58 protein-coding genes and 1 other RNA gene (1 of these 59 cut by a window edge) are annotated in these 56500 nt (G+C 64.0%); 32 read left to right on the top strand and 27 right to left on the bottom strand.

What is annotated here, in order from left to right; translation table 11 throughout:
• A partial coding sequence (locus VLT15_00205; GenBank protein ID HSR43635.1) for a metalloregulator ArsR/SmtB family transcription factor occupies positions 1 to 1097 on the top strand: 1097 nt, incomplete at its 5' end.
• Positions 1098 to 1356: 259 nt separating this feature from the next.
• Here VLT15_00205 and VLT15_00210 read toward each other — a convergent pair.
• Positions 1357 to 2019, bottom strand: a complete 663-nt coding sequence (locus VLT15_00210; GenBank protein HSR43636.1) for an SOS response-associated peptidase — start codon at positions 2017 to 2019, stop codon at positions 1357 to 1359.
• Positions 2020 to 2152: 133 nt separating this feature from the next.
• Here VLT15_00210 and VLT15_00215 point away from each other — a divergent pair, with 133 nt between their 5' ends.
• Both VLT15_00215 and VLT15_00220 read left to right on the top strand, forming a co-directional pair.
• A complete protein-coding gene (locus tag VLT15_00215; GenBank protein HSR43637.1) occupies positions 2153 to 2686 on the top strand; it encodes a helix-turn-helix domain-containing protein in 534 nt (177 codons plus the stop codon).
• 107 nt (positions 2687 to 2793) lie between these two features.
• The gene (locus VLT15_00220) at positions 2794 to 4491 is read left to right on the top strand and encodes a formate--tetrahydrofolate ligase (GenBank protein HSR43638.1); all 1698 of its coding nucleotides are present in this window, start codon (positions 2794 to 2796) and stop codon (positions 4489 to 4491) included.
• 119 nt (positions 4492 to 4610) lie between these two features.
• Here the strand turns inward: VLT15_00220 and rnpB are convergent.
• The 3 genes from rnpB to VLT15_00235 form a co-directional block, all read right to left on the bottom strand.
• Positions 4611 to 5017: RNase P RNA component class A (rnpB, locus tag VLT15_00225), an RNA gene on the bottom strand.
• Positions 5018 to 5062: 45 nt separating this feature from the next.
• Positions 5063 to 5419: a hypothetical protein gene (locus VLT15_00230; protein ID HSR43639.1), complete on the bottom strand. Its 357-nt coding sequence runs from the start codon at positions 5417 to 5419 to the stop codon at positions 5063 to 5065.
• 108 nt (positions 5420 to 5527) lie between these two features.
• On the bottom strand, positions 5528 to 6055 hold the full coding sequence (locus tag VLT15_00235; protein ID HSR43640.1) for a gamma-glutamylcyclotransferase family protein: 528 nt from the start codon (positions 6053 to 6055) through the stop codon (positions 5528 to 5530).
• Between the two features lie 39 nt (positions 6056 to 6094).
• Between VLT15_00235 and VLT15_00240 the strand changes: the two genes are divergently transcribed.
• The 12 genes from VLT15_00240 to VLT15_00295 all read left to right on the top strand — a co-directional run bounded on the left by VLT15_00240 (position 6095) and on the right by VLT15_00295 (position 15641).
• A complete protein-coding gene (locus VLT15_00240) occupies positions 6095 to 7354 on the top strand; it encodes a DUF3179 domain-containing protein (GenBank protein ID HSR43641.1) in 1260 nt (419 codons plus the stop codon).
• 69 nt (positions 7355 to 7423) lie between these two features.
• A complete protein-coding gene (locus VLT15_00245; GenBank protein HSR43642.1) occupies positions 7424 to 8611 on the top strand; it encodes an acyl-CoA dehydrogenase family protein in 1188 nt (395 codons plus the stop codon).
• Positions 8612 to 8700: 89 nt separating this feature from the next.
• Positions 8701 to 9738: an anthranilate phosphoribosyltransferase gene (gene trpD / locus VLT15_00250; protein HSR43643.1), complete on the top strand. Its 1038-nt coding sequence runs from the start codon at positions 8701 to 8703 to the stop codon at positions 9736 to 9738.
• 9 nt (positions 9739 to 9747) lie between these two features.
• Positions 9748 to 10179 carry a Fur family transcriptional regulator gene (locus VLT15_00255; protein ID HSR43644.1) on the top strand — a complete coding sequence of 144 codons (432 nt, stop codon included), beginning with the start codon at positions 9748 to 9750 and terminating at the stop codon, positions 10177 to 10179.
• 26 nt (positions 10180 to 10205) lie between these two features.
• Positions 10206 to 10538 carry a hypothetical protein gene (locus VLT15_00260; GenBank protein ID HSR43645.1) on the top strand — a complete coding sequence of 111 codons (333 nt, stop codon included), beginning with the start codon at positions 10206 to 10208 and terminating at the stop codon, positions 10536 to 10538.
• An 18-nt stretch (positions 10539 to 10556) separates the two neighbouring features.
• Positions 10557 to 10847, top strand: a complete 291-nt coding sequence (locus VLT15_00265) for a hypothetical protein (protein HSR43646.1) — start codon at positions 10557 to 10559, stop codon at positions 10845 to 10847.
• An 81-nt stretch (positions 10848 to 10928) separates the two neighbouring features.
• Positions 10929 to 11915 (top strand): energy-coupling factor ABC transporter permease, encoded by a 987-nt coding sequence (locus VLT15_00270; GenBank protein HSR43647.1) that lies wholly within the window; start codon positions 10929 to 10931, stop codon positions 11913 to 11915.
• Positions 11915 to 12676: a cobalt ECF transporter T component CbiQ gene (gene cbiQ, locus VLT15_00275; GenBank protein ID HSR43648.1), complete on the top strand. Its 762-nt coding sequence runs from the start codon at positions 11915 to 11917 to the stop codon at positions 12674 to 12676. Before VLT15_00270 ends, cbiQ begins: the two co-directional genes overlap by 1 nt.
• Positions 12673 to 13416 carry an ABC transporter ATP-binding protein gene (locus tag VLT15_00280; GenBank protein HSR43649.1) on the top strand — a complete coding sequence of 248 codons (744 nt, stop codon included), beginning with the start codon at positions 12673 to 12675 and terminating at the stop codon, positions 13414 to 13416. The genes cbiQ and VLT15_00280 overlap by 4 nt, the downstream gene beginning before the upstream one ends.
• A 221-nt stretch (positions 13417 to 13637) precedes the next feature.
• Positions 13638 to 13988, top strand: coding sequence for a spore germination protein GerW family protein (locus tag VLT15_00285; protein HSR43650.1), 351 nt, complete (start codon positions 13638 to 13640; stop codon positions 13986 to 13988).
• On the top strand, positions 13988 to 14890 hold the full coding sequence (locus tag VLT15_00290) for an ABC transporter ATP-binding protein (protein ID HSR43651.1): 903 nt from the start codon (positions 13988 to 13990) through the stop codon (positions 14888 to 14890). Before VLT15_00285 ends, VLT15_00290 begins: the two co-directional genes overlap by 1 nt.
• A 1-nt stretch (position 14891) precedes the next feature.
• The gene (locus VLT15_00295; GenBank protein HSR43652.1) at positions 14892 to 15641 is read left to right on the top strand and encodes an ABC transporter permease; all 750 of its coding nucleotides are present in this window, start codon (positions 14892 to 14894) and stop codon (positions 15639 to 15641) included.
• 29 nt (positions 15642 to 15670) lie between these two features.
• Here VLT15_00295 and VLT15_00300 read toward each other — a convergent pair whose 3' ends face one another.
• Positions 15671 to 16942: a DUF222 domain-containing protein gene (locus VLT15_00300; protein ID HSR43653.1), complete on the bottom strand. Its 1272-nt coding sequence runs from the start codon at positions 16940 to 16942 to the stop codon at positions 15671 to 15673.
• A gap of 69 nt (positions 16943 to 17011) precedes the next feature.
• On the bottom strand, positions 17012 to 17983 hold the full coding sequence (locus VLT15_00305) for an NAD(P)-dependent alcohol dehydrogenase (protein ID HSR43654.1): 972 nt from the start codon (positions 17981 to 17983) through the stop codon (positions 17012 to 17014).
• Between the two features lie 206 nt (positions 17984 to 18189).
• Here VLT15_00305 and VLT15_00310 point away from each other — a divergent pair, with 206 nt between their 5' ends.
• Entirely contained in the window at positions 18190 to 18723 is a 534-nt protein-coding gene (locus VLT15_00310; protein ID HSR43655.1) for a GNAT family N-acetyltransferase, read from the top strand.
• Positions 18724 to 18766: 43 nt separating this feature from the next.
• Here VLT15_00310 and VLT15_00315 read toward each other — a convergent pair whose 3' ends face one another.
• The 5 genes from VLT15_00315 to VLT15_00335 all read right to left on the bottom strand — a co-directional run bounded on the left by VLT15_00315 (position 18767) and on the right by VLT15_00335 (position 22738).
• The gene (locus VLT15_00315) at positions 18767 to 19018 is read right to left on the bottom strand and encodes a DUF4242 domain-containing protein (protein ID HSR43656.1); all 252 of its coding nucleotides are present in this window, start codon (positions 19016 to 19018) and stop codon (positions 18767 to 18769) included.
• Positions 19019 to 19246: 228 nt separating this feature from the next.
• A complete protein-coding gene (locus VLT15_00320) occupies positions 19247 to 20431 on the bottom strand; it encodes an ABC transporter permease (GenBank protein ID HSR43657.1) in 1185 nt (394 codons plus the stop codon).
• Positions 20428 to 21105: an ABC transporter ATP-binding protein gene (locus tag VLT15_00325; protein ID HSR43658.1), complete on the bottom strand. Its 678-nt coding sequence runs from the start codon at positions 21103 to 21105 to the stop codon at positions 20428 to 20430. Before VLT15_00325 ends, VLT15_00320 begins: the two co-directional genes overlap by 4 nt.
• Positions 21102 to 22163, bottom strand: a complete 1062-nt coding sequence (locus tag VLT15_00330) for a peptidoglycan-binding protein (protein ID HSR43659.1) — start codon at positions 22161 to 22163, stop codon at positions 21102 to 21104. Before VLT15_00330 ends, VLT15_00325 begins: the two co-directional genes overlap by 4 nt.
• Positions 22164 to 22165: 2 nt before the next feature.
• Positions 22166 to 22738, bottom strand: coding sequence for a hypothetical protein (locus VLT15_00335; GenBank protein HSR43660.1), 573 nt, complete (start codon positions 22736 to 22738; stop codon positions 22166 to 22168).
• A gap of 166 nt (positions 22739 to 22904) precedes the next feature.
• Between VLT15_00335 and VLT15_00340 the strand changes: the two genes are divergently transcribed.
• Entirely contained in the window at positions 22905 to 23597 is a 693-nt protein-coding gene (locus VLT15_00340; GenBank protein ID HSR43661.1) for a glycerol-3-phosphate acyltransferase, read from the top strand.
• A gap of 17 nt (positions 23598 to 23614) precedes the next feature.
• On the opposite strand, the gene VLT15_00345 is transcribed toward VLT15_00340, so the two are convergent.
• Positions 23615 to 25957, bottom strand: coding sequence for a PEP/pyruvate-binding domain-containing protein (locus VLT15_00345; protein HSR43662.1), 2343 nt, complete (start codon positions 25955 to 25957; stop codon positions 23615 to 23617).
• A gap of 50 nt (positions 25958 to 26007) precedes the next feature.
• Between VLT15_00345 and VLT15_00350 the strand changes: the two genes are divergently transcribed.
• Positions 26008 to 26991, top strand: coding sequence for a ferrochelatase (locus VLT15_00350; GenBank protein ID HSR43663.1), 984 nt, complete (start codon positions 26008 to 26010; stop codon positions 26989 to 26991).
• 45 nt (positions 26992 to 27036) lie between these two features.
• On the opposite strand, the gene VLT15_00355 is transcribed toward VLT15_00350, so the two are convergent.
• The 3 genes from VLT15_00355 to VLT15_00365 are packed head-to-tail and all read right to left on the bottom strand — an operon-like array spanning position 27037 to position 29353.
• Positions 27037 to 28209 carry a CoA transferase gene (locus tag VLT15_00355; GenBank protein ID HSR43664.1) on the bottom strand — a complete coding sequence of 391 codons (1173 nt, stop codon included), beginning with the start codon at positions 28207 to 28209 and terminating at the stop codon, positions 27037 to 27039.
• Complete coding sequence (locus VLT15_00360; protein ID HSR43665.1) at positions 28206 to 28490, bottom strand: hypothetical protein; 285 nt, start codon at positions 28488 to 28490, stop codon at positions 28206 to 28208. The genes VLT15_00355 and VLT15_00360 overlap by 4 nt, the downstream gene beginning before the upstream one ends.
• On the bottom strand, positions 28487 to 29353 hold the full coding sequence (locus VLT15_00365; GenBank protein ID HSR43666.1) for a CoA ester lyase: 867 nt from the start codon (positions 29351 to 29353) through the stop codon (positions 28487 to 28489). Before VLT15_00365 ends, VLT15_00360 begins: the two co-directional genes overlap by 4 nt.
• 112 nt (positions 29354 to 29465) lie before the next feature.
• On the opposite strand from VLT15_00365, the gene VLT15_00370 reads away from it, so the two are divergent.
• The 11 genes from VLT15_00370 (at position 29466) to VLT15_00420 (ending at position 40542) form a co-directional block, all read left to right on the top strand.
• The gene (locus VLT15_00370; protein ID HSR43667.1) at positions 29466 to 29639 is read left to right on the top strand and encodes a hypothetical protein; all 174 of its coding nucleotides are present in this window, start codon (positions 29466 to 29468) and stop codon (positions 29637 to 29639) included.
• Positions 29626 to 30459: a MaoC family dehydratase N-terminal domain-containing protein gene (locus tag VLT15_00375; GenBank protein ID HSR43668.1), complete on the top strand. Its 834-nt coding sequence runs from the start codon at positions 29626 to 29628 to the stop codon at positions 30457 to 30459. Before VLT15_00370 ends, VLT15_00375 begins: the two co-directional genes overlap by 14 nt.
• A 152-nt stretch (positions 30460 to 30611) precedes the next feature.
• On the top strand, positions 30612 to 32009 hold the full coding sequence (locus VLT15_00380) for a hypothetical protein (protein ID HSR43669.1): 1398 nt from the start codon (positions 30612 to 30614) through the stop codon (positions 32007 to 32009).
• A 261-nt stretch (positions 32010 to 32270) separates the two neighbouring features.
• Positions 32271 to 32588, top strand: coding sequence for a hypothetical protein (locus VLT15_00385; protein HSR43670.1), 318 nt, complete (start codon positions 32271 to 32273; stop codon positions 32586 to 32588).
• Positions 32589 to 32660: 72 nt separating this feature from the next.
• Entirely contained in the window at positions 32661 to 33350 is a 690-nt protein-coding gene (locus VLT15_00390; GenBank protein HSR43671.1) for a response regulator transcription factor, read from the top strand.
• Entirely contained in the window at positions 33347 to 34558 is a 1212-nt protein-coding gene (locus tag VLT15_00395) for a HAMP domain-containing sensor histidine kinase (protein HSR43672.1), read from the top strand. Before VLT15_00390 ends, VLT15_00395 begins: the two co-directional genes overlap by 4 nt.
• Positions 34559 to 34634: 76 nt before the next feature.
• Positions 34635 to 36344, top strand: coding sequence for an ABC transporter substrate-binding protein (locus tag VLT15_00400; GenBank protein ID HSR43673.1), 1710 nt, complete (start codon positions 34635 to 34637; stop codon positions 36342 to 36344).
• Between the two features lie 107 nt (positions 36345 to 36451).
• Positions 36452 to 37531, top strand: a complete 1080-nt coding sequence (locus VLT15_00405; GenBank protein ID HSR43674.1) for an ABC transporter permease — start codon at positions 36452 to 36454, stop codon at positions 37529 to 37531.
• Positions 37528 to 38490, top strand: coding sequence for an ABC transporter permease (locus VLT15_00410; GenBank protein HSR43675.1), 963 nt, complete (start codon positions 37528 to 37530; stop codon positions 38488 to 38490). The genes VLT15_00405 and VLT15_00410 overlap by 4 nt, the downstream gene beginning before the upstream one ends.
• Positions 38487 to 39539 (top strand): ABC transporter ATP-binding protein, encoded by a 1053-nt coding sequence (locus tag VLT15_00415; protein HSR43676.1) that lies wholly within the window; start codon positions 38487 to 38489, stop codon positions 39537 to 39539. Before VLT15_00410 ends, VLT15_00415 begins: the two co-directional genes overlap by 4 nt.
• Entirely contained in the window at positions 39532 to 40542 is a 1011-nt protein-coding gene (locus VLT15_00420) for an oligopeptide/dipeptide ABC transporter ATP-binding protein (GenBank protein ID HSR43677.1), read from the top strand. Before VLT15_00415 ends, VLT15_00420 begins: the two co-directional genes overlap by 8 nt.
• 62 nt (positions 40543 to 40604) lie before the next feature.
• On the opposite strand, the gene VLT15_00425 is transcribed toward VLT15_00420, so the two are convergent.
• The 5 genes from VLT15_00425 to VLT15_00445 all read right to left on the bottom strand — a co-directional run bounded on the left by VLT15_00425 (position 40605) and on the right by VLT15_00445 (position 44586).
• Positions 40605 to 41135: a DUF5698 domain-containing protein gene (locus VLT15_00425; protein ID HSR43678.1), complete on the bottom strand. Its 531-nt coding sequence runs from the start codon at positions 41133 to 41135 to the stop codon at positions 40605 to 40607.
• Positions 41136 to 41198: 63 nt separating this feature from the next.
• Positions 41199 to 41894: a prolipoprotein diacylglyceryl transferase family protein gene (locus tag VLT15_00430; GenBank protein HSR43679.1), complete on the bottom strand. Its 696-nt coding sequence runs from the start codon at positions 41892 to 41894 to the stop codon at positions 41199 to 41201.
• Positions 41895 to 41939: 45 nt separating this feature from the next.
• Positions 41940 to 42410, bottom strand: coding sequence for a TlpA disulfide reductase family protein (locus VLT15_00435; GenBank protein ID HSR43680.1), 471 nt, complete (start codon positions 42408 to 42410; stop codon positions 41940 to 41942).
• Entirely contained in the window at positions 42407 to 43897 is a 1491-nt protein-coding gene (locus tag VLT15_00440) for a HAMP domain-containing sensor histidine kinase (GenBank protein ID HSR43681.1), read from the bottom strand. Before VLT15_00440 ends, VLT15_00435 begins: the two co-directional genes overlap by 4 nt.
• Positions 43894 to 44586, bottom strand: coding sequence for a response regulator transcription factor (locus tag VLT15_00445; protein ID HSR43682.1), 693 nt, complete (start codon positions 44584 to 44586; stop codon positions 43894 to 43896). Before VLT15_00445 ends, VLT15_00440 begins: the two co-directional genes overlap by 4 nt.
• Before the next feature lie 102 nt (positions 44587 to 44688).
• Between VLT15_00445 and glgC the strand changes: the two genes are divergently transcribed.
• The 3 genes from glgC to VLT15_00460 all read left to right on the top strand — a co-directional run bounded on the left by glgC (position 44689) and on the right by VLT15_00460 (position 49640).
• Positions 44689 to 45921 carry a glucose-1-phosphate adenylyltransferase gene (gene glgC / locus VLT15_00450; GenBank protein HSR43683.1) on the top strand — a complete coding sequence of 411 codons (1233 nt, stop codon included), beginning with the start codon at positions 44689 to 44691 and terminating at the stop codon, positions 45919 to 45921.
• 75 nt (positions 45922 to 45996) lie between these two features.
• Entirely contained in the window at positions 45997 to 47838 is a 1842-nt protein-coding gene (locus VLT15_00455) for an ABC transporter ATP-binding protein (protein ID HSR43684.1), read from the top strand.
• Positions 47835 to 49640, top strand: coding sequence for an ABC transporter ATP-binding protein (locus tag VLT15_00460; GenBank protein HSR43685.1), 1806 nt, complete (start codon positions 47835 to 47837; stop codon positions 49638 to 49640). The genes VLT15_00455 and VLT15_00460 overlap by 4 nt, the downstream gene beginning before the upstream one ends.
• Positions 49641 to 49764: 124 nt before the next feature.
• Here VLT15_00460 and VLT15_00465 read toward each other — a convergent pair whose 3' ends face one another.
• From VLT15_00465 to hisD, 7 genes are all read right to left on the bottom strand, one after another.
• Positions 49765 to 51816 carry a molybdopterin-dependent oxidoreductase gene (locus VLT15_00465; protein ID HSR43686.1) on the bottom strand — a complete coding sequence of 684 codons (2052 nt, stop codon included), beginning with the start codon at positions 51814 to 51816 and terminating at the stop codon, positions 49765 to 49767.
• A gap of 205 nt (positions 51817 to 52021) precedes the next feature.
• On the bottom strand, positions 52022 to 52711 hold the full coding sequence (gene hisIE / locus VLT15_00470; protein ID HSR43687.1) for a bifunctional phosphoribosyl-AMP cyclohydrolase/phosphoribosyl-ATP diphosphatase HisIE: 690 nt from the start codon (positions 52709 to 52711) through the stop codon (positions 52022 to 52024).
• 88 nt (positions 52712 to 52799) lie between these two features.
• Positions 52800 to 53564 carry an imidazole glycerol phosphate synthase subunit HisF gene (hisF, locus tag VLT15_00475; protein ID HSR43688.1) on the bottom strand — a complete coding sequence of 255 codons (765 nt, stop codon included), beginning with the start codon at positions 53562 to 53564 and terminating at the stop codon, positions 52800 to 52802.
• Complete coding sequence (gene hisH, locus VLT15_00480) at positions 53554 to 54171, bottom strand: imidazole glycerol phosphate synthase subunit HisH (protein HSR43689.1); 618 nt, start codon at positions 54169 to 54171, stop codon at positions 53554 to 53556. The genes hisF and hisH overlap by 11 nt, the downstream gene beginning before the upstream one ends.
• Positions 54168 to 54752: an imidazoleglycerol-phosphate dehydratase HisB gene (gene hisB, locus VLT15_00485; GenBank protein ID HSR43690.1), complete on the bottom strand. Its 585-nt coding sequence runs from the start codon at positions 54750 to 54752 to the stop codon at positions 54168 to 54170. Before hisB ends, hisH begins: the two co-directional genes overlap by 4 nt.
• Positions 54749 to 55804, bottom strand: coding sequence for a histidinol-phosphate transaminase (locus VLT15_00490; protein ID HSR43691.1), 1056 nt, complete (start codon positions 55802 to 55804; stop codon positions 54749 to 54751). The genes hisB and VLT15_00490 overlap by 4 nt, the downstream gene beginning before the upstream one ends.
• Positions 55801 to 56500, bottom strand: the 3' portion of a protein-coding gene (gene hisD / locus VLT15_00495; GenBank protein ID HSR43692.1) for a histidinol dehydrogenase. 611 nt of this gene lie beyond the right edge of the window; 700 of the gene's 1311 nt are visible here — the last part of the coding sequence; its start codon lies beyond the right edge, outside the window — the gene reads right to left on this strand; its stop codon occupies positions 55801 to 55803. Before hisD ends, VLT15_00490 begins: the two co-directional genes overlap by 4 nt.

The raw sequence follows: 56500 nt of genomic DNA on the forward strand, positions 1-56500 counted from the left end.
GAGACCTCACCCGACCGGCTCCAAAGGGCCTGGAAGTCGAAGTCGCTTCGCATCCGGCTACCGATCTGTTGTTGACGCTCATGGCCTTCGATTGGGATGACCTGACGGATTACGACCTGGGCCAGGCCTGGTTCGATGAACTCAAGGCGATGGTCACCGAGGACACCCGGCAAGCGCTCGAGGCGACCACGCTCAAGAACTCCAAGCTCTGGTCGGGCTTCATCAGCCTCGTGGCCGCCGGACCCGATGGCGAGACGATCCCCGAGTTTCTCCTGCGACTCGATGGAACCGGAGCAGTGGAGATTCGCAAGACGCTGCTCGAGCACCTGGTCGATCGTGACCGGGTCGATGCGGCGACGATCGACGCAGCAGCCGAAGGTGATGAGCAGGCGATTGATTCGTGCGTGGAATGCTGTTCTGAGCTGATCGGCCTCTCCGACGATTTGCGAATCGTATTCCGGAGAGACCCCGAAGAAGGCAAGCGAGACCTGCTCAAGGGCCTCAGCGGCTTCTATCGGGAGGCCTTTGCTCCGATCGAGGATCAGTTCACCGGCGCCATCGAGCGAGACGCGAGAGCCAAGCAAGCCATGTTGGCAACGATGTCGGCCGAACGGGTCATCGAGGAAGCAACCAACGGAATCACGATCGAACCGGGGTCCGGTGTGCGGTCGGTGCTACTGGTTCCGACTGCCGTACTCCGTCCGTGGGTCTTGATTCTCGAGCATCGCGAGACCCGCATCTTCGTGTACCCGGTCGCCGATGAGCACATGACCACCGACCCCGATGCGCCCTCCCCGTGGATCCTCAAGACCTACAAGGCCCTGTCGGACGAAAAGCGTATCCGGGTGTTGCGCCGGCTCGCAGCGGGTCCGGCGAGCTTCCAGGACCTGGTGGATTATCTCGACTCGGCGAAGTCGACAGTCCACCATCACCTCCGGGTCCTCCGTTCTGCTCGCCTCGTGCGGGTCAGCCTCGGAGCCGACAAGGAGTACAGCCTTCGCCGCGGCGTGATCGGCGAGGCAGCAAAAGCACTAGCAGAGTTTGTCGAGGCGGGAGCCTCGCAGGACAAGGAGAACACTGATGTATTCGATGAATGAAGACTTTGGACGGGCTCGCATGGAGCAGTTCGGGCAAATGATCGCCAACGCCCCTCCGCGGGGACGCGGCCGTCCCCACAGGGTGCGCACCGCCCTCGGCCGAGCACTCGTCCACTCTGGTTCGAGGTTGCTGTCGCAGGACAGGCGAGCACAGTTGGCCTGACCGACTATCTGCGGGTCTTTGGTCCTCCACACAGAACACCCGCTCTGCGAGGGGCCGGCGCCGAGGCGCCGGCCCCTCGCATTTCGCTAAAGGGTCCTAGTCGACGGGTATCACGCAATCGGGGGAGTTGTTCCCGACGCTGTTCACCAGTTTCGAGACGCGGTGAAACTCCAGATCGGGGTCCGATCGGAGTAGGTGGGTCACTTCGTCCGGGTCGCGCAGGTCTCGATCCAGCCATGCGTCCCAGAGTTCGCCCGGAAGAATCACGGGCATCCGGTCGTGCAGCGACGAGACCGGCCCACGAGAACCGGTGGTGATTATCGCCGCGGACGTGAGCACCTCTTTGGTCTCTGGGTCGGTCCACCTTGACCAGATTCCGGCCAGCGCCAGCATCGCACCATCCGTTGCGTGGATGAAGTAGGGCTGTTTCCCTTCGGGAAGGGACTCCCATTCATAGAAGCCGTCCGCCGGGATCAGACAGCGCTTCTGAGAAAAGGCATCTCGAAACGCAGGTCTTGTGGCGACGGATTCGGCCCGCGCGTTGATGTGGAGCGGGCCCCTGTCCTTCGACCACCAGGGTATCAACCCCCACCGAAAACTCCCGAGAAGCCGCCGGCCGTGGTGTTCCGCAATGCCGTAGATGGAGTCGGTTGGAGCGACGTTGTAGCTGGCCCCCAGATCGTCGGTCACGATGTCGTCGACACCGAAGAAGCCGGCGATGGTCTCTGGATTCGGGGTGACAACGAAGCGGCCGCACATGATCGAACCATACCGCCATTCCCGACGAGCAGTTAGAGTGTCCCAATCGCAGGGGGCGACCAAATCGCGGGCAGTGTGCCCGTTGGTCCCTCCGCTGCGCTGCAAGGCGAGAAGGAGGACAACGTTGGCCTCGATGCCCACAACGATCTCGACCAGGGAGCGGATTCTCACGGCGGCCGCCGAGTTGTTCGCCCGTCGGGGTTTTGCGAGCGCCTCACTCCAGGATGTCGCCGATCAACTCGGGATCACCAAAGCGGCGTTGTACTACCACTTCGAGTCGAAGGACGAAATCCTCCTGACCGTCTTGCGCCCGTATTTCGATGCTGCCGAGGAGTTCCTCAACCGACACTCAGCCGACCAGGATCCGCACCTTCTATTGACCGAATACCTGGATCTGCTGTTGGAGTTCCGCACCGCACTCGATGTGATCGCTTTCGACCGTAGCGTCCTGAACCACCCTGAGGTGGGAGAGATATCGCACGGTCAAACGGTTCGGCTGCGCCGCCTGCTCATCGGAAACGCGCCCACGATGGAACGGGAGATTGCAGCTTCCGCAGCGCTCGGTGCCGTCAGGGCGGCGACTGCGCTGGCCAGAAACTCAAACGAACCGGACGTGCGAAACTCGGTACTCCGGGCTGCATTCGCCGCGCTCGACACCGGCCTCTGACGCGTGAGAGGCCCGGGCAACGGGGCTCTCCGGGAGGGGAAGGTATACCCCATGATTGAGCAGGAGGACTCTGGCAGGCTCGGTGCGGTGAGGCTAGTTTCGTTGGCATGAGCAACTTCCCGACAGATATCGAGATTGCACGTTCAGCCGAGTTCAGGCCGATCGACGACGTCGCGGCAGAGATGGGGATCCCTTCTTCCGAAGTGGAACACTGGGGCCGCAATGTTGCCAAGATCTCACTGGATGCGGCCGACAAGATGGGCCCACCCAAAGCCAAATATGTGCTGGTCACTGCAACGACCCCGACACCGCTCGGAGAGGGCAAGACGACTGTTGCAGTCGGTCTGGCAGAAGGTTTCAAACACATCCATCGCAAGAGCGTCGTAACGCTGCGCCAGCCTTCCCAGGGTCCGACCTTCGGCATCAAAGGCGGAGCGGCGGGCGGAGGCTACTCCCAGATCATCCCGATGGAGTCGCTCAACCTGCACCTGACCGGCGACTTTCACGCCGTCACCGCCGCCAACAATCTGCTCTCCGCGATGGCCGACAACCATCTTCATCACGGCAATGAGTTGGGAATCGAGATCCACAACCTGACCTGGCGGCGAGTGCTCGACGTCAACGACCGGGCGCTGCGCAACGTCATTGTGGGGTTGGGTACGACCGCCGACGGGGTCCCGAGACAGGCCGGCTTCGACATCACATCGGCGAGCGAACTGATGGCCGTGCTCGGCCTGTCGTCCGACCTCAAGGATCTGCGCGCCCGCGTCGGACGCCTGGTCGTCGGGTTCGATCGGCATCGCAAGGCAGTCACGGCCGAGGATTTGAACGCGGCGGGCGCAATGGCCGTGCTGCTGAAGGACGCCCTGAATCCCAACCTGCTTCAGACACTCGAAGGCACTCCGGCGATGATCCACACCGGACCTTTCGCCAACATCGCACACGGAAACTCCTCGATTGCCGCCGATCGTATCGCCATTCGCGGCGGTGACTTCGTCATCACGGAGGCGGGTTTCGGTGCAGACATCGGGGCCGAGAAGTTCTTCAACATCAAGTGCCGTGTTTCCGGGATGAAACCGGATGCCGCCGTCGTCGTCACAACGGTGAAGGCGCTCAAGGTCCAGACCGGCAACTATTCCATAACACTCGGTCACGATCTGCCATCGAGCCTGTTCGAAGAGAACCCGGCGGAGGTCACGGCGGGAGCAGTGAACCTCCGGCATCACATCAGCATCATGCGCAAGCACGGTGTGACCCCGGTGGTGGCCATCAACGTCTTCCCGACGGATCACCCCTCGGAGCACGAGGCGGTCGCAAGGGTCTGCGATGAGGAGGGTGTTCGCTGGGCGATCGCGCGACCTTATTCCGATGGCGGGGAGGGCATGGTCGACCTGGCCCGCCAGGTCGAGGACGCTTGCGAAGAGGGCTCCGATTTCCGGTTCCTGTATCCCGACGATGCCTCTCTCGAGGCGAAGATCGAGGCCATCGCCACCGAGGTCTACGGTGCCGACGGAGTCATCTTCGATCTGGCGGCCCGCCGTCAGATCAAACGTGCGGAGGACCAGGGATGGGGAACGATGCCCGTCTGCATGGCGAAGACCCACCTCTCGTTGAGCCACAACTCCAAGTTGATGGGAGCTCCCAAGGGCTGGAAACTCCCCATCCGGGAGGTTCGTGCATCAGTGGGTGCCGGTTTCATACTCCCGCTGGCCGGCGATATCCGCACCATGCCCGGTCTCGGTGTCCGGCCGGCCGCACACGGCATTGATCTGGACGACGACGGGAATATCGTTGGCCTGAGCTAGGCCCGGGGTCCGGACCATTTTCTCAGCAATGCAGGTGTGCTGGGAGATGAACAGTATTGCTGAGAAAACGACTGATCAGATGTTGAAAGGTGTGGAGGCCCCCGAGGGGGCCTCCACCTGTCGTGAGTCTGCCTATAAGCCGGATTCTGTGCCTCTGCGGTGTTGCCGAAGAGGCGGCGATCATCCATCTGGGGCCGGCGTTGCCGCGCGACCTCGGTGCGGCCTACCTGGGACCTGGCTACTCGCCGAGGCGAGAGCCGGGCGGGCTACCCGCAGTCCCTGCTTGGCCTTGCTCCGGGTGGGGTTTGCCTAGCCGTCCCGGTCTCCCGGGATGCTGGTGGTCTCTTACACCACCGTTTCACCCTTGCCGGCTGGTGTGAACACCAACGTAGGCGGTCTGTTCTCTGTGGCACTTTCCGTCGGCTCGCGCCGCCTGGGCGTTACCCAGCACCCTGCCCTGTGGAGTCCGGACTTTCCTCCGTCTGGTTCCAGAAATGAAACAGGCGGCGATCACCCGGCAGGCTCACTCTCAGAAGAGTACAACGAATCCGGCCGGGACGTTCTTCCCGATTCAGCGGCGACCTGCGATTCCGCCGCCGAAACGCCCGAGAACTGCTGAGAGGATCACGAGTGTGACGATGGTCGGCGGGGGAGCAGGGCTTCCCGAGACAATGCTGACGGCACCGACGATGAAAGCCATCAGAACGCCGGCCAGTGTGCCGTGAGTGGCCGAGGGCCTGGTCAACCGACCTCCGGCGTATCCGGCGCCAATGAAACCCACGATGACGCCCGTCATCAGTGCAGGGTCGGTGGGGTTGTCGATATCCGGAATCAGGAGAACACCCCAGATGGTCAGGCTGACCAGCCCGGCGACCAGTACACCGCCTACCGCTCCGAGAATGATGGCTCCAACACTGAGGTAGCGCACTGGTAGTCCTCCGTCGACCGGAATGACTCTAGAGAATGCCGGATTGCCTCCGGACTCATCCGGCAATCGGCGTCGCCACTGCGGGATGTTGCGCCTCTCGGCCTGCGATCAGAACAGCGGGTCTTCCACGTATTCTTCCAGGCCGGCGACCCATCCCGTCGGCAAGCCCCAATGTCTGCCGCCTTTGACGATGAGGCGCATGTACTCCCGTGACGGAACTCGATCGTGTGCGACCTCGTCCACATGGGCGTGAGTGACCACCGGATGACGGCGGCCTTCCCGGTCGACGGCTCGGAAAGCCTGAGTCGGAGCCCGGCCCTCGCCGGCCTCGGTCTCGTCGATGGCTTCCAGGGCGCCGTTGCTCAGAGCGAACACAGCTCCCCAGACGGTGTTTCCGGCCTCTGCTCTAACCGACGGAAGCGAGCCTTCCCATTTCCCGTTGGCGAGCGGAAAGACCAGCTTCGTTTCGGGGAGATGAGCGATGAACTGGAATTCGGCGTCCGCCGTGACGGACTCCAGGCGCTCCGGCGATATGAGCGCCGTATACGCAAAGTACAGGGTGCTCAGGGCTCGACCTCCTCGTCTGACTCTCTTCGGACGGAGCATTGTAGTGATTCCGGCCGGGTTCTCGTCCATCGGGAACATACCATCGTGCGGACGACGTTGATGATATGCATGAGATCGAATATCCGGCATGCTGCCTCCTTCGTCGCTCTCGGTTTGACGCTGGCAGCTTGCAGCCCCGGAAGCGGACCGGGAGCCGGCCGGTTGCCGGCGCCGACCCTCACGGGAGGCACGGAAACCGGGACGTCGGTTGCATCCACCGATCCGGAAACCTCGTCGATTCCTCCATCTTCGGTTCCATTCCCGGACGGACCGTCCGCTCTCGACGCCGCGCCGGATGGGCTCTCGGGTGAAGGCTTTCCGGCGCCGCTGATCGATACCAAACGTCTTCTCCAGGGACAGGTTCCCGACGGGATACCCTCGATCGACGTCCCGAGATTCGTCGAGGTCGATGAGGCAGACGTATGGCTGACCGATGATGAGGCGCTGGTAGTGCTGGAGATCGACGGTGAGGCCCGTGCCTATCCCGTCCAGATCCTGATATGGCATGAGATCGTGAACGACGTCGTCGGTGGTGTGCCCGTAGCCATCACCTATTGCCCTCTCTGTAACTCGGCGGTCACCTACGAGAGGCGAATCGATGGACGTTTGACGACCTTCGGAACGTCGGGGTTCCTCTTCAACTCGGCGCTGGTCATGTACGACAGAGAGACCGAATCTCTCTGGACACACTTCGACGGCCGCGCCATCGCGGGCGCCAGGACCGGGTCCCGGCTGGATCCGGTTTCGTCACCACTTCTGGCGTGGGCAGACTTCAAGGCTGCCTATCCGGCCGGGATGGTTCTCGATGTCGAGCGAACCGGTTTCAGCCGTCCCTACGGATCCAACCCGTATGTCGGCTACGACGATGCCGGGAGTTTCCCGTTCTTGTTCGACGGCCAGGTCGATGATCGAGCGGCGGCCAAGCAGCGGGTCGTCGGGGTCAACTTGGACGGTGTTTCGATGGCATGGGCTCTCGAGGTGATCAGCGGAGACGGCCCTGTCGCGACGGATGTTTCTGTTGCGGGAGCATCTCTCGTCATCTTCTGGAAACCGGGTCAATCCAGCGCGTTGGAGGGTTCCGGAGTCGAGGCGGGACGCGATGTCGGCAGCGTCGGCGTCTTCCGGCCGGAGGTCGGAAGCCGGCGGTTGACGTTCGAGGCGACTCCGGAGGGATTCGAAGACCTCGAGACGGGCAGTACCTGGAACGTCCTCGGCGAGGCAGTCTTCGGTCCGATGACTGGGGAGAGGCTGGCCCCCGTTGCGCACCTCGACACCTTCTGGTTCGCGTGGCTGGCGTACAACCCCGCCACCGGATTCTCCGGAACCTGAGTTGACGCCGACGGTGCCGCACTGGCGCGGTAGCCTCAGGTGGACAACCCGCGTTACCAGAGGTGACCAATGAAGCAATCAACGCCGCCCGCTCCCGATCCCCGCGATTTCCTCGCCCTCGATTCCCTCCTGTCCGATGAGGAGATCCTGCTGCGCGACACGGTGCGCCGCTTCGTTGGTGATCAGATTCTCCCCGACGTCGCGGACTGGTTCGAAGCAGGGACTTTCCCGTCTCGCCGCCTCGCCAAGGAGATGGGGTCACTTGGTTTGCTCGGCATGCACCTCGAGGGATACGGATGCGCCGGAACGTCCGCCACCGCCTACGGGCTGGCCTGTATCGAACTGGAGGCCGGTGACAGCGGGGCGCGGAGTTTCGTCTCCGTGCAAGGTTCGCTGGCGATGTTTCCGATCTGGGCATACGGATCCGAAGAGCAGAAACAGGAGTGGCTGCCCAGGATGGCGGCCGGTGAGGTGATCGGATGTTTCGGCTTGACCGAATCCGACGCGGGCAGTGATCCGGGCTCGATGAGGACCCGTGCCCGGCGTGACGGGGACGACTGGGTGATCAACGGAACGAAGATGTGGATCACGAACGGTGGTGTTGCCGACGTCGCGGTGGTGTGGGCGCAGACCGATGACGGGGTGCGTGGATTCATTGTTCCCACCAACAGAGCGGGTTTCTCGACACGCGATATTCACAAGAAGCTGTCTTTGCGGGCTTCGATCACTTCCGAGTTGATCCTCGAGGACGTGCGGTTACCCGCCGATGCGGTTCTGCCCGGCATCGTCGGGATGAAAGGACCTTTGTCCTGTCTCAACGAGGCCCGGTTCGGGATTCTGTTCGGGGCCATGGGAGCCGCACGAGCCTGCTACGAAGCCGCGCTCGATTACTCGCTCGAACGCACCCAGTTCGACGCGCCGATCGCCTCTTTTCAGCTGACTCAGAAGAAGCTGGCGGAGATGGCCGTTGCGGTCAACCGAGGGACCCTGCTGGCAATCCATCTCGGCCGGATGAAGGATGCCGGAGCTCTCCGCCACGAGCACGTCAGCTTCGGGAAGTTCGACAATGTGCGAATGGCGCTGGATGTTGCCAGGACGGCCCGCGGGATACTCGGAGCCAACGGCATCACGTTGGAGTATCCGGTCATCCGGCACATGAACAACCTCGAATCGGTGTTCACCTATGAGGGAACCAACGAGATCCATACGCTCATCCTCGGCAATGCCTTGACCGGGATCCAGGCCTTCCGGTCGTAGGTCCGGTCGGGTGTCGCCGGGGCCCGGGCGCTATCGGAATCGACATGAGAACGTCGGGAGAGGATTGAGTCGCCCTACACTCCCGGGCCATGACTGAATCATTCTCCTGGCCGGACACTCTCGGCCGACTGGCCGGCGGCGAAGACATCTCCAGGGTTGCCGCCCATGCGGCGATGTCCGAAGTGATGCACGGCCGTGCGACCGAGGCGCAGATCAGCGCCCTCATCGTTTCGATGCGGATCAAGGGCGAGTCCATCGAAGAGATGACGGGATTCGTCGAGGCGATGCGGGAGGTGGCCGTCTCGGTGGATGTCGGTGTGCCTGTTGTCGACACCGTCGGAACCGGCGGAGATCAGTCCGGGACCTTCAACATCTCGACGACCTCGGCCTTCATCGCGGCCGGTGCCGGCGTCACCGTCGCCAAACACGGGAATCGTTCGGCATCATCGAAGTGCGGGTCGGCCGATGTGCTGGAGGCGCTGGGTGTCGTCATCGACCTCGACCCGGAGGCAACCGCCACGCTCGTCCGTGAGGAGCGTTTCGGATTCTTCTTCGCCCCTCTCTATCACCCCTCGATGCACCATGCAGGCCCGGTCCGAAAGGAACTGGGGATTCCCACCGTGTTCAATTTCCTCGGCCCGCTCGCCAACCCGGCCGGTGCGACCAAACAAGCCGTGGGGGTCTCCGATCCGAGCATGGCCGAGAAGATGATCGGTGTGCTCCGCAATCTGGGCTCTGAGTACGCGTTCGTGTTCTACGGCGAGGACGGCTTGGACGAGCTGACCACGACGGGACCTTCCTACATCTATCGCTTGCGGGCCGGTGAGATAACCCACGCCGAGTTCACTCCGGAAGATTTCGGCGTCGCCCGCGCCCGACGCGAGGACCTGCTCGGCGGGGACGCCACCACCAATGCGGCGATCACCCGGAGCATTCTCGACGGCAAGGCGGGACCACCCCGCGACATTGCCCTGGTCAATGCCGCCCCGGCGATCGTTGTCGCCGGCCTGGCCGGCGGATTCGAGGAAGCGGTGGCGGCCGCAGCCGATGCCGTCGACTCGGGTGCTGCTGCCGCGGTCCTCGACCGGGTGGTGGAGCGAAGCAATGAAATGAGGACCCGGGGTTAGAGGAACCCGATGCACCTGTCCACCGACGATCTGACGGCTGCGCTCAGGGAAGAGGGCTTCCGGCTCACTCCTGCCCGGCGGGCAATCTGTGCTGTGCTGGCCGAGAGCCATGAGGAGCACCTGTCGGCGGTGGATGTTCGGGCGCGGGCGGTGGATCGAGCGGGTATCCGGATCGACCAGTCGACCGTTTACCGCACCCTGGATGTCTTCGAGCGTCTCGGATGGCTTCATCATGTCCATCTGGGGCACGGTCCGGGCATCGTTCATTTCAGTGAAGAGACCGATCATCATCACCTCGTCTGTGAGGCGTGTGGCCTGCTGGTCGACGTGCCGGTCGAGGAACTTGACGGTGTTTTCGGGCAACTCTCCGAGCGCCACGGCTTTGCGCCGACCTCGATGCACTTCGCGCTGATCGGTACGTGCAAGAGCTGCGCCGACTAACTGCGCATCGCCTCTAGGATTTCCGAATGCGCCGGTTTGTCCTCTTGGTGATTTCTGTGGCCCTCACGCTCGCCGCCTGTGGAGGTTCGAGCACTCCCGCCACCTCTGATGACTCCGGCGTCCCCGAAACACTCTCCACCACAGCAGGCACGGTCGAAGCGGCAGATGTGCAGTCCGGCAGCACCGAGGTGGCCGCCGACACGACAGAAGGTGGCACTGCGCCTCCCGCCGGCCCGGTGCCCACCGACTTCGATGGACCGATCGCCGCCGATTTCACGATAAAGCTCAACAAGACGGGAACCTTCACGCTGAGCGAGGAAACCCGCCCCGTTTACCTGGTGTTCTGGGCCGAATGGTGAGCGACCTGTCGACGGGAGTTGCCCGTCGTCGATGAGATCGCCGGGGAGTACGGAGACGCGATAGCCTTCGTGGCTCTGGCCTGGAAAGGCACCTACAACGACACCGCAGCACAGGCGGCCGCCCTGCTGCAGTCCGGCAAGGTCGACTGGGCTCTCGACGACGAGGCAGAGATCTTCAGTCTCTACGGTGTGCCCTATCAGCCGGTCTCGTTTCTGATCACCGGCGACGACAAGGTCTTCGACACCTGGCCGGGAGTGCGGGATGATGCGGCCATTCGGGAAGCGCTGGACTCACTGCTCGATCTCTAGAGAGAGTAGGCGACGAGGACGACCTCCAGGCTCCGGGTTCCTATACTTGCAATTGAGTTGCAATAAGGACTTTCCCAGCGCATGCATATTCCCGACGGGTTCATCAACGGCGCAACTTCACTGGGTGCCGGCGTGGTGGCAGCTTCCAGCCTGGCAGCCGGTCTGCGCAGAGCGGGCAAGGTTTTGCAGGATCGTCAGATACCGCTTGCCGGCCTCCTCGCCGCGTTTGTGTTCGTGTTGCAAATGCTCAACTTCCCGGTGGTCGGTGGCATGAGTGGCCACCTTCTCGGGGGAGCTCTTGCGGCACTTCTCGTCGGTCCCTGGATCGGACTCGTGGTCATGACCGTCGTTGTTGGGGTCCAAGCGCTGCTGTTCGCGGATGGTGGACTCTCGGCACTCGGATTGAACGTCATAAACATGGGCCTGCTCACCGTCGCCACCGGGTGGTTGGCTTTCCGGGTTGTGATGATCGTGCTTCCCAAGAACTCGACCTCGGTCCTCACCGCAGGGGCCTTCGGGGCGTGGTTGTCGGTGGTGGTTTCCTCTCTCGGGTTCGTCGGGGAATATTCCATCGGGGGAGTCGGGAACGCTTCGCTGAGCACCGTCCTGGCGGCAATGGCGGGGACCCATGCACTGATCGGCATCGGCGAGGGCCTGATAACCGCCGGCGTGCTCGGCGCGGTGCTGGCCGTGCGTCCGGATCTGGTTCATGGAGCGCGGATCTTCGGGATCAGTCGCGCTGATACCACATTGCTCGGCCGGCGCCGGGTCGCCTTGTTCGTGGCCGGCGGAGTGGCAGTGGCAGCTCTGCTGGTCACCGTGGTCGCTCCACTGGCCTCCGATGATCCGGATGGTCTGGAACGTGTCGCCATCGACCAGGGGTTTGCCGATGAGGCGCGTGACCATTCGCTCGGCGACTCTCCTTTGGCCGGATACGGAGTCGAGGGTCTCGAGGGCGATCGGATGGGCACCGTCGTTGCCGGTTTGATCGGGCTGGGAGCGACGTTCGCGGCCGGAGTGGCCTTCATGTTCGTCGTCCGTGGTAGGCGAGCCCGGTCCAACCACTGATGGCGGGCACCCACACACATGCTCTCTTCGTCCATGGGGACAGCGAACTGCACCGGCTCCCCGCCTCGCCGAAGCTGGGCGCGCTGGGTCTGTTCGTGCTGGCGGTGGTGTTGACACCGAGGGAGGCGATCGGGGCCTTCGGTGTGCATGCCGGTCTCGTTCTCGTCGGTGCCTGGGTCGCCGGGTTGAAACCGATGTTCATGGCGAGACGGTTGCTGATCGAGATTCCGTTCGTCCTGTTTGCGGTGCTACTTCCTTTCTTCGGTGGTGGAGAGCGGATCGAGGTAGTCGGCCTGTCGCTGTCGGTTGAAGGCTTGTGGGGAGGTTGGAACATCGTCGCCAAGGCCACGCTCGGGCTGGCGGCATCCGTCGTGCTGACCGCAACGACCACCGTGCCCGACATCCTTTCTGGACTCGATCGGCTCCGCGTTCCCCGTTTGATCACGTCGATAGCGGGGTTCATGGTCCGGTACCTCGACGTCATCGCAGGCGAGATGCACCGGATGCGGATGGCGATGCTGTCGCGCGGTCACAACCCGCGCTGGATCTGGCAGCTGAAGGCCTACACGGCGTCTGCCGGAGCACTCTTCATCAGGTCCTACGAGCGGGGCGAACGCGTCTACTACGCGATGACGGCACGCGGATTCACCGGTCGTGTTCCGACATTCGATGGGAAAGTCCGGCCCGCAGATTGGGCACGTGCGTTGAGTGTGCCCGCTATCGCCTGGCTGGCCGCCGGTTGGGGAGTGGTGGCGCGATGACCATTCCCGCCCTGGAGGTTGTGGGCCTCAACTATCACTACCCGGACGGAACCGAGGTCCTGCGCGATGCCGGTTTCCACATCCACCCCGGCGAGCGGGTGGCTCTCCTCGGCCCGAACGGGGCCGGCAAGACCACGCTGGTGTTCCACCTGAACGGGATCTTCCGGCCGGAGAGTGGGTCGGTGACCGTGGCCGGGTTGCCGGTCGAGGACGCCAACCTCATGGAGATCCGGCGACGGGTCGGAATCGTCTTTCAGGACCCGGATGATCAGTTGTTCATGCCGACCGTCCGCCAAGACGTCGCTTTCGGTCCGGCCAACTACGGACTGGAAGGTGACGAGTTGGATGAGCGCGTGACCGAAGCCCTCTCTGCCGTCGGGATGCTCGGTGTCGCGGACCGGCCACCCCACCATCTCAGCCTCGGCCAGCGCCGTCGAGTGGCGGTGGCAACCGTCCTGGCGATGCGTCCTGAGATCGTTGTGCTCGATGAGCCTTCTTCGAACCTGGACCCTGCGTCGCGTCGTGAACTCGCCGCCATCCTGACCTCGCTGGAGATCACGATGCTGATGGTGACGCACGATCTGCCGTACGCCCTCGAGCTCTGCCCGCGGGCACTGGTGATGAATGAGGGAAGGATCATCGCGGACGGTCCTACGAAGCAGATCCTCTCCGATCGCGACCTGATGAAGGCCAACCGGCTCGAACTCCCGATGGGTTTCGATCCGAATATCGCGAACTGACGGCATCCTCGCGACTCGACTTTGTCGCCGGTTATCGGCACGCGGGTGTCTCGAGTCGGCACATGTGACGTTTTGCCCTACCGGGCTCCCGCCGTCTCGACATACCCTGCGAATTGGCCGGTGAGGCGTTCGGTCAGAGCTTCCCGATCCGTTGGCCCGCTCGAGGGTGACCGAGTTTCCGGTGCCCGGTGAGCCGGGCACGTGTTCGAGGAGGAGGAATGATGAAGCTCGATGAGCTGATGGCGGAGGCGGGCGACACCATCACCGTGCGCCGTGTGTTCGGTGAGCCCTACGAAAGGGACGGCCTGACCCTCATAACTGCTGCTTCCGTGCGGGGCGGAGGCGGCGCCGGTCAGGGCGAGGGCGGAGGTGCCAAACCTGCGGGTGCGGGTGGTGGTTTCGGCGTGACGGCTCGCCCGGTTGGGGCCTACGTAATCCGTGGTGACGTCGTCTCCTGGGTGCCCGCTGCCGACACCACCCGGGTGATCATCGTCGGCGAGGCAGTTGGGATCTTTGCACTGTTCGTCGTCCGGTCGATTCTGCGGGCACGGCGGAAACGGGCCGGTGCCTAGTGCCGGCGGTCGTCGAGGTAGCGCATCTCGCCAAGAGCTACGGCAGTTTCACGGCGGTGGAGGATGTGACCTTCACCGTCGAGGAAGGCGAGATCTTCGGGATTCTCGGTCCCAACGGCGCCGGCAAGACGACAACGGTCGAATGTCTGCAAGGACTTCGCAAGGCCGACGGCGGCGAGGCACGCGTGCTGGGACACAACCCCCGTCATGAAGCGGCACAACTGCGAAGGAAGATCGGATCCCAGCTGCAAGAGTCGGCCCTGCCCGATCGCCTGAAGGTTTGGGAAGCACTCGGATTGTTTTCGTCGCTGGTACCTGGGGGGCCTTCGTGGGAGTCCGTACTGGACCAGTGGGGCCTATCTCAGAAACGCAACGCCAAGTTCGGAAGTCTCTCAGGAGGCCAGCAGCAGCGTCTGTTCATAGCGCTGGCCGTGGTCAATGCCCCCGAACTGGTCTTTCTCGACGAGATGACAACCGGCCTCGATCCGATGTCGAGACGGGCAACCTGGGATCTCATCAAGCAGATCCGCGACAACGGTTCGACTGTCATACTCGTCACTCACTTCATGGACGAGGCCGAGAACCTCTGTGATCGAATCGCGGTGATAGACGACAAGCGAGTCGTGGCGCTCGACACCCCGGAAGGGCTCATCCAGAGATACGCGGGGGAGGCTGAGGTCACTTTCTCAGCCGAAGTCGATGACCTGAGCTTCCTGCTGCAGTTGGACGAGGTCCACCGGGTGGATCGGCAAGGTCGGCGGGCAAAGGTGACCGGGACGGGGCCGCTGCTGGCGCGAGTTGCCGCCGAGATCGTGCGGAACGGAATCGTGCCCGTGGATCTCGAGGTCAAGCGGGCGACCCTGGAGGACGTCTTCCTCGCAATCACGGAAGAGGCTCGCTGACATGCAGACACTGGTGAAGTTGTCGTGGGTCGAGCTCAAGTTGTTCATGCGTGAACCATTGACCGTGATGTTCTCTCTTGCGTTGCCGCTGATCATGCTCTTTGTACTCGGCGGTGTCTTCGGCAACGAGCCGTCGCAGCCGGGGGAGCAGCTGGTATATCGAGGGGTCGGGCCGATGACCTACTACGTGCCGGCCTATCTGGCGCTCGTCGTTGCATCGGTGTGCGTCATCAGCATTCCTACTCACCTGGCGGGGAACCGGGAGCGCGGAGTCCTGAAACGTTTTCACGCATCGTCGGTCGGAGCCAGCGCCGTCGCCGGCGCAGAGTTGGCGGTAGCGCTGGTTGTTTCGGCGGTCAGCGGAGTGTTGCTGCTTATCGCGGCGCGAATCGCCTACGACTTCGATCCGGCCGGGTCGATACCGGCGGTCGTCGGCGTGTTCGGCCTGCTGATCATCGGGTTTGCAGCCTTCGGCATCTTCTTGGGTGCGGTCCTCCCGACTGCTCGAGCCGCCCAGGCCGTAGGAATGCTGATCTGGTTCGTGATGCTGTTCCTCGGTGGCGCCGGGCCGCCGCCGGAGGTGCTCACCGACGTGATGCGGACGGTGTCCGATTACACGCCGCTCTGGCACGCCGTTCGAATGATGCAGGACGCATGGCTGGGCCTCGACGCCGGATCATCCTGGGCCATCTTCGGGGCGATCGCCGTGGTGAGCGCCGGTTTCGGCCTGAGGTTCTTCCGCTGGGAGTAGCAGCAGCGGCGCCCTCCACCACGACGGGTCTACGGTGGTCGGCCGCTGGTGGTGAAGGTGTGGCCGAGCTTGGTGGTCCATTGGTGGTCGCCTTGGGCGAGGGGTTGGTGGGTCCAGCTGTGCTGGTGGCGGATGCGATGGTCGTGCCGGCAGAGTGGCGCGAGGTTCTCGACCTCGGTTGGTCCGCCCCGGGACCATGGGTTGCGGTGGTCTAGGTCACAGGATACGGCCGGCATGCGACATCCTGGAAAAACGCAGACCGGGTTGTGGACCTCGACGTGACGTTGCTGGGTTGCGGTGGGTCTCCGTCGTGTTGTTCCGTGGGATACAGGCAATCCGCTGCGAGTGTCGGTGACCACGAAGCGCCATTGCCCGTCTTGTTGCCGGCCGGCGGTCTGGCGGGCGATGTCAGCAATGACCGGCCCATATCCGGCAAGTTCGCCCGGGTTCTCGGAGAGTTCCGTCAGGGTGGTGAGATCGACCCGAATCTCCACTCCTGCTGGTTTCTGGCTGGTGCCGCTGTTGATACCTCGAAGGAGGTCGAGGTACACGTCGGCCCGCAACTGGTCCATCGTGCGCGCCTCGCCGTCTTGTTTGAGGCTTTGGGCGAGACGGTTGATATGGGCTGATGCGGCTGCTACCTGGTCGGGTGGCAGGTCCATTCCGAATAGGTGGCCCGTGCCTTGCTCGGACATTTCGGTCACGACCCGCCGCTCCTCGGCGGCCCGCTCAAACCGGGTTTTGGCTTGCTCGGGATCGACTTCTATGCAGAGTCGAGCCAGCGCAGATTTCAACTGTCCTGTGGTCAGATGGGAGGCCTGTTCGAGGATCTGGTCGACTACCCGCCGGGACGTTAGGTCATCGAGGTGACCGGTGCCATACACGATGGTCCGGACCCGGCGAAGGTCGAGGTCGCCCGTCACGAATGCGTCGAACAAGTGAGGCAGTCGTTGCCGCAGATCCAGGGCCATGGCCAGTTCTGCATCTGCCGTACGCCGGGTCAACCGCAACGCCACCCTGATCTCGGCCGCCGCACCTTCTGCCACCATCTCGGGGTTCTCCGACCCGTCCAGCTCTTCGACTGCTTCGGCTATCGCGGCCATGTCTGCATACAGCATGGCCTGATAGTGCGATGCCATCCTCTGTCGAGCCCGCAGCACCGTCACCCGGTCGAAACCGGACAGGCGTGACACATCCGTATGGGCCAGGATGGCGTCCAGAAACGGGCCCGGTTCCATTTCGTCTAGCTCTCGTGGAATCACCTCGAGCTCATCCACAGAAATCGTTCCTACGTCGAACATACGTTCGATCATACCAACCATCCGGGACAGAAACCAGACCCTCGATGGAAGCCCTACCAGTCGGCCGGGCTAGAGCGTGATGGCGACTTTCCCTCGAGCGTGTCCCTCGCCGACCCGGCTCATGGCATCAGAGGTTTCGCTCAGCGGGAACGTGCTGCCGATGACCGGTGTGACCTTTCCGGCTTCGATCAACTCCGTCAGATCAAGCAGGTCTCTCTTCCTCACCGGTGCGTAGAACGGGGGCCGTTGTTTGCGCACGAACGGTGAAAGCAGGGCCGCGGCGGCCATCCGGCCCAGCGGCCCGACCCAACGACTGCCCGAGGTTCCGTTGTTGGTGAGGAGAATCCCGTCCGGGTTGAGCGCCCGCCTGCATTCCGCCAGCGAATGGTTGGCCACATTGTCGAGGATGACGTCGTAACGTTCGCCGCCCTGCGTGAAGTTCTCCTGGGTGTAATCGATGACGTGATCGGCGCCGATGGACCCGACCATCTCGACGTTCCTCGTGCTGCAAACGCCGGTCACCTCGGCCCCCATCGCTTTGGCGATCTGCACGGCGAAAGTCCCGATTCCGCCCGATGCTCCGTTGATCAACACGTGCCGGCCCGGCTTCAACTTCCCGGCGTCCCGCAACCCGCGGAGGGCGGTGACTCCGGAAACCGCCACCACCGCTGCTTGCTCCAATGTGAGGTTCGCCGGCTTCAGCGCCACCGTCTCCTCAGAAACCGACACGTACTCCGCGCAACTGCCGTCTTCGGCGTTGCCGAAGACCTCATCACCCGGCTGGAACTCCTTGGCGTCCTTGCCGGTGCTCTCCACGGTTCCTGCGAAATCGAATCCAGGAATCCGCTTTCGTGGTCTGCGGAGCCCGAACACCGGGCGGAACAAATATGGTTGGCCCATCATCAGCAGCCAATCACCCGGATGAATCGAGGCGGCGTGGACTCTCACCAACACTCCATTGTCTGCCGCGACGGCGTCGTCGACCTCCTGGAGCTTCAGGACATCAGACGAGCCGTACTCATCTTGGACTATCGCTTTCATGGGGCCCTCCTTGTGAGTTCACTTTCACGGTGACGATCGCCCGACCGACCATCTTCCGGTCGGGGATTCTCGAGGCGGTGCCTGCCGTAGGCGCAGTCTCCACGGTATTTGGCCGACCACATACTCGGTAGGGTCGAATGACTCCGGCTCACCCATTATTTGCCGATTTGCCGGGGATTGGCTTCAGGCCCGGGCAAACTGTGTTCATGATTACCGTTGCTCGGTTCACGACACGTGATGCCTCGATCGAGTGCCTCGTCCAGATCCGGGATTTGTTTTTCACGGCCTTCGATGAGACTTTCACGGAACAGGATTGGGAGCACGTTCTCGGTGGCTGGCATGTCGTGGTCGGCGACGGCGATGCGGTCGTCGCGCACGCGGCCGTTGTTGAGCGGGTGCTGGAAGTGGCCGGCCGGCCCTTCCGCACCGGGTATGTAGAGGGAGTGGCCACCCATCCGGCCAGACAGCGTGAAGGTCTTGGCTCACAGACGATGGGCGAAGTTGGTCAACTGCTCCTGAGTGAGTTCGAGATGGGTGCTCTGGCTACCAGCGTTGAGGGTTTCTACGAGGGTCTTGGGTGGGTGCGGTGGCTGGGCCCCACCTACGTTCGGTACGGTTCGGATCTGGTGCGAACAGAAGAAGAGGACGGCGGAGTCATGGTCCTTCCGTTCGGGCCCAGCGAGGGTATCGATCTCTCTTCGCCGCTTTCGTGTCCGAGTCGATCGGGCGACGACTGGTAGAGGGACTCCAGGACCTCAGTTCACATGTTTGAGTTGGCCGTCTTTACGAGCCTTCAGAAACCTCGTAGATCTCATCGGCTACGAGACCATGCGCCTCACGATGCACAGTCGCCGCTGTCTCCGCGTCGGGAGCATCAACAAGACAGAAGATCTTTCCGGCAGCCTCATCAACCCAGTAGTGCTTGTAGTTCACTCCATACTTGGCTTGGGTCGCCAGGTCGGCCTGATGGGCTCCTGCAACATCGGCTGCCGAAACACCACCGTCCACATTGTGAACGTCCATAAACGTCGGCATATGTATGCGTCTCCCCCTCGTAGCTTGTATTGCCAGCGGAATCTAGCAACAACCCGCGGGCTAAGTCGCCGAAACCTCAGCTCGATCTTCCCGACAGCGGCGTGCATGGTCATCCTGATCGGGTGATCTCGGGAATCCGGGGCGACTGCAGAATCCCAGACGCAACGAGCACAGCATCGGTTTCGTACATCGCTGGTCGCCGCGGCACTCCGCGCGGCAAGCGACCCATCAGCCGGTACGGACTGCCTCGGCAGGTTCGATGCGAGCGGCGCGAATCGCGGGGTATAGACCGGCGATACCGCCGACGGCAAGAGCCGCGCCGATGCTGCCGAGCACACCGCCGATCGGCATTGCCAGGGTGAGGTCTCTGTTGATGGCGAAAGCGACCGTAATGCCGGAACCCATGAGCACCCCGACTATTCCACCGGCCGATGCAAGAAGGGTCGATTCGAAGAGGAACTGGGCTCGAATGTGGCCGCGAGTGGCGCCGAGAGCCCTACGAACCCCTATCTCCATACGTCTTTCGAGCACCGACATCACCATGATGTTGGCGATGGCGACTCCCCCGACCAGAAGCGCCACCGCGCCCAGGCCGACCAGGAGGCCGGTGAGAGCCTCCTCAGCTGCACGCCGGGCAGCCAGGGCATCTGAGGGTCGGGCGATCTCTACCTGATCGGGATTCTCGGGGCTGATGGTGGCCGGCAACACGTCGACCACCTCTTCGATCGACTCCAAATCGACCCGCAGATAGATGGAGGTAGGGGCCCTCGGCGTGTCAAACAGATCGTTGGCTATCGTCGCGCCGATGAACGCTCCCCGTTCCAGATCAGGATGCAACGGGAGCTCCCCGGCGATTCCAACGACCGTGAACCAGGTTCCACCGACGTAGACCCGCGGTCGCGGTTCGAGGCTTCGGATGCCGAGTCTCTCGGCGGCTACGTTGCCGAGCACGACTACGGGAAGCCGGTCGGCGGCTTCGTCCAGAAAGCGACCCTCACGCATCGCTCCACCGACAACCTCCAACAGGTTTTCCCGGGCGGAGAACAGGCCTATTCCACTCGTCTGCAGTTCAGGCACCATGTCGGAGCGCCGGACGGTTCCATCGACCAGGGTTGCGGCCGAGTACTGCCGTACCGGCCCTATACGGCCGGCCATTTCCGCGGCCCCATTCGGGAATCCGCTCGATTGACCAAGGATGCCCGGCCCCTCGGTGACCCGCAGCAGGTTGGTCCCGAGGCTGTCGAGAGCGGCAAGCAGGTCGCTGCGTCCCGACGCCGAGATACCGAGAACCGCCACGATGGCTGCGATGCCTATGGCGATACCGGCGGCCGTCAACACCGAGCGGGCCCTCCTCTTGAGGATGCCCTGGTAGCCGAGGCCGATGATGTCGCGGATGCGCAGCTTGCTCTTCACGATTCCCGCTCCGCGGTGATGCGCCCATCCAGAATCGAGACCTCCCGGCCGAACCGTCCGGCGACCTCACGATCATGGGTAATCACCACGACCGTTGTTCCGGCTCTATTCAGATCCAACAGCACGTCGACAATGCCGGCGCCCGTCTTGGAATCGAGGTTGCCGGTGGGTTCATCGGCGAAAACCACCGCCGGATTACCAAGGATGGCGCGCGCGATGGCCACCCGCTGCCGCTCACCCCCCGAGAGTTGCGTCGGAAGGTGGTCTATTCGCCCTTCCAGTCCGACCCTGGCGAGCGCTTCCGCGGCGCGTTCTCGCCGCTCCCTTGAACCGACTCCCCTGTACAGCAAGCCCTGCGCAACGTTGTCGAGTGCGGTGGTGCCCGACAGGAGGAAGAAATCTTGGAACACGAAGCCAATCAGGTTCGCTCGAAGGCCCGATAGCTGCCGGTCTGACATTTCAGAGACGTCGTTGCCGTCCAGACGGACCGAACCCTCCGACGGCCGGTCGAGGGCACCCATGATGTGCAGAAGAGTCGATTTTCCGGACCCTGACGGGCCTACAACCGCAACCGAGTCACCGGCGGCGGCCGAGAAGTCGACATCGACGAGGGCGTCAACGCGCGGCGGACCGGGGTAGGACTTCGAGACTCGCTCGAGCTCTATGAGGCTCATCGCGGGACGGCGACGAGATCGCCTTCCCGGATCTCGCCGCTGACCGCCACCAGGCCGTCTGCGAACTTGCCGAGTTCGACGGCGACCAACCTGGTGGTGTCGCCCTCAACGACTTCAACGGCATAGCCGCCTTCCGCGAGCGCCAGGACCGCCTCGACCGGTGCGAGCAGCGCATCCAGCACCTCTTCTGAGACAACTTCGACATCCACGGCCGCTTGCTCGAATGTGGCTCCCGCCTCCGGGTCGTCGAAGGCGATCGTCATCTCGATGGTTTGCCGGCCGGTCTGTGGATCTACCACCACCACATTCGAGATAGAAGTGATAGTGCCCGGGGTTTCTGTGTCGTCGGGCAGCACGATGGTTGCTGCTCCGCCTTCGGAAACCAGCTCCTGTCGATCCAGATCCAGAGCGACCACGATTTCTCGTTCCGTGCCCGAGATCTCGAAGAGGGGAGATCCCGGCCCGACTGTTGCACCGGCTTCTGTCAGAAGCCGCCCTACCCGTACCTCTCCGCGCTCGAACATGACCCTGCCGAGTTCTACTACGCCGTCTTCGGGTATGCCGAGGTCGGCCTGCCAGTCTTCGACGCTGTTCGCCGTCGCCTCGGTGTACTCCGCATCCACCACCAGGCTGTTGCCCGCCGTGAAACCGAGCGCTTCGAGGTTCTGTTCCAGCTGCTCGACGTCGGGACCCGCTTCGATTCCTTCCAAGAGCGCGCGCCAGGCAGGCCGTTCACCGAACATCAGGACCACGGGGGCACCATTGAGCTCGAAGAGTTTCTCGCCTCTGGCGATCTTCGCCCCTTGCTCGGGGAGCCAGGTGACAACTCCGCCGGATGCTGCGTATACCAGGGACTGATCCCGGTATCTGAGCTGCCCATCGAATGTCTCAACGTCGACGAGGTCGCCCCGCTCGAGCGCCACTGCCACCAGCTCTGGCTTCACCACTGCCTCCGGCTCGTCTTGCTCATCAACCAGCCGGTTGATTCCGTAGAAGCCACCGGCACCGACCGCGCCGAGCAGGGCAATCGCCGCCACCCATCCGAGCGCTCGCTTCACGATCAACCACCGACTCCTGGGAATGCGGCCAGGGCCTGACATGCTTCCATCGCATCCGGGAAATCGGTGTCGGAAAACGCCGCCGCCATCTCAGCCATCGGGAAGGGAATCTCGCTTCCGGTGAACGTAGGCAGAGGGTCCGGCCACAACTCGACGCCGTTGTCACGCATGCAAACCGAGAACTCGTTCAGCTGATCGGTGACCGAGGCGATCAGCTCAGGATCCAGCTGCAACTCGACGCCTTCTCCGGCCTCGGCCAGGATCGGGCGACAGGCGGCCAGGGCAGTCTGAAACCCCGGGTCAAAGAAATCGAGCCCATCGGTTACTGCAGCGCCGATCACCGGTTGTCCGTCGGCATCGAAAGTGATGTCCGGCATATCGATTCCGCTGTCGCGCATGCACTCGGTGAAATCGAGCGTGACTTCCTCGAGCGATGGTGCCTCCGTGGTAGTCGTCGTACTCGCCACAGTCGTAGTTGCCGTCGTCTCGAGCGTTGCGATCGTATCGACCGGTCCCTCGTCGGAATCGGAACTGCAGGCCCCCAACACCGCGAGAGACACAATGGCGACCGGCACTATGGATCGTATCCTCAATCGCTCCTACTTCCATCGATGGGAGCAGAATAGCCAGCGCCGTGAGACTGCATACCCACCGGGAGTGGCGCGGCAATCAAAGGCAAAGCGGGTTGCCCGCCTGAATGCCACCCAGAGTAAGGTGCGGATCCAGCAAGGGAGAAACTCGATGAGCGTCTGGATCGCGGGCGTCGCGGTAATCGTCGGATATCTGTTCGGGGCGGTGTCATTCACCCGGATCCTCGGCCGCTGGGTGCTCCCCGGCGATGATCTCAGCGGGCTCGAGGTCAAGCTGGGGGAAGGCACGCTCCGGTTCAATCGCACCAGCGCTTCTCTGATCTCGATGAAACGCGGGCCTGCGTACGGGTGTCTGACGGGGTTGCTCGACATGGCCAAGGCGGCCGTACCCGTCCTCGTTTTCAAGATGGTGTTCCGGGACCACGACTATGAGTTCCTTGCTGCCGCGGCGGCCGTGGTTGGACACAACTACCCGGTGTTCCACCGATTCCACGGTGGAGCCGGCATGTCGCCGTACCTGGGGGGATTAGCCGTCCTGGATTGGGTGGCGGTTCCGGTGGTAACCCTGCTGGGAACGCTGACCGGCGTGCTCATGCGCAACGTGGTCCTTGCCTATGCCTCGGGTGTGATCTGGCTGATTCCGTGGTTCTGGTGGCGTGATGCCGGCTGGCCTGCCTTCGCCTACGCCCTGGTCGTCAATTTCGCAGTTTGGGTCGCCCTCTGGCCGGTGATAACAGATCTAACCCGGATGCAGCGATCCGGCGAGATCGACCGCAAAGAGGCCATGCGGATCTTGCGCAGCGGACACCCGTCGCTCGATCGGGACAAATACCAGTCGGAATAGAGCATTCGCAGTCCGGCTCAATCAGGGTCGCCCGGCACCTCATTGGCCTCCTCGACGGTAACCGTGCCCGTATAGCCGTCTACGACAACTGTTGCCCCGTCGGGGAGTCGGGTAGCACCGGGCACCGATACGACACACGGGATCCGGTATTCGCGGGCCACGATGCTGCTGTGTGAAAGCATGCCGCCCGCTTCTGCGATCACTGCTCCAGCCCGTGCGAACAATGGTGTCCATCCGACATCGGAGAAGGGGATGGCGATGACGTCTCCTGCCTCGACCCTGGGGGAGTCCTCGATCCCTTTGACGACCCGCAGAGTTCCCCGGTGCCGACCCCGTGAAGTGGCTACGCCGGTGAGATGCCCGGCTTGCAGTGGCCCCGGTCGAGCAGGGAAGAAGTCGTCTCCGAAGATGGTCTCCGGCATGTCGACATCGGTGAGGTCGGCCATCTCGGCCTTGCGGAGATTCACGAGTTCGGCAGGAGCGGTTGTCGAAGCACTATCCAGGAGTCCTTGTCGAACCTCATCGAGCTTGAGGTACATGATTTCCTCCGGGTTTCCAATCAGTCCTCGTTCGACCAGCCTCCGCCCCGCTTCCAGGAAGGTGGGCCGGAACAACCCGTAGCCGTAGGTGTAGACAAAGCTGACCTGCTCGCGATGATCCACGAACTCGCTCGCCTTTCGCTGCAGAAAGCGAAGCCTCCATCTCGATAGGCCCTTCACCTCTGCAGTCGCCTCCCGCCAGGGTCGGGGTCGATGCTTCCCGGTCACTTCGGCATGATCAACTGCCAGGTTCACGACTGCGTCCGGTTGCTCCGACCAGGGCGGTACGGAGAAGTCGTTTCCGCTGTCCGACAGGTGGCCGAAGCGGTCGAGAAACCCGGTGAGTTCCGCGTCGAGCTCGGCCGGGAGTGCCTCGCGCCCGTGCTTCCTCACGGCTGCGACGGTTTCCTCTCCGCGCCCGGCGATCCGACTTCCCAGCCGGTCGAGGGCCGGGTTGGGATTGTACGGGTTGGAGGGGTCGCCCAGCTCCAGATCAACGGCATCGGCGTCCATGCCGACCTTGGCAACGGCCCGGCGCAGCATTGCCACATAGGCATTGGCAAGCAGCGGAGTGACGATATTGGCATAGGCGGCAGTGGTTGTAACTGCGGAAAGGTCGGCGATATGTGAGATCAATCCCGTGTCGCTCAAGTTCTCGAGTTCGGTTGCCGCCAGATGGTCGTAGCGCGCCTGGAACTCGGCGACCTCGATCTGCACGCGCCGCCCGTAGCGGGCTTTCCCGGCGATCGTGGCGAGCATCCGGGGGACGTGTCGCATCGTGGAAAACGATGGGCGAAAGCTCGGCTTGGTGTCGGACGGGAGGCCCAGCAACATTTCGAGACCATCGCGCGGCATGCCGAGCAGTTCGAAGATCTCGCCGATGGACCCCATGTTGAAGTAGGACCGATAGGCGAACTGCTTCGCCAGTTGCTCGGGTCGGAGGTCGTTCGGACCGATCAGCTCTCCAAACAGATCGATCCAGGCCTGATTCACGATGGGAACATTGACCGACCACACGAGCGGTTTGATCATGCCCGGCATCACTTCGCGAGAAATCCGGTTGGAGTAGACGGTGACGTCGCCGAGTCCGGTGATCGGGCGAAGCTGGACCCACCACACTTCGGTTCCATCCCACACCCACTCGAGATCGACGGGCGACCCGAACTCCCCGGCGATCCGGATCGTTTCAGCAGCGATCGTCCCGGCCACCGGTCCCGGGAGGGTGCTCTCTCCCGACGGTCGCTCGGTCCATCCTCCCCACCGTTCGATCCAGCGCTCGGGCGTCACTCCTTCTCCGACGAGGGCGTCCCCCCGCCCCCGAACGGCCTCGATCACGACTTCGTTCAAACCCGTCATCGGGTTGCGGGAGAAAGCGACTCCCGACACAACCGGGGTGACCATCTCCTGCACCATCACGGCCATGGCGACCGGTTCGCCGTCACCCTTTCGCTTCCGATAGGTACCTACGATCGGGCTGTGAGCCGATGCCTGGACTTCGCGAATCGCCTCTGCCACCGCGTCGTGCCCGGAAACATCGAGGAAGGTGGCGAACTGGCCGGCGTACGATGACTCCAAGCCGTCCTCAACCGCGGCCGACGAGCGCACCGCCCACGGCCCGTCGTGCGGCAGCCAGGCGAGTAACCCGGAATGGCCGTGCTCGTCGGAGTTGGCCGGAAGTACCCAGGTGGTGGGAACCCGCCTCCCATGGTCGAGCAGCCATCGAATGTGTTGAGCTTTCGCACCGACAGGCGCGTCGGGATCGGAGAACCCAGTCAGTAGAACTGCTTCCATATGGATGCCGGCCCCTTTATGCTCATCCACCACGCTAAGTGGTTCCGTACATCGTACGGTACGGCGGCAAGGAATGGATGATGACGAACAAAGTTGCTGTTCTGCTCTGCGGATACGGTGAAGTCGAGGATTACGACGAGTTTGCCGAATACAACGAGAGGTCTTTCCGGCTGCTCGTTTCGAAGTCGATCAAGTTTCCGGACTTTTCGATTCCCTGGCTGTCCCGCCGTCTCGAACGCCAGCAGCGCAAGGAGTGGCACGCCGCCAATCATTACCACTCACCGCACAACGACATATTCGAACGTCAGCGGGAGGGAATCGAGCAGCGTCTCAAGGAGACCTACGGCGACGACGTGTCCGTGTTCAAGGCATACAACTTCGTCGAACCGTTCATGCCCCATCAGGTGCTGGCCGATATCAGGGAGCAGGGTTTCGACCGGGTGGTTGTGTATCCGTGGCTCGTGGTCGACTCAGTCTTCACCAGCGGCCTCGCCCTCGAGCAGATCAACGAGGCGTTGAATCCCGACGGCGCCTGGCTCAAAGACATTCGATATCTCCCTTCATTCTGGGAGCGTTCCGATTTTCAGGAACTCCTGGTCAGCCACATCGAAGGTGGCGTTGCCCCCCTTCTAGAACGATACGGGCCGTCCCAGGTCGGTATTGTGCTGTGCCTGCACGGTTGCCCCCTCGAGACCAAGGGTATGGAAACGGGTGTCAGGGAGAGCACTGCTCTGTATTACGCCGTGCAGGGACGACTCAACCGCCGCTTCCCTCTGGTCAGCCCTGGTTGGATGAACCACCCGGTTCCGGGTAAGTGGACCACACCGGACGTTGACCAGGCTGCAAAGAATCTGATCGGCCTCGGAGCGAAGGCGCTCGTGTTCATGCCGATCGGTTTCGTTACGGAGAACCACGAAACTCAGTTGGACATCGGCTACACGATCGACAAAGTCAGAGATCAGGTCGAAACCCTGCACCTCGCGACGCTCAACGAGCATCCGGAGCTGCTGGGCATGGGTGCTCGCTGGATTCATCCTTTGATCGACGAGCTCCGCGCCATCTGACCGAACGCACTGCTTGACGGCGCCTCCACCCTCGAGCTCTTTTCCTCATTCGATGTCCGGTGGCCGTTGAGTCGAGCTCAGTCGAGCCGACCCGGTCTTCAGCAGCTCGGAGAGAATCTCCTCTGTGTGCTCGCCGAGAGCCGGTGCCGGTCGTGGGGGCGATCCTGAGCGAAGCGGACCCTGGACGACCCGATAGCTTCCCTCGGGTGTTTCGACCTCTGCGACCATCCCGGTCTCCGTCGCATACGGCATGGCGACCGCCTGCAGCACCGTATTCAGCGGAGCGTGTGGAACTCCGGCTGCGCTCAACCGCTGCAGGGCTTCCATCGTCGACAGGCGGGCAATTGCTCCCTCGATCGCCGCATCCACCTCGGCGCGGGCTTCGGTGCGTTGATGATTGGTCCGAAAGCGCGCATCGCCGGCCATTGAGTCGAGGCCGATTGCCGCACAAAACAGGGGCCAGAACTTGTCGCCGATCACCGCGATCACGACCCAGCCGTCCGCCGTGGCAAAAGCCCGGTAGGGAACGATGTTGTGATGGCCGGAGCCCACCGGAGCCGGGTCGACACCCGTTCCCATTGCCGACGTAGCCATGTAGACCAGGAGGGACATGGCCGAATCGAGCAGCGGCACTTCGACATGCCGGCCCCGTCCGTCGCGCAGGCGGCCGGCGTAGGCGGCTACGCCTCCGAGCGCCGCCCATAGACCGGCGGCCAGGTCGCTGATCGCCACGCCGGCGCGAACCGGGGCACCCTCCTCCTCGCCGGTTATGGACATGATCCCGCTCTCGGCCTGGGCTATGAGATCGAACGAACCGTCTGCCGCACGCGCGCTGTTCCTGGCGTAGCCGGAGACCGTGACGACCACGAGCCGTGGATGGCGGGCGAGCAGATCGTCCGGTTCCAGGCTGAGTTTCCTGACCGCGGCCGGCCGGTAATTCTCTATGACGATGTCTGCGGTCTCGAGTAGTGCATCGAGAAAGGCGGAGCCATCCTCGGTGGTCAGGTCGAGGACTATCCCCCTCTTGCCGGTGTTGAGGGAAGAGAAGTAGAGAGACCTGCCGTCGATGAACGGTCCGATGCCGCGGGCCATGTCACCTTCGGGCGGTTCGACCTTGATCACGTCGGCGCCCATCTCGGCCAGAACCTGTCCCGCATACGGACCGGCAAGGACCCTGGACAGGTCGATCACCCGCACACCGTCCAGCAATCCGCTCATCCGGCGACCACCTGCTGAAGTACGTGAGCCCCGCAGAGACGGTCACCCGACAACGACCGGACCCCGTGGTCGAATTGGTCGATCCCCGGGGCATCCGGCCGCCCATCGATCCGTGCCCAGATGGATCTCAGCAGGTCGGAGAGCGCGTCCTGCTGCCGGTCGAGGAGTCCGGTCGATGTCCGGCCTTCGTTCGGGAAAGCAGGAGCAGGTTGGGCAGTGGCCGAGTCGAGGGCAGACTGCATCCGATCGACGGCCCGCCGGGCGTCCGCTCGCCACGTCATTCGAAGTCCCGCCGGGATTTCTCCAATAGTCGACGCGCCGCTCGCACCACGGCTTCGTCCACCATGTGTCCCTCGTCATCGGTGACCGCTCCGCGTCCCTCACTCAGAGCGGCTTCGTAGAGGTCGACCAGCTTCCGGGCCCGGGCCACGGCGTCGGGCGAAGGGGAGAAGACCTCGTTGTAGACGGGGACCTGGGCGGGATGTATGGCCGGCCGGCTGCCGAAACCGAGCGAGGCGAGCTCTTCCGTCTCCCTTCGCAGCACTTCGAGGTCCCTGAAGTTCGGTGACACCGGACCGAGCGGCTGCTCCAAACCGAGCGCCGCCGATGCCACGACGACCTGCATCCGCAGCGGCACCAGGGCGGTCACGTTCTTGGGGTCGATGCCCAGCTCGGCACTCAGGTCGAGTTCACCGATCATGAGCTGGGTGACACGCCGGCAGGCGCCGAGCTCCGCGATCTCGAGCATTGCCGGGGCCGTTTCGACGATCGGCAGGAGCCGGATCGAATTGCCGGGCATCCGGTTGGCAATCTCGACGTCGTCGAGGAGGCCGGCCGCCCGTTCGAGCTCTGCCGGCGTCGAAACCTTGGGGATCATGAGGCCGGCGGGCCGGCAAGCGCCGGCGGCCCAGACGTCGGGCTCGAACAGGTCACCGGGCCGGTTGACGCGAATCCAGAGGTCCGCCGGGGAGTCGACGAGCGCCGCGCCCCACGAGGCGAGGGTTGCGCGCGCCTCTTGTTTCGCAGAAGGTGCGACGGCATCCTCGAGGTCGACGATGATTGCGTCGGCTCCGCGAGAAGCGGCCCTGGCGATCATGTCGGCCCGGTCGCCCGGGACGAACAGGAAGCTCCGTGCTGGTGCCATGCCGCTTTCCTCTCCCTCGGACCCTCCCGGACGCCCCTCTTTGTAGCACTTCGGCAGGAGCCCGGTCGGGTTCGGTCGGTACAATCCCTCGCAGTCGGGGAGAGGAGCGTCGATGACCTCCGGCCTGCCGAGCGGGATGAGAGTCGCGGAAGGGGCCGCCCTCGTCGTGGGGAATACTCGGTCCGACGCAGGGACCGACGGGATCTCGAGCGAGGTCATCGACCTGAGCGCGGCGGAGGCCCGGAGACCTCACGACAGAAAGGTGGTGGCCGGTGCCGTTCGATGAGTGGATAGGCCGAAGTGAGGTGGTGGAAGACCTGATCACGTCTTGGCCGGTGGCGGCCCTGCAAGCAGTGTTCGACCTCGATCGGCCGATTCCGCGCCCGGGAGATCCGATACCTCCCATGTGGCACTGGCTGTTCTTCCTCTCGACCACGCGCCGGTCGCAGCTCGGACCGGACGGCCATGCGGTGCGCGGCGGGTTCCTTCCCCCCGTCGACTTGCCCCGGCGGATGTTCGCCGGCGGCCGGACCGAGTTCCTGGCTCCCGTGCGGGTCGGGCAAACCGCTCGACGCACGGGGACCGTGGTGAGAATCGAGGAGAAAGAGGGTCGCCGCGGCCCGCTGGTGTTCGTCACCGCACGGTTCGAAGTGTCGACCGAAGACGGCGTGGCGATCGTGGAGGAGCAGGATCTCGTCTACCGCGAGGCGGCGGCGGGCAGTCAACAGCCCCCGCCCGGTTCGGACCCCGTTCCGGAGGCGATGTGGGCGGAGACGATCACACCGGATCCGGTGATGCTCTTCAGGTTCTCCGCCCTCACCTTCAACAGCCATCGAATCCACTACGACTACCCGTATGTGACGGAAACCGAGGGATACCCAGGCCTGATCGTGCATGGTCCGATGACCGCCATGTGGCTGATCGGTCTCTGCACCGCCAACGATCCGCGACCCGTCTCTCGCTTCTCGTTCAGAGGCAGATCGCCCCTGTTTTGTGACGGTCCGGTCGGTCTGCGCGGCGGGATCGGCGACGGCGGATCCGCCGGCTTGTCTGCCTGGTCCCACGATCTTCGTCTGGCGATGACCGCTGAGGTGGAGGTCGGGTAGCTGCTGACCGTGAAGGTTCTAGGTTCTAGGTTCTAGGTTCTGAGTTCTAGGTTCTAGGTTCTAGGTTTTAGGTTCCAGGTGCCGGAAGATTTCGACCCGGAGCATCGGGAGGCAATTGCCAATTGCCAATCGCCTTTTCCTAGAGTCCGCTGGTGCGTTCTCTCGAAATAGTCCTTGCGTTTCTCGCTCTCGCTACCGCCGTACTGCCGCGACGCTGGACGGGCGCACGCATCGCCGCCGCGCTGGCGCTGCTGCCGGTCGGGGTAGTTCACGCCACCACCGAAGGTTGGCGCTGGCAGATGGTGCCCCTGTACCTGGTCGGATCGATCCTGTTCGCGGTGGCAGCCTGGGAGATGTTGAGCCCTGCCCCCGATTCACAGCCCTCGTCGGTCCTCGGCCGCTCACTCGGAGTGCTCGGTCTGGCGGCAGTCGTGCTGATTCCGGCTGCGGTACCGGTCTGGGAGCTGCCGGAGCCGACCGGCCCCTTCGGTATCGGAACGGTGAACACGGTCATGACGGACGGCGACCGGGTGGACCCGTACGACCCGTCCGGCCGGGATCGGCGGCTCGTCGTCCAATTCTGGTACCCGGCCGTACCCGACGACGACGCGCTTGCAGAACCGTGGCTGTCACAGCTGGATGTGGTCGGGCCCTCGATCGCAAGTGCCTTCGGCTTTCCGTCGTTCGCGCTCGGTCACGCCGATTTGATCAAATCACACAGCTACTCCCAGGCTGCCGTCGCCGGTGTGGAGTCCTTCCCGGTGGTCCTGTACTCGCACGGTTGGACGGGTCTGCGGACCAACGGTCTCGATCAGATCGAAGCACTCGTCAGCCACGGCTTCATCGTCGTGGCGGCGGATCACACATACGGTGCAGCCGCGACGGCTTTTCCGGACGGTGAGCTGGTGGTCTACGAGCCGACCGCGTTGCCCGAGTTCGGAACGGTCCCCGACGAGGAATACGACGAAGCGGCCGTGTTGCTGGTGGCAACCTATGCGGCGGACCTTCACTTCATCCTGGACGAACTCCAGCGTCTCAACGGTGATCCCGGCTGGCTGCTGTCCGGACGCCTCGATCTCGATCGCATAGGCGTGTTCGGGCACTCGACGGGCGGTGGGGCAGCCGTCTCCGCCTGCGCGACAGACGGTAGGTGTGATGCCGTCGCCGGACTGGACCCCTGGGTCGAGCCGGTGCCACAGGAGATTCTCGACGGCGGCATCGATATTCCGTTTCTGGCGATCAGAAGCGCGGAATGGTTCGAGTACGACAACGACCCGGTCCTCCAAGCGTTCGCCGGTCGTTCGTTGCGGACCGATCTCCTCGGTCTGATCGGAGGCGGCCATCAGGACTTCACGGTTCTTCCCCGGTTCAGCGCCGTGTCGGCGCTGCTCGACGTGAAGGGGTCGATCGGGTCGGATCGGGCATCCGAGATCGTGAACACGTATCTGGTCCGGTTCTTCGATGCACAACTGAACGGAGGGCCGGACTTGTCGTCCGACCCTCTGTTCGAGGAAGTGTGTGTCGGGCTCTGTGAGATCCCCGACGGGTAAGTTCCGTAGTCCCCCTCTGCCTCGAGGACTCGGCATCTCCCCCGCTCCGCGGGGGAGAAACGGGTGGTACGGGCGCTGTCGCGTCTTCTCGTAGGAGGTGGGGGAGTCCCGAAGGGAGCGAAGCGACCGAAGGGGAGGGAGCGGCCACCACCGGTCACTCTCTGTTTCGCGTTTGTTTCTCTCCCGTTGGCGGTCACGAAAGCTTGGCACCGCACACTTCTCTTCATGCCCGGATAGACCGGGCGGAGAGAGAGGCGAATCATGAAGAAGCGGATTAGCAGCCTGGCGGTGGTGACCGTGCTCGCCATCGGCGGTGTGATGGGAACGGCGGCGGTTGCGTCGGCCTCCGAGACGGCATTCCTGTGCCCGGTTGTCGGTGACGGGGTACTCAACGCCGATGCTCACAACGGCGACCATGGCGTCTCGGCGATCAACCCGCCTGTCGGCACCTCCTTCCTTCCTGGCAAGAACCAGGCCGGAGTGCATGCGAATGACAACGCCCACAACACTCAGAACCCCGACAGTGAGACGGCAGGTCCAGGCCACAACCCAGACTTTTCGCCGATCTGGCCCGGCTAGTTCGGACGCTCAGACGCAGAATTGGCCCGGGAGGTTCTCCTCCCGGGCCGATCGTTTCCTACCATGATCACGATGTCTGACCGAAACGTGACCGTCCTGGTCGTTGATGACGAACCCATGGTGCGCGAGGTGGTGACTCGCTATCTGGAACACGACGGGTTCCTGGTTACGGCCGTCGAAGACGGAAGAGCCGCGCTCAAGGCGGTCAAGGCATCAGCTCCCGACCTGATCATCCTCGACATCATGCTGCCCGAGGTCGACGGCCTCGATGTGCTCACGCAGCTGCGGCTGTCGGGCGACGTTCCGGTCATTCTCCTGACCGCACGGACCGCAGAGGCCGACCGCATCCTCGGGCTCGAAATGGGCGCCGACGACTATGTTCTCAAGCCGTTTTCGCCCAGGGAGCTGACCGCCCGTGTCAGGTCGGTTCTCCGGCGCAGCTCCAGGGAGCCTGCAGGCAAGCGCCTGGAGTTCGAGGGACTGGCGATCGATCCGGGCACCCGAGAGGTCCGGGTGGACGGCGAGCTGGTCGAGTTGACCGCACGCGAGTTCGATCTGCTCGCCTTCTTGGCCGCTTCGCCCCGGCAGGTCTTCTCGAGGGCGCAGCTTCTCTCCCAGGTTTGGGAGTCTTCTCCCGAATGGCAGGACCCGGCCACGGTCACCGTGCATGTGCGCAGGGTCCGGCAGAAGATCGAACCGGATCCGGACAATCCCAGGCGTCTGCTGACGGTGCGCGGGGTCGGCTACCGGTTTGAACCATGAGACTCCTGATACCGCTGTCGGCCCTGCTGGTCGCACTCGTTCTGCTGATCACCGAGGCCACCATGCAGCCCAGCCCGGCCGACCGGGCTCTCCTCTACGGCATCTTCGCCGGCGCCGCCGTCCTGACCCTGCTGGTCGGGTGGCGGCTCCCTGCTCTTACCCGGAAGTTCCAGACGTTGCGCACCACGCTTCAGATCGTCGGCCTGGCTGCGGTCGTCATCGCCGCGGCTGCCGTGTCCGTGTCCGCCGTCACGATGTTCCTGTCGACCCACGATCTCCGTCTGGTACTGGTTGCTCTGTTGTTGGGGGTCGGTTTGGGAGTTGCTCTGGCGGTGACGGTCACGCGGCCCCTGGCAGCCGATCTGGCGGATCTGGCGGCCACGGCTGCGCGAGTCGGGGCGGGGGATCTCTCCTCCCGTCCGATGATCGACAGGGCCGACGAGGTAGGCGACGTTGCCAGAGCAATGGACGCCATGATCGACCAGCTGGAAGCGGCGAGGGGCTTTCGTGAGAAGTCGGAGGCAGACAGGCGGGAGTTTCTGGCCGCGGTCGGCCACGACTTGCGAACCCCGCTGACGTCGATGCGCGCCGCCGTGGAGGCGATTCAGGACGGGCTTGCCTCCGATCCCGACCGCTACCTGCAGTCGGTGGCGAAGGATCTGGACACCATGTCTGTGCTCATCGACGATCTTTTCGAACTGGCCAGGCTCGAGGCGGGCGAGGAGCCGGCCGACAGAATCGAGGTCGACCTGGCGATGGTCGCCGCCGATGTCGCGACGGCAATAGCACCGCTTACGGAACCTCGTTCGATCTCGATTCAAACCTCAGGTTCTGCTGTTGTGGTGGCGAGCGAGTTGGGAATGACCCGTGTGTTCCGCAATCTCCTCGACAACGCGGTCAGGCACTCGCCGGCCGGAGGCGCCGTCGGGGTCGAAATCATCGAAGACGGCGTGTCGGCGACCGTCACCGTCTCCGATGAGGGTTCCGGGTTTCCCCGGGACTTCCGGGCATCGGCGTTCGACAGTTTCACGAGAGCCGACCCCGCCCGACGGCGGGGAGGCTCCGGTCTCGGACTCGCTATAGCCAGAGCGGTGGTTGAAGCCCACGGCGGAAGCATTTGGATTCTCGACGGGGACGGCGGGCGGATCGCCTTTCGACTTCCGGTTTTCGGCCTCGACACCGCCCAGGATGCTACAACGAGCAGTTAATGACGCTAACTTGTGGCATCTACGGGGTGATGAGAACCATCCCGCGAACCGAGGAAGGGTTTCTATGAGGCAATCAATGAGAATTGTTGTCCTCTTCCTGGTGTTTGCGATGATCGCGGCAGCCTGCGGCGACAGCACATCGGACACCACGGAAGCAGACACTCAAGATACGACTGCTCCGACAACTGCTACCACCGCGGCGCCGACCACCACGACCGAACCGGCCGAACCGGACCCCGAGTTCGAGGGGTACGTACTCGATGCAGGCGGTTGTGACTACGGCGGCCGTGTGGAGAAGATCACGGCGATCGACGAGTTCACGGTCGAGTTCGACCTTTGTGGGCCTCACCCGGCGTTCCTTGCACAGATAGCGTTCGACGTTTTCGGCATTCAGCCGGAAGAGCATCTCGAGGAAACCGGCGGCGCGCCGCTGGACAACCCCGTCGGAACCGGTCCGTACATGCTCGAACAGTGGGTACGCGGTGACTCCGTCGTATTCACCCGCTTCGACGACTACTACGGTGAGAAGCCCGCCCACACGACGGCAGTGCTTCGCTGGGCAACAGAGAGTGCCGGGCGTCTGCTCGAACTCCAGTCGGGCAACGTGGACGGTATTACGTTCCCGGGCACGGAGGACCTGGAGACGATCGAAGCCGATCCGAATCTCACGTTGATCCAGAAGCTCGAGCCGAACATCTTCTACGTCGGATTCACGAACATCTTCCCGCCGTTCGACAACGTCGATGTGCGCAAGGCGATAGCTCTCGGGATCGACCGTCAGCGGCTCGTCGACACGTTCTACGCACCCGGATCTGTAACGGCATCCCATTTCACCCCGTGCTCGGTGGAGAATGGTTGTGAAGGGGAAGACTGGTACGACTTCGATCCCGAAGCGGCGAAAGCCCTTTTGGCTGATGCCGGCTTCCCGAACGGGTTCTCGACGTCGATCTACTACCGCGATGTCACCCGCGGCTATCTGCCGACACCGGGCGACGTTGCCGCCGACATTCAGGCACAGCTCAAGGACAACTTGAACATCGATGCTGAGATCGTCCAGATGGAGTCCGCCGAGTTCATTCAGGCCTGTTCGACGGCCGGTACCTGTGATGGTCTCCACCTGCTCGGATGGACGGGCGACTATCCGCACGTCACGAACTTCCTGGACTATCACTTCGCCGAGAGCAATGCGCAGTTCGGAACTCCGCACCCGGAGATCTACGAACCGCTGCTCGAAGCGTCGGAGACACCGGACCCGGTCGCGGCAGCTCCTTTGTATGAGGCAGCCAACAACGCCATCAAGGCTCTGGTGCCGATGGTGCCGATTGCCCATGCGGGTGCCTACTTCGCGGCGAGCGCGTCGGTCGACGGTGCGTATGCTCCGCCGTGGGGCCAGGTGAAGTTCAAGTTCTGGGACAACGGCAATGACACGTTGGTGTTCATGCAGGGCAATGAGCCCATCTCGTTGTACTGCTCCGACGAGTCAGACGGTGAATCGCTGCGTGCCTGTTCGCAGGTCGTGGAGGCGCTGTATTCCTACGATCAGGAAGGCAATGCGCAGCCGCAGCTGGCTACCGAATGTGTGCCGAACGATGATCTGAGCGTGTGGACCTGTTCGCTGCGCAGCGGCGTGACGTTCCACGACGGGTCGACGTTCGATGCCAACGATGTCGTCGCCTCGTTCACTGCAGGTCTCGACGCAGCAAGCCCGCTCCACGTCGGTAACACCGGCGTGTTCGAGTACTACTGCTACCTGTGGAACAAGTGCATCAACGAACCCGAGAGCTAGACCGTATAGCTCCGTAATGACACGAAAGGGGAGGCGCTCCGGCGCCTCCCCTTTTTTCCGGGTCAGAACCCCGGCGACTGATTGCGAACCTCTAACATCCCTCCACAGTGCTCAGATTCATAACCCGACGTCTACTGCTCGCCATCCCGGTTCTGATCGGGATCGTCGTTGTCGTCTTCTTCCTCATCAGAGCTATCCCCGGTGACCCATGTACGTCGATGCTGGGCGAGCGAGCAACGGTCGAGGCGTGTGAGAGGTTCAATGAGGCCAAGGGCCTGAACGAGCCGATCTGGGTGCAACTCGGCATCTATATGAAGGACATCGTCTTGTTCGACCTGGGTGACTCGGTGCGCTTCTCCAGGCCCGTGAATCAACTCTTGATCGAGCGGCTTCCCTTGACGACGGAGCTGGCGGTCAGCGCGCTCGCTCTGGCAGTGGCGGTCGGGGTTCCGCTCGGCGTCGTGGCGGCCCGCAGACACAACACTGTGGTCGACACGGGAACGATGGCCCTCGCCAACGTCGGAGTCTCGATGCCCGTGTTCTGGCTGGGCTTGATGCTTGCCTACGTGTTCGCTCTGCTGCTGCGAGACACGGCGTTCGCGCTTCCGCCATCGGGACGCCTGGCCGCCGGTGTGTTCTCGGTCCCGTACTACGAGGTATGGGGGTGGCAACTGGAGGAAGGTTCAGGATGGGCCACCTTCCACGAGTACATCTCCAATCACTACATCTTCAACAACCTCATTACCGGCAACTGGGAAGTGTTCCGTGATGCGGTCAAGCACATGATCCTCCCGGCCGTCGCGCTGGCAACGATTCCGCTGTCGATCATCGCCCGCATCACGCGCAGTTCGCTTCTCGAAGTGATGGGCAAGGACTACATTCGCACGGCTCGTGCAAAGGGCGTGAAGGAGCGGACCGTTGTCCGCGGTCATGCGTTCCGCAATGCGATGCTGCCGGTAGTGACGATCATCGGCCTGCAATTGGGAGCTCTGCTGGGTGGGGCGGTCCTCACCGAGACGGTGTTCAACCTCGGTGGTGTCGGCCGGGCGCTCTTCGATGCGATCACCGGCCGCGATTACGCGATCGTGCAGGGCTTCACCGTGGTCGTGGCAGCCGGTTACGTGATCGTGAACCTGCTGGTGGACCTTTCGTATGCGTATCTCGACCCAAGGATCAGGCTCGAATGACGATGCTCAGCCGCCGTGAGGCCCTCGACAAACTGCTTGCAGAGATGAGCGATGTCGATCGCCTCTTCGAGAAGCCCCTGAGTCAGTGGCGGTTGGCCCTGCGCCGATTCCGGGGCCGCAAGTCGGGGATGATCGGACTCGGCATAGTCAGCACGTTGATCCTGATCGCCGTCCTCGCTCCGTTGATCGCTCCGTACGGTCCGACCGACATCTTGATCGGCAAGGAAGACGTGGGGCGATACGACTCGCCGTGTGTGCACCTGCTCGGATGTGACGAAGAGATCCCCCAGCACATACTGGGAATCGACGGAAACGTCAGGGACGAGTTCTCGCGCATCATCTTCGGCTCGCGGGTCAGCCTGACGCTCGGGTTCTTCACCGTGACGCTGGCGCTGGTGGTCGGCGCGGCCATCGGAGCACTGGCCGGTTTTCGGGGCGGGTGGTTCGACAACATCGTCATGCGTTTCATGGACGTGATACTCGGCTTTCCGTCGCTGTTGCTGGCGATTGCGATCGTGGCGGTTCTCGGACCGGGACTCCGAAACGCTCTGATAGCAATCGCGATAGTCACCATGCCGGGCTATGCCAGGGTGATGCGCGCCCAGGTGCTGGCCATCAAGGAGAGCGACTTCGTCTCTGCATCCCGGGCACTGGGTGCGTCCTCGATGCAGACACTCATCCGGCGGGTCATTCCCAACGCACTGACCCCGCTGGTCGTGCTCGCCACCCTCGGTGTGGCCACTGCCATCCTCGAAGCAGCCGGCCTGTCGTTTCTCGGTTTGGGAGCACAGCCTCCCATGGCCGAATGGGGCTCGATGCTCGCTTCGGAACGCAACCAGGTCTTCACTGCGCCCCATCTCGTCTTCTTTCCCGGTCTGGCGATCATGATCACCGTGCTCGGTTTCAATCTCATGGGTGACGGTCTGCGCGACGCCCTCGACCCGACTTTGAACCGATGACTGCTGCACCGACCCCAGACAAGGTGAGCGTCGATGTCCGTCGTGCGGGTGAGGTCGGTGAGCGACTGCTCGAGATCCGCGGGCTGAAGACCCACTTCGATACGCGCGACGGTGTCGTAAAGGCGGTCGACGCAGTCGACCTGCACGTGGATCGAGGCGAAGTGCTGGGCATCGTGGGCGAGTCGGGTTGCGGCAAGTCGGTGACCTCGCTGTCGGTGATGGGTCTGATTGCCCATCCCGGGTCGATCGTCGCCGGGGACGTCATCTTCAACGGCAAGAACGTGACCGATATGAAGAAATCCGAAGTTCGGAGCTTGCGCGGCGAACACATTTCGATGATCTTCCAGCAGCCTGCCAGCGCGCTGAATCCCGTCTACCGCGCCGGGGCGCAGATCAAGGAGGTCTTCGAACTCCACCGCGATTGGTCGAAGGACATCGAGGATCAGAAGGTTATCGAGATGCTCGCCAAGGTCGGCATACCCGATCCAGAGACGCGGGCGAGGGCCTATCCACACGAGCTATCCGGTGGAATGGCCCAGCGCGTGATGATCGCAATGGCGCTTGCCTGCGAGCCGGAGCTGCTGATTGCCGATGAGCCGACCACCGCGCTGGATGTCACCATCCAGGCACAGATTCTCGACCTGATCCGCGATCTACAGAAGTCTTCGAACACGGCCGTCCTGCTGATCACCCACGACCTTGGTGTCGTCGCCGAGATGGCCCATCGGGTGGCAGTCATGTATGCAGGCGAAATCGTCGAGGAGTCCGACGTACGGACCATCTTCAAGAACCCGATGCACCCCTACACCCAGGGGCTGGTCGGATCGATCCCTGTGCTCGGAAAACTGAAGAATGTGCTCGACACGATTCCGGGTGTGGTGCCCTCGCTGATCGATCTTCCGCTCGGCTGCCGGTTCGCCTCCCGGTGCGTCGATCGTGTGCAGAACGACCTGGAGATCTGCATGTCCAGGAAACCCGAACTCCTCGATGTCGCCCCCGGGCACAAGGTGCGATGCTGGCTCTACCAGGATGGTTCCTCCGATGGCTGAGAATCTCGTAGAGATACGCAACCTCGTCAAGCAGTTCCCGGTGAAGGGTGGACTGTTTCAGCGTCAGATAGCCACGGTCAATGCAGTAGCCGACGTCGATCTCGACATTCGCAAAGGTGAGACGGTCGGTCTGGTGGGGGAGTCGGGGTGCGGCAAGACGACGCTCGGGCGGATGCTCGTCCGCCTTCTCGAGCCGACCAGCGGCACGATCAGCTTCGACGGCGAAGACATCACGCATGTGCACGGTCAGGAGCTCAAACGATTCCGTCGTCGTATGCAGTTCATCTTCCAGGATCCCTATGGGTCTTTGGATCCGCGTACGCAGGTCGGCGACTCGATCGCCGAAGGGTTGCGTTTGCACGGGGTCGGCGACAAGGACGAACGCCACCAGCGGGTGACGGACATGCTCGAGCTGGTCGGTCTGCAGGGTGCGCACGCCGGCCGCTATCCCCATGAGTTCTCCGGCGGTCAGCGCCAGCGGATCGGGATCGCCCGGGCTCTGGTGCTGAAGCCGGACCTGGTTGTGGCCGACGAGCCGGTGTCCGCCCTGGATGTCTCGGTGCAGGCCCAGGTGTTGAACCTGTTGAAGGAGCTTCAGTCGGAGCTGAACCTGACGCTGCTGTTCGTTGCACACAACCTGGCGGTGGTCGAGCACATCTCCGACAAGGTGGCGGTGATGTATCTGGGTCGGATCGTGGAGATGACGGATCGAGACACGCTCTACCGGCAGCCGCTGCACCCATACACCGAGGCGTTGTTGTCGGCGATCCCGATTCCTGATCCGGACCGTCCGAAGAACCGGCAGATCCTCAGCGGGGAAATCCCGTCACCGTTGAATCCGCCCGTGGGTTGTCATTTCCATCCTCGTTGCCCGATCGCCGTCAAAGGCGTCTGCAACGTCGAGGTGCCGCAGTTGCGCGGCTCAGAGGGCAATGTGGAGCACTTCGCGTCGTGCCACCTCCGCACCGGCGATCACCAGAGCCTGAACCCCCAACGCACCTGAAGATCCCCGTTTTCGCGCGACATTCCGACCCTATCGGTACCGAATGTCGCGCGAAAACGGGGTTATTTGCGGATGAGACGCCGCTGTTCCTTGATGAGTTCCAGGTTGGGTGTCGAAATCTGCTCGTAGGTGACGTAGGCGGCCGGGTTGACGGACTTGATGATCCGCATGACCTCCTGAGCCCGCTTCCTCGGGATGACGGTGAAGGTTATTCGAACTGCACCGTCCATCCCCTCCGCGTTGACGACCGTTGCTCCAAAGCCGGCCTCCCGGAGAGCGTGAGCCGCCGGCGGGCTCTCGACGGGAGCAACGATCTGGAGGAGGCTGTCACCGAGGGCCAGCCAGCGTTCGACGGTCCCACCGAGCATCGTTCCGGCCGCGAACCCTCCGGCAAAAGCGACGATCTTCAGCGGTGAGTCGAGGTTGCTGAGGACCTGGCCCGCGGCCAGAACCCACACCAGCGACTCGAAGAATCCGAGCGTGCCGGCGAGGAGCCGCCGCCCGCGGACCAGCATGACGATGCGCAGCGTGCCGAGAGTCTGGTCGGTCACGCGCATCAAGAAGATCAAGAGTGCGGAGAGGAAGAGAGCCATAGGTCGCAGAGTGTAGGTGTGCTGAGGGCTTCTCCGTTCCTCCGGCGGGCGGCCCCTCTTGCGCTAGCCCTCGTTGCGGCCGTCCGGGGCCCGCCGGAACAACGCCATCCCGGCCAGCGTGATCCCCAGCACGATCGCCGAGGTGTACCACCAGACGGGTCCGGAACCGAGTGACGGGCGCATCGGCTCGGTGATCAGCCGGATCAGTCCTGCCGCGGCCAGGGCCAGCCCGGCCGGCAACCCGCCACGGCCAATCCGGCGGATCACGAGGAGCAACCCGCCGGCGGCCAGCAGGACCAGCAGTGCTGCGTAGAGCTCCGTCGGATGCCGGGTGAGATCCGATCCGGGCTGGGCAACCGCCCACGGCAGGTCGCTGCGGGTGCCGAGGCAGGTACCCCTGAAAACGCATCCGCCGTGCCAACCTGCAAGGCCGGCGAGTATCGCAGGCGACATCAGATCGAGTGTGGCGGGGAGCGAGCGGCGGGTTGCCCAGGCGAGGAACCCCAAAGCGCCGAGCGACGCGAAGCCCGTGTCGACTCCTCCCCTGATCAGGATGATGTCCGCCGGGTGAGTCACAGGGTTGGTGCCGGTCAGGAGCATCGCGGCGATGCGTCCGGCCACCAACCCGAACACCGTTGCCCCCAGAACGGTGTCGAATGACCGTTCGTCCGGACCGAGGCCGAGGCGCCGTTCGAACCAGAGCATCAGCCAGATTGCGCCTACCGCCAGAAGGGCCGCCCAGAGCAGAGTGAACTCCATCAAGCGCTCCTGGAGGATGGTTCTAGTACCTGCAACGTCGGACTCTCATCGGTTCAGGATCTCGTCTATCTGGAGCGACAGGGTGCGCTCGTCGATCACACCATTGTGCCGGTGGATCAGTTCGCCGCTGGCGGTGAAGAAGTAGGTGATCGGCACTCCGACTCCCCCCAGGGCGGAACGCACGGCACCGGAACGATCGAAGTAGTTGTCGAACTCCAGTCCGTATTCGGCGATGAACGCCCGCGCCGCATTCTGAGTGTCCTCGATGTCGATCCCGATGAAAGTCACCTCGTCGCCGAAGGCCTCGTGAGCGGCAGACAGCAACGGGGCCTCAGACCTGCACGGGATGCACCATGAGGCCCATACATTGAGCACGAGGGGATCGCCGGAGCTCAGCAGATCACTGAGGATGGCGTCGTCGATCGCAGGCAACTCCGGCACGTCTGCCGGTGCGGCAGTTCCGCAGGCGGCCAGCACCAGAGCGAGACCGAGGCCCGCCAGCATTCGGCGAATCACGGGTTCGCCCGAGGAACCCGAACGGTGAAGGTCGAACCCCGGCCGGGTCCGGCCGAATCCACCGACAGTTCACCGCCATGCGATCGGATGATGGTCCTGGAGATAGTCAGGCCGATTCCCGAACCGGTGAAGGCGACTCCCCGGCCTTCGACCCGGTGGAATCGTTCGAATATCTGCTCGAGCTCATTAGCGGGTATCCCTTCGCCTGTGTCGTGAACCGAAACCGCACACGTAGAGGCGTCGGCGGTGGCATTCAACCAGACTCTGCCCCCTGCCGGAGTGTGAATCAGCGCATTGCCGACCAGGTTGGTGAAGGCCTGTGCAAGGCGGTCGGGGTCTCCGCGCACCGGCAGGTCCGGCATCGGTCCGAGAGATAGCACGACGTCCTGGTCGTGGAACTGCGGCCGCAGCCTCTCCGCGGCGCGGCAGGCTACCCGACCCAGATCGACGGTGTGCAGGTCGAGGATCAGCGCGCCCTCTTCTGCACGGGACAGCAGCGCCAGATCTGCGGTGAGCCTCTTCAGCCGGGTGGCTTCGTCTGCAACCTCCGTGAAGACCTCCGGTGTGGGTTCGAATACCCCGTCGATCAAACCCTCCATGTAACCCTGGATGGTCGTCAACGGCGTCCGCAGTTCATGGGCGAGATCCGACATCAGCCTGCTTCTCTGCTGTTCGGTCCGTTCGAGCGTCTCACCCAGTGCGTTGACGTCGGCTGCCAGTTCGGCGAGTTCGATCTCATTCGGGATCGGGACGCGCTCCCCGTAGCGACCTTCGGCCAGCCGTCGTGTCGCCAGCTGCACGTTTCGCAAGGGCTTCAGGACCCTTCGCGAAGTGACTGCGGCGAGGATGGTCGCCAGTACGAAGCTGACAACAAACGCCACCCAGAGACCTGCATCGAGGGCCTTGTCCAGTGCGGCTTCGAGGTCAACCACGACGGTGGTGGTATCACTGCTGCCTGCCGGACCCCGGGGGCCCTGCTGGGCTGCCTCGATGGGGTTCGTCAAAGCCGCTCCCGATCCGGGAGTCCGAGCGCTCCCGACGGATCCGCCTGTCGTGCCGGACTCGCCCGTTCCACCCGTGGTGCCCGGTCCGCTGGTGGTGCCCGGTCCACCCGTGGTGCCCGGTCCACCCGTGGTGCCCGGTCCGCCGGTGGTGCCCGGTCCGCTGGTGGTGCCCGGTCCGCCGGGAGCCGACCCGGGAGTGGTCGTCGACGCGGAGTCGCCGTCGCCCGGTGTCGATGAGCCGACCGTCGATGAAGGTGGCATGGTTGGTGTATCGGGATCATCTACCGATCCGGGCTGCTCGGCAACGGAGTTGGGGACGGTTTCTCGACTCAATCCGTGTTGCTGCCCGATCCTCTCCACCTCAGCCTCGAACTCGGAAGGAACGAGCACCTGGAGGGCAACTGCCATCACGGCCAAGGTCACCACCGTCACCGCGAGATAGGACAGAAGCAGCCGGACCTCGAGACGGCGCAGGAGCTTCATGGCTCGAGGAGGAACTTGTAGCCCACACCGCGCGCCGTCCCGACGATGGCAGGTTGAGAAGCATCATCGGCGAGCGCCCTACGCAGATTCCGGATGTGAACGTCCACCACCCGTTCATCGCCGAAGAAATCCCAGCCCCAGACTCGTTCGAGGAGCTGCCGCCGGCTGAAGACACGCCCGGGTTCAGAAGCCAGGGCGGCCAGGAGATCGAACTCCAGAGCCGTGAGATCGACGATCCTGCCGCCCTTCGTGACCTCGCGGCGGTCCTGGTCGATACGCAGGTCGCCGAAGTCCATCCGGGTCGCGTCGGGCTTGCCACCGCCCCGATCGCGGCGCAGAACCGCCTTCACCCTGGCGAGCAGCTCGCGGGGGCTGAACGGCTTGGTCAGGTAATCATCAGCGCCGACGGAGAGTCCGATCAGCTTGTCGACTTCTTCGGCCCTTGCGGTGAGCATCACCACGTACACATCGGAGAAGGTCCGGATCTCGCGGAGCGCCTCGATGCCGTCGAGGCCCGGAAGCATGATGTCGAGGACGACGAGATCGGGTTGATGAACACGCACACTCTCGATTGCTTCCCGGCCGGTGGCGGCTTCGAGGACGGAGAAGCCATCCTTCTCGAGATAAGCGCGTACCAGTTGCCGGATCTTTCGCTCGTCATCAACGACCAGAATCGTTCGATCACTCACATGTTCATCCTACGCAGCCGTCCCGCGCTCTTTGCTCGGGCACGGTGAATGGGAGGCGTGGGGTTCCGGCGAAGGAGGCTTCGACTCGGCTAGGTTCAGGCCATGGCACGCAGGCCGCATACAATCGCGATGGTTCTGGCAGGGGGAGAGGGCAACCGCCTGTTCCCGCTCACCAGATCGAGGGCCAAACCGGCCGTCCCGTTCGGCGGCCACTACCGGTTGGTCGACTTCGTGCTCTCGAATCTGGTCAACGCCAACTACCGGCGCATTGCGGTGCTCACCCAGTACAAGAGCCACAGTCTCGACGTGCATCTCTCGCAGACATGGAGATTGTCGCCCATTCTCGGCAGCTACGTCACGCCGGTACCGGCGCAGATGCGGCGCGGCCCGCACTGGTACGAGGGCAGTGCCGACGCGATCGCCCAGAACCTGAACATTCTCAGCGATGAGAACCCCGACTACGTGATTGTGTTTGGTGCCGATCACATCTATCGCATGGATCCGGCGCAGATGGTTCGGCAGCACATCGACTCCGGGACAGGGGTCACGGTGGCTGCCATCCCTATTCCGATCGAAGGAGCCTCCCAGTTCGGGATCATCGACGCAGCTCCCGACGGCACTATCAGACACTTCCTCGAGAAACCGGCCGATCCCCCTTCCATGCCGGGCAGGCCCGACATGGCCTACGCCTCGATGGGCAACTACGTGTTCGACGCAGCCGTTCTCCGTGAGATCGTCCTGGCCGACGCCGAGGACGAGGATTCGCGACACGACATCGGCGGCAATCTGATGCCGATGATGACCGAGATGGGTCGGGCCCGTGTCTACGACTTCCACGACAACGAGGTACCGGGCCAGGAAGAGCCGGAACGCGGCTACTGGCGCGACGTCGGAACACTCGATGCGTATTACGAGGCCTCCATGGACCTGATTGCCACTTCTCCGATATTCAATCTCTACAACGAGGAATGGCCGATCTTCACCTGGCATTTCCCGTGGCCGCCCGCCAAGTTCGTGCACGATGAAGACCAGCGGCGCGGCACGGCGATCAACTCGATCGTGTCCAACGGGGCGATCATTTCCGGGGGTTCGGTCCGCGGGTCGATCATCTCACCCGAGGTGAGGGTCAACTCCTACGCCTCGGTCGAAGACTCGGTCTTGATGGACGGGACGGTCATAGGGCGCGGCGCAGTCGTCCGGCGGGCGATCATCGACAAAGATGTGACCGTTCCAGACGGTTTCCAAATCGGCGTGGACCTGGAGGCGGACCGGGAACGTTTCACGGTCTCCGAGAACGGAATCGTGGTCGTGGGCAAGAACCATCTGATCGAGTAGATCACCCGGGCCGCTGGCCTGCTGGCGCCACGGCCAATTGCCAATTGCCCTCTTGCATGTCGTAGCCTTGCTCCGATGTCTTCACCACCGGTCACCGACCCGCCTTCGCTCGACGTTGCCCTGCTGGGCCGCGGTCGCGATCTGATCGCCAGGCAGCTTCGAAGGGCTCCGAAGCAGTTCGCTCTGGGTGGTGCCGGGACCGTCCTCTTCGCGGTGATGACGATCGTTTCGTCCTATGTGATCGGCTGGATCACCGACGACATCCTGCTGCCCGCCATCGACGCCGGAGAGGTCGGGGCCGCCACGCTGGCCGGCGGTGCGGCGGCGGTGATCGGGGTCGCGCTGGCCAGGGCCCTCGGGATAACTCTGCGCCGCTACGGAGCGTACGCCGCGCAGTACCGGTTGCAGGCGCGCGACCGCACCGAGGTGACCGACCGCTACCTCCAGCTTCCGATCGAATGGCATCGCCGCCACCCGACCGGGCAGTTGCTCGCCAACGTCAACGAGGACGTCGAAGCGGCCTCCTTCATAGCTGCGCCGTTGCCGATGGCGTTCGGGGTCATAGTGATGCTCGTGATCACCGCAACCCTGCTCGTGCTGACCGACCCGTTTCTGGCGATCGTCGGCTTCGCGGTCGGACCGGCCATCCTGATCGTCAACTTCTTCTATCAGAGGCGAATGAGGGCGGTCGCTGCCAGAGCCCAGCGGCTCCGGGCCGAAGTAGCCGAGATTGCTCACGAGTCGTTCGACGCCGCTCTGGTGGTCAAGACGCTCGGTCGGGAGGATCAGGAGGTCGGCAGGTTCGGCGAACGGTCCGATGCTCTACGTGATCGGATGGTCGAGGTCGGTTCGTTGCGGGCGATATTCGATCCGCTCATGGAGGCGCTGCCGAGCATCGGCATTCTGGCGGTGCTGGCGGTGGGGGCGTGGCGGGTCGAGCAAGGAGCCGTAACGGCCGGGACGATGGTGACCTTCGCCTACCTCTTCCGTCTGGTCGCCCTTCCGATGCGCGTGTTCGGGTGGCTGCTCGGGGAAATGCCGCGCTCGGTCGTGGGCATGGACCGGATAGACGGAGTGCTCCAGGAACAGGGCACCGTGGTGTACGGAGTGCAGGAGAGCGGTCGCGGCGGCGGTGCGGCGGCGAGTGTCGATTCCGTCGGGTTTCAGTACCCCGAGACCCGCACCGACGATCTCTCCGGGTTCGGTGATACGGGTGCTTCCACGTACACGGACGACCGGCGCGGTGTGGAATCGGTGACGCTCAGCGTTGCGCCGGGTCGAACGGTGGCACTGGTCGGCCCAACGGGATCCGGCAAATCGACTCTTGCCCATCTGATGGTGCGGCTGTTCGATCCGGACCGTGGAGAGATCTGTCTCGACGGTCACGGTCTCGCCGACCTTCAGCGAACGGAACTCTCGGATGCGGTCAGTCTGGTCTTCCAGGAAGTGTTCCTGTTCGACGACACCGTCTACAACAACATCTCGCTCGGCGGCGACTACAGCTACGAACAGGTGCTGGCCGCCGCCGAGCTCGCCCACGCCGATGGGTTCATCTCCGACCTGCCCGAAGGGTTCGACACTCTGGTCGGCGAGCGGGGCGCCTCGCTTTCGGGCGGGCAGCGTCAACGGATCGCCCTGGCCAGGGCGCTGATCCGGCACCCGCGCCTGCTGGTGCTGGACGACGCCACATCCGCCGTCGACCCCTCAATCGAACAGGACATACTCTCCGGTCTGGCGGAACTCGACACGACGGTGGTGATCGTCGCCTACCGGCGTTCCTCGATAGTCCTCGCCGACGAGGTCATCTACATCGAGGACGGCAGGGTCATCGGTCGCGGACCTCATGACGAGCTGTACCGGAGTCTGGCGCCCTACCGGGGACTCATCGACGCCTACGAACAAGAGGAATCCCGATGACCATCGCCGCCCAGCAAGCCGAACGGCGCGGTGCGACGGCAACGATACGGCGAGGGCTGAGCCTGTCGCCGGAGTTGCGTCGCGGGCTGCCGGGGACGCTGCTGCTCGCCCTGATCGCGACGGCCGGGCGGGTCATCGTCCCGGTGGCGGTACAGCAGATCATCGATGGCGGCTTCGCCGCCGGCGGCGTCGACATGGGGTTCGTAGCGCAGATGACCGGATGGGCGTTCCTGGCGGTCGTCGTTACGGCAGGTTCCACCGGGGGCATGCACCTGCGTCTGGCCCGCGTTTCGGAGACGGCGTTGTCGCGTCTGCGGGTGCGGGCATTCCGTCATATCCACGATCTGTCGATGCTTCATCAGGCGTCCGAGCAGCGTGGTGTTCTGGTGGCCCGCGTCACCTCCGACGTCGATCAGATCAGCAGGTTCATGCAGTGGGGCGGACTGATGTTGATCATCAACGGCGGCCAGGCGCTCCTGTCCCTGGTCGTCATGTTCGTCTACTCGCCGCGGCTGGCTCTGGTCGTGGTGCTGCTGGTGCCGTTGATCGTGTTGACGATCAAGTGGTTCCAATCGCGTTTGGAAGTTGCCTATCTGACCGTGCGGGAACGGGTGGGCCGGATGCTGGCCGTTCTGGCCGAGGTGGTGGTGGGCGCTCCGGTGATCCGTGCATACGGAATCGAAGATCGAATCCGGAACCGTCTCGGCGACGCCATCGAGAACCACCGCAGGTCGGGAGTACGGGCCGGGGCGCTGTCGTCGTCCTTCTCCGGGGCGGGTGAGTTGCTCTCGGCGGTGATCGTTGCCGCCGTGCTGGTGGTGGGCACGATCCTGGCGGTCGGTGGCTCGATCTCGGTGGGAACGGTCGTGGCGTTCCTGTTCCTGGTGCAGTTGTTCGTGCAACCGGTGCAGATGCTCGGTGAGGCGGTGAACGAGGCGCAGACGGCGGTCGCAGGCTGGCGGCGAGTGCTCGACGTGCTGGACATAGCGCCCGATGTCGCCGACCCGGGCTCGGGCGGAGTGGACCTGCCACACGAACCGCTCGGTGTCGCGTTCGACGGAGTTTCGTTCCGCTATCCGCGCCCCGGCGAGGTGGCCCGGGAGGCCAGCGGAACGGCGGCGTTGCTGGAGGTGTCGCTGGAGATCGAACCCCGCAGCCGGGTGGCAGTGGTCGGTGAGACCGGATCCGGTAAGACGACTTTCGCCAAGCTCCTGACCCGGTTGATGGACCCCACCTCGGGAAGGGTGCTGATGGGTGGGGCCGACCTCCGGACCGTCCGGTTCGAGTCGCTGCGCGACCGGGTAGTCATGGTCCCGCAGGAGGGCATGTTGTTCAGCGGCACGATCGCCGACAACGTACGGATGGGCCGGCCGGAAGCGTCGGACGACGAGTTGACCTCAGCGTTCGACCGGCTCGGGTTGCGCGACTGGCTGGGGGAGCTGACCGCCGGGCTGGCGACCCAGGTGGGGGAGCGTGGCAATGCTCTCTCGGTGGGGGAGCGGCAGCTGGTCACGTTGGTGCGGGCGGCCATCGCCGACCCTGATCTGCTGGTGCTCGACGAGGCAACGTCGGCGGTCGATCCGGCGACCGAAGTGCGTATCAGCCGGGCCTTGACCGGCCTGACCACCGGGCGCACGGTTGTGACGATCGCCCACCGCATGTCGACCGCCGAGTCCGCCGACCGTGTCATCGTGTTCGATCGGGGCCGGATCGTCCAGGACGGTTCCCACTCGCAACTGGTCGCGGAAGGCGGTATCTACGGCCGCCTCTACGAGAGCTGGCAGCGCGGAACGAGCGTCTAGCGGTTCCGCTCTGATTCTCAGCAATACTGTTGTTCCCCACGCGCACCAGCATTGCCGAGAAAACCTCTCTCCGATTCTCAGCAATACTGATGTTCCCCACGCGCACCAGCATTGCTGAGAAAAGTCAGATCGTGGCCTTCGCTACCTCTACCAACGTGTCCGAGTAGGCGACTCCGCCGCCCCAGTCGGTCGGCGTGTCGCTGGTCAGCGAGTTGGCGGTGGCGGGCTGACCGTGGTCGGCTCCTTGCCATCCGAACGGGACGGCCACGACTCCGGGCCGCAGGCGGTCGCTTATCCGGGCGGTCAGCGTGAGCCGGGCCCGGTCGTTCCACACGTGCGCCTCGTCGCCGTCCGACAACCCCCGCCGGGCGGCATCGACGGGATCCATCTCAACGAACGGGCCGCCCTCACGTGGACCGTGTTTGGGCAGGTGGCTGTAGGAGCTGTTCAGGAATCTCGTGTGGTGCTTGGGTGTGAGCAGGGCCAGCGGATAGCGGTCGGCGAGCTCGGAGGCCCCGCCCGGGCTCTCCCCCGGGGTGCGGTAGGTCGGGAGCGGGTCGAGGCCTTGTCGCTCCAGGTCTGCTGAGAAGAGCTCGGCCTTGCCGCTGGCGGTCTTGAACCCCCCCTCCGCATAGGGGAGGAGTTTCTCGGGCGCGTCGACCCGCACGAATCCGTCCTGTTGCAGCCGGTCCAGGTCGATGCCCGTTATCGCCGACTCGATCAGGCTGCGGTCGGATTCGGTGAACCCGTCTCCCTCGAACCCCATGGCGGCCGCCAGGCGCCGCCACAGCTCCGTGTTGGGCACTGCTTCACCGAGCGGGGCGATCGCAGGTTCGTTCCAGCCCATGTAGAGGTGTCCCCAGGCGGTGACGACGTCGAGTTGCTCGAGCTGAGTCGTCGCCGGGAAGATCACATCGGCATAGCGGGCCGTGTCGGTCATGAACTGTTCGCTCACCACGGTGAAGAGATCGTCACGTTCGAGGCCCTGCCGGATCAGCGCGGCGTTGGGGACCGTCACGGCCGGGTTCCCGTTCCAGACGAACAGGGCCTGCACCGGCGGGTCCATCGACGGATCGGTGAGGGCGCGGCCGAGGTGGTTCATGTTGATTTCCCGGCGGGCCCGCCCGGTGTCGGCGCCGTCGAAGACGCGGTCGTCGACATTGGCCTCCGACCACGAATGGGTGCTCTTCGACAGGCCGCCGCCGAGATGGCGCCAGGAGCCGGTCAGCACCGGGAGGCAGGCGAGGGCCCGGAAGAACATCGCGCCGTTCTCGTGGTGCTCTGCACCGATGAGGGTGCGGATGTGAGCTGTTCTGGTCTTCCCGTAGGAGCGGGCGAGGTCCTCGATCACGCCTGCGTCGATGCCGCATTCGACCGCGGCCCGCCCGGGCGTCCACTCAGACACGTGGTCCCGGAGCGCCTCGAACCCCGTTGAGTGTCTCTCGATGTAGTCGTGGTCGAGTAGATCATCTCGGATCAGGACGTGCATCATGGCGAGCATCAGCGCGACGTCCGTTCCGGGCCGCGGCTGGATGTGGCGGTCGGATGCTGCGGCCGTGGCGGTCCGGAGCGGGTCGATGGTGACGACCTCGGCGCCCTTCTGCCGTGCTTCTTCGATGAACGGCCAGAGGTGGCGGTTGGTGAGCTTGGTGTTCGTTCCCCACAAGAGGACCAACCCGGAATGGCGAACGTCGAGAGGGTCGGCGGCGTGGGATGTCCCGTAGGTGGCGGAAGTTCCGGCGCTGGCGGTTCCGCCGCACAGCGAACCGCTCTGCCGGGAAGAGCCGAGCCGGGCGAAGAATCGACGGTCGAGGGAGCTCATCTGGATCAGGCCCTGGGTGCCGGCGTCCCACCAAGGGAGGATCGCTTCCCCGCCCCAGCGGTCGACGACGGTCTGCAACCGTCCGGCGACGATGCTCAACGCCTCGGCCCAGGACGCCCTCCGGTATCGACCGTCACCCTTGGAGCCGGTCCTGACCAGCGGATACAGGAGACGGTCCGGGCTGTAGACCCGGTCGATGAAGTGGTTGACCTTCGGGCACAGCTCGCCCTTCGAGTAAGGATGATCGGGATTGCCGCGCAGCTGCACGGCCACACCGTCCTCGACCGTTGCGATCCACCCGCAGGTGTCCGGGCAGTCGTGATGGCAGGTTCCGAGGACGGTCCTTGTGGTCATGGCAGGATTGTAAGGCTTCGGTGCTACTGAGAGCGTTCCTCGCATACGTGGAGCGCCGGCAAGCCGGATCTATCGGCTGATAGTCCTCTTTCGGATGACTCTCAGAGATCGTCGTGGGGGTTTGTGCCCCCTCCGCCTTCGCCTGCCGGCGAAGCCACCTCCCCCGTCTGGCGACGGGAGAGGAACGCGGTTGGGTCTGCAGGTCCTACCTCGCCCGTTCCTCTAACACTTCCGTCACCTCTCGCAGCGAGATCCCGCGCTCGGCCAGGAGGACCAGAAGGTGATAGAGCAGATCGCCTGCCTCTTCGGCGACTCGCCGATCGTCCGCCGCTCCGTTGGTGTGATCCTTGGCGGCCATCAGCACCTCGCCGGCTTCCTCGAGCACCTTGCGTCCGACGAGATCGATCCCACCATCGATCAACGTCACGGTGTAGGAACCTTCCGGGCGCTCGGCCCTGCGCTTCAGGATGGTTTGCCAGAGCGGTGAGAGATCAAAGCGAGGTTCGCCCCCTCCGCCCTCGCCTGACGGCGAGGCCACCTCCCCCGTCCGGTGCCGGGGGAGGAATGCTTCTTCTTCCCCTCCCGCCGAAGGCCGGGGGAGGGGTGCCACCTGGCGGCCGTCGAAACAGCTCACCGTGCCGGTGTGACAGGTGGGCCCGTCCGGCATCGCCCGGATCAACAGTGCATCGCCGTCGCAGTCTTCAGCCATGTCGACGAATCGAAGGGTGTTGCCGCTGGTCTCGCCCTTCTTCCACAGTTCCTGCCGCGCGCGGCTCCAGAAGTGAACGAAGCCGGTCTCCCTGGTGAGATCGATGGCCTCCTGGTTCAGGTACCCGAGCATCAGCACCCGCCCGGTGTCCGCATCCTGCACGATGCCTGCAATCAGGTCGGTCATCGCGCCCCCTTTCTCCCCCCGCCGTCAGGCGGGGGGAGTGGGTCCGAGCGCAGCGAGGAGTCGAGGGGGGCAGCTTTGCCAGATGGTCTCACGACGCGACCCTCCTCACCGGCACGCCGGCTTCTTCGAGTCCTGCCTTCACCGCGTCTATCCCGATTTCTCTCCGGTGGAAGATCGAGGCGGCCAGCACGGCATCGGCCCGTCCGTCGGTGATTGCGGCGACGCAGTGTGCGATGGACCCGGCACCGCCGGAAGCAATGATCGGAACGTCGACGGCTTCGCCTGCGGCACGCAGCAACTCGAGGTCGAAGCCGTCTTTCGTCCCGTCACGGTCCATAGAGGTGAGCAGTATCTCGCCGGCTCCGAGGCGGACACCCTCCCGCACCCAGTCGATCGCATCGAGTCCCGTCGGGGTTCGCCCTCCGTGGGTGTAGACCTCCCAGGAATCGCCCGTCCGCTTGGCGTCGACGGCCAGCACGACACATTGGCGGCCGAACTGGGCCGCACATTCGGCGATCAGCGCAGGACGTTCCACAGCTGCGGTATTGACCGAGACCTTGTCGGCACCGGCTCTCAGCACGGCCCGCATGTCGTCGACCGAACGGACGCCGCCGCCGACGGTGAGAGGGACGAACACCTCCGAGGCGGTCCGGTGGACCACGTCGAGAAAGATGGCCCGGTCGTCCGACGAGGCGGTGATGTCGAGGTAGACGATCTCATCGGCGCCCTCGGCGGCATAGCGGGCGGCCAGCTCCACCGGGTCGCCTTCATCGACGAGATCGACGAAGTTCACGCCCTTCACCACCCGTCCGTTGTCGACGTCGAGGCAGGGGATGATCCGGCTACGCAGCATCGGCGGCCTCGCGGCATCCGTTCACGAAGTTGGCGAGCACTCTCATGCCGTCGGGCCCGCTGCGTTCAGGGTGGAACTGCACTCCGACCCGCAGTCCGTCCCTGGCTGCGGCCACGAATGGTTTTCCGTAGGACGCCATGGCCACGGCGACCGCCTCGTCGGCCGGGTAGACGGCATACGAGTGAACGAAGTAGAAGGGGGTGCCGGCGCGGATTCCGGCGAAGAGGGGATCGGGGCGCACGAAGTCCAGGTCGTTCCAGCCGATGTGGGGGAGTTTGGGGGTGTCGAGCAACTGTTCCACCCGGCCGCCCATGAGACCGAGGCAGGCGGTGCCGTCCTCGTCGCTGGATTCGAAGAACAACTGCAGACCCACGCAGATGCCGAGGAGCGGTCGATCCAGTTCCCGGAGGGGAGAGACGAAGCCGGTTTCCTCGAGCCTTCGCATGGCGGCACCCGTCGAGCCGACACCGGGCAGTACCACACCGTCGGCGCCGGCCAGGTCTGCCGGTGTTTCGGCCACGACGACTTCTGCCCCGGTCCGTTGCAGTCCCTGGGCGATGGAGACGAGGTTGCCTGCCCCGTGGTCGATGACGGCGATGCGCGTCACAAGGTTCCCTTGGTCGACGGAATGCCCGTCCTGCGGGGGTCGACGGCCACGGCGGAACGCAGGGCTCTGGCCAGCGCCTTGAAGGCGGCTTCGGCGATGTGGTGGTCGTTGGCGCCGCGGGCACTGAGGTGCAGGGTCAGCCCGGCGGTGCGGGTGAACGCTTCGAGGGCGTGGGCGATGTTCTGTGTGGTCAGGTTGCCGATCCGTTCGGTCGTGAACGGCAGGTTGATGACCGCATAGGGACGGCCGCTCACGTCGAGCACGGCTTCGGCAACGGCTTCGTCCATCGGCACCCGGGCGTCGGCGAAACGGGATATGCCCGAACGATCGCCGAGCGCCAAGGCCAGCGCCTCTCCGAGAACCAGGGCCGTGTCTTCGACCGTGTGATGGTCGTCTATGTGGAGGTCGCCCTCCGTCTTGACGGTCAGGTCGATGAGCGAGTGGTGGGAGAGCGACGTGAGCAGGTGGTCGAAGAACCCGACTCCGGTTGAGATTTCACCTTCGCCGGATCCGTCGAGATCGAGCGCCACCGATACTCTGGTTTCTCGGGTCGAGCGTTCGACGGCAGCGGTGCGGGTCATGGCAGCCTCCTGGACAGTGTGGTGATCAGACGATCGTTCTCGGCGGGGGAGCGGACGGTGAACCTCAAGTAGAGGTTGAGAGTGTGGGTTTCCGGGAAGGAACGTACGACGATTCCGTCTTCCCACATCAGGTTTTCGGCCAGGTCGCGGGCTCCGGGTCCGACCCGGGCGAGGACGAAGTTGGTGACCGTCGGAGACATCTCGAACCCGAGCCCCGCCAGCCGGGCGGCGAGCGAGTCTCTCTGGGCGGTGACCGCCTCGACGTTGGCGGTGGCCCAGTCCGGTTCTGCGAGGGCCCGCTCGGCGAGGGCGGCCGACAGGGTTGAGATGCTGCCCGGCGGGCGCCGCTTGTGGAGTTCCGCGGCCAGGGCGGGTGACGACAGCGAGTATCCGACCCGGGCGCCGGCCAGAGCAAAGGCCTTGGACATGGTTCCGAGGACGACCAGGTTGGGGTACTCGTCGAGCCAGGTGGACCAGCGGTCTCCGGTGAACTCGGCGTACGCTCCGTCGAGGACCACTACCGCGCCGGTCGATTCGATGATCGCGCGGATCTCATCGTCCGGATCGCGGTGACCCGTCGGGTTGTTGGGCACGCACAGCCAGACGAGGTTCGCCGTCCGGGCAGCCGACTTGATGGTTTCGACGTCCAGGCCGAAGTCGGAAGTCCGTCTGGGCACCTCAACGAGTGTGGCGTCGCGCTGGCCGGTGGCGACTGCATAGAGCGTGTAGGTGGGCGGGGCGCTCACCGCGGTTCCCCCGGCGGGGAGGAAGGCGCCGGCGGTGAGCAGGATCAACTCGTCTGCTCCGGCGCCGGGAACCACCTGATCCGGGTCGGTTCCGGTGTAGGCGGCGATCGCTTCTCGCAGCGGCCGGTAGTCGGCTCCCGGGTATTCGTTGAGGCCGCTCGCGGCTGCTGCGGCGGCTTCTCCTGCCCAGTCGAAGGTGGCCGGCGATGTGTTGTGGTCGAAGCGGATGACGTCGCCCGGGTCGATCCCGGCGCGGGCGGCTATCTGGCGGGTGGTCGGCTGCCACTGATAGACGGGAGCGGTCACGACTCCTCCCCGGCTTCGAAGCGGAGGTCGGCGGCGAGCTTGTGGGCGGTGAGCCCCTCGGCTTCGGCGAGGCAGGTGATGGTCGGTCGCAACCGGCCGAGTCCTGCGCGGGTGAGGGTCTGCACCTGCCGCCACGAACCGAAATCCTCGATCCCCAGCGGCCCGTAGGCTCTGGCGAGTCCGCCGGTGGGGAGGACGTGGTTGGCGCCGGTGGCGTAGTCGCCGGCCGATTCGGGCGACCACCGGCCCACGTAGACCGATCCGGCCCCGCGGATCCGTTTGGCATCAGACCGGGGGTCGGCCGTGAGGATCGTGGCGTGCTCGGGGGCGTAATCGTCTACGAAGCTGATTGCCTCCTCGTGCGACGGTGCGAGCACCATCAGACCGTGGTCGGCCAGGGCGACTTCGAGGATGTCGGAACGGGACAACCGGGTCAGCAGTGCTTCCAGTTCCACCTCGACCCGGTCGAACAGGGTGTCGTCGGCGGTGACCAGCACCGCCGGCGAGTCGGGACCGTGCTCGGCCTGTGAGAGCAGGTCGACCGCCACCAGGCGGGGGTCGGAGGTCTCGTCGGCCAGGACGCACACTTCGCTGGGGCCGGCGGGCAGGTCGATGCCGCACTCGCCGAACACATACAGCTTGGCGGCGGTGACCCAGGCGTTGCCGGGTCCGACGATTTTGTCCACCGGACGGATC

Source organism: Acidimicrobiia bacterium (assembly GCA_035471805.1).
Classification (GTDB): Bacteria; Actinomycetota; Acidimicrobiia; order Spongiisociales; family JAHEDJ01; genus JAHEDJ01.

Excerpts from the sequence above, each read along its gene's own strand:
- VLT15_00465 (HSR43686.1), bottom strand. The coding sequence starts at position 51,816 with ATGACCACAAGGACCGTCCTCGGAACCTGCCATCACGACTGCCCGGAC.
- trpD (HSR43643.1), top strand. The coding sequence starts at position 8,701 with ATGACTGAATCATTCTCCTGGCCGGACACTCTCGGCCGACTGGCCGGC.
- VLT15_00245 (HSR43642.1), top strand. The coding sequence starts at position 7,424 with ATGAAGCAATCAACGCCGCCCGCTCCCGATCCCCGCGATTTCCTCGCC.
- VLT15_00430 (HSR43679.1), bottom strand. The coding sequence starts at position 41,894 with ATGGAGTTCACTCTGCTCTGGGCGGCCCTTCTGGCGGTAGGCGCAATC.
- VLT15_00300 (HSR43653.1), bottom strand. The coding sequence starts at position 16,942 with ATGTTCGACGTAGGAACGATTTCTGTGGATGAGCTCGAGGTGATTCCA.
- VLT15_00420 (HSR43677.1), top strand. The coding sequence starts at position 39,532 with ATGGCTGAGAATCTCGTAGAGATACGCAACCTCGTCAAGCAGTTCCCG.
- VLT15_00240 (HSR43641.1), top strand. The coding sequence starts at position 6,095 with ATGAGATCGAATATCCGGCATGCTGCCTCCTTCGTCGCTCTCGGTTTG.
- VLT15_00360 (HSR43665.1), bottom strand. The coding sequence starts at position 28,490 with ATGACGTGGCGAGCGGACGCCCGGCGGGCCGTCGATCGGATGCAGTCT.
- cbiQ (HSR43648.1), top strand. The coding sequence starts at position 11,915 with ATGGCGGGCACCCACACACATGCTCTCTTCGTCCATGGGGACAGCGAA.
- VLT15_00440 (HSR43681.1), bottom strand. The coding sequence starts at position 43,897 with ATGAAGCTCCTGCGCCGTCTCGAGGTCCGGCTGCTTCTGTCCTATCTC.
- VLT15_00365 (HSR43666.1), bottom strand. The coding sequence starts at position 29,353 with ATGGCACCAGCACGGAGCTTCCTGTTCGTCCCGGGCGACCGGGCCGAC.
- VLT15_00285 (HSR43650.1), top strand. The coding sequence starts at position 13,638 with ATGAAGCTCGATGAGCTGATGGCGGAGGCGGGCGACACCATCACCGTG.
- hisIE (HSR43687.1), bottom strand. The coding sequence starts at position 52,711 with ATGACCGACCTGATTGCAGGCATCGTGCAGGATGCGGACACCGGGCGG.
- VLT15_00255 (HSR43644.1), top strand. The coding sequence starts at position 9,748 with ATGCACCTGTCCACCGACGATCTGACGGCTGCGCTCAGGGAAGAGGGC.
- VLT15_00410 (HSR43675.1), top strand. The coding sequence starts at position 37,528 with ATGACGATGCTCAGCCGCCGTGAGGCCCTCGACAAACTGCTTGCAGAG.
- VLT15_00310 (HSR43655.1), top strand. The coding sequence starts at position 18,190 with ATGATTACCGTTGCTCGGTTCACGACACGTGATGCCTCGATCGAGTGC.
- VLT15_00215 (HSR43637.1), top strand. The coding sequence starts at position 2,153 with ATGCCCACAACGATCTCGACCAGGGAGCGGATTCTCACGGCGGCCGCC.
- VLT15_00295 (HSR43652.1), top strand. The coding sequence starts at position 14,892 with ATGCAGACACTGGTGAAGTTGTCGTGGGTCGAGCTCAAGTTGTTCATG.
- VLT15_00235 (HSR43640.1), bottom strand. The coding sequence starts at position 6,055 with ATGGACGAGAACCCGGCCGGAATCACTACAATGCTCCGTCCGAAGAGA.
- VLT15_00390 (HSR43671.1), top strand. The coding sequence starts at position 32,661 with ATGTCTGACCGAAACGTGACCGTCCTGGTCGTTGATGACGAACCCATG.
- VLT15_00315 (HSR43656.1), bottom strand. The coding sequence starts at position 19,018 with ATGCCGACGTTTATGGACGTTCACAATGTGGACGGTGGTGTTTCGGCA.
- VLT15_00460 (HSR43685.1), top strand. The coding sequence starts at position 47,835 with ATGACCATCGCCGCCCAGCAAGCCGAACGGCGCGGTGCGACGGCAACG.
- VLT15_00400 (HSR43673.1), top strand. The coding sequence starts at position 34,635 with ATGAGAATTGTTGTCCTCTTCCTGGTGTTTGCGATGATCGCGGCAGCC.
- hisB (HSR43690.1), bottom strand. The coding sequence starts at position 54,752 with ATGACCCGCACCGCTGCCGTCGAACGCTCGACCCGAGAAACCAGAGTA.
- hisF (HSR43688.1), bottom strand. The coding sequence starts at position 53,564 with ATGCTGCGTAGCCGGATCATCCCCTGCCTCGACGTCGACAACGGACGG.
- VLT15_00280 (HSR43649.1), top strand. The coding sequence starts at position 12,673 with ATGACCATTCCCGCCCTGGAGGTTGTGGGCCTCAACTATCACTACCCG.
- VLT15_00455 (HSR43684.1), top strand. The coding sequence starts at position 45,997 with ATGTCTTCACCACCGGTCACCGACCCGCCTTCGCTCGACGTTGCCCTG.
- VLT15_00340 (HSR43661.1), top strand. The coding sequence starts at position 22,905 with ATGAGCGTCTGGATCGCGGGCGTCGCGGTAATCGTCGGATATCTGTTC.
- VLT15_00415 (HSR43676.1), top strand. The coding sequence starts at position 38,487 with ATGACTGCTGCACCGACCCCAGACAAGGTGAGCGTCGATGTCCGTCGT.
- glgC (HSR43683.1), top strand. The coding sequence starts at position 44,689 with ATGGCACGCAGGCCGCATACAATCGCGATGGTTCTGGCAGGGGGAGAG.
- VLT15_00270 (HSR43647.1), top strand. The coding sequence starts at position 10,929 with ATGCATATTCCCGACGGGTTCATCAACGGCGCAACTTCACTGGGTGCC.
- VLT15_00385 (HSR43670.1), top strand. The coding sequence starts at position 32,271 with ATGAAGAAGCGGATTAGCAGCCTGGCGGTGGTGACCGTGCTCGCCATC.
- VLT15_00350 (HSR43663.1), top strand. The coding sequence starts at position 26,008 with ATGACGAACAAAGTTGCTGTTCTGCTCTGCGGATACGGTGAAGTCGAG.
- VLT15_00370 (HSR43667.1), top strand. The coding sequence starts at position 29,466 with ATGACCTCCGGCCTGCCGAGCGGGATGAGAGTCGCGGAAGGGGCCGCC.
- VLT15_00425 (HSR43678.1), bottom strand. The coding sequence starts at position 41,135 with ATGGCTCTCTTCCTCTCCGCACTCTTGATCTTCTTGATGCGCGTGACC.
- VLT15_00305 (HSR43654.1), bottom strand. The coding sequence starts at position 17,983 with ATGAAAGCGATAGTCCAAGATGAGTACGGCTCGTCTGATGTCCTGAAG.
- VLT15_00325 (HSR43658.1), bottom strand. The coding sequence starts at position 21,105 with ATGAGCCTCATAGAGCTCGAGCGAGTCTCGAAGTCCTACCCCGGTCCG.
- VLT15_00210 (HSR43636.1), bottom strand. The coding sequence starts at position 2,019 with ATGTGCGGCCGCTTCGTTGTCACCCCGAATCCAGAGACCATCGCCGGC.
- VLT15_00355 (HSR43664.1), bottom strand. The coding sequence starts at position 28,209 with ATGAGCGGATTGCTGGACGGTGTGCGGGTGATCGACCTGTCCAGGGTC.
- VLT15_00260 (HSR43645.1), top strand. The coding sequence starts at position 10,206 with ATGCGCCGGTTTGTCCTCTTGGTGATTTCTGTGGCCCTCACGCTCGCC.
- VLT15_00220 (HSR43638.1), top strand. The coding sequence starts at position 2,794 with ATGAGCAACTTCCCGACAGATATCGAGATTGCACGTTCAGCCGAGTTC.
- VLT15_00395 (HSR43672.1), top strand. The coding sequence starts at position 33,347 with ATGAGACTCCTGATACCGCTGTCGGCCCTGCTGGTCGCACTCGTTCTG.